General features: G+C 64.0%; 54 protein-coding genes. 21 read left to right on the forward strand and 33 right to left on the reverse strand.

Annotated elements, in window-relative coordinates; translation table 11 throughout:
- From ACREC7_RS02630 to lptF, 3 genes are all read right to left on the reverse strand, one after another.
- Window positions 1-2,133, reverse strand: a 2,133-nt coding sequence (locus ACREC7_RS02630) for an LPS-assembly protein LptD (RefSeq protein ID WP_431554137.1), incomplete at its 3' end; no start/stop codon positions are given.
- Window positions 2,133-3,239: an LPS export ABC transporter permease LptG gene (gene lptG, locus ACREC7_RS02635; RefSeq protein ID WP_431554138.1), complete on the reverse strand. Its 1,107-nt coding sequence runs from the start codon at window positions 3,237-3,239 to the stop codon at window positions 2,133-2,135. The genes ACREC7_RS02630 and lptG, both read right to left, overlap by 1 nt.
- A gap of 8 nt (window positions 3,240-3,247) precedes the next feature.
- The gene (gene lptF, locus ACREC7_RS02640) at window positions 3,248-4,429 is read right to left on the reverse strand and encodes an LPS export ABC transporter permease LptF (protein WP_431554139.1); all 1,182 of its coding nucleotides are present in this window, start codon (window positions 4,427-4,429) and stop codon (window positions 3,248-3,250) included.
- Between the two features lie 284 nt (window positions 4,430-4,713).
- On the opposite strand from lptF, the gene ACREC7_RS02645 reads away from it, so the two are divergent.
- Window positions 4,714-6,240, forward strand: coding sequence for a leucyl aminopeptidase (locus ACREC7_RS02645; RefSeq protein WP_431554140.1), 1,527 nt, complete (start codon window positions 4,714-4,716; stop codon window positions 6,238-6,240).
- A 188-nt stretch (window positions 6,241-6,428) separates the two neighbouring features.
- Complete coding sequence (mazG, locus tag ACREC7_RS02650; protein ID WP_431554141.1) at window positions 6,429-7,304, forward strand: nucleoside triphosphate pyrophosphohydrolase; 876 nt, start codon at window positions 6,429-6,431, stop codon at window positions 7,302-7,304.
- Here the strand turns inward: mazG and hflX are convergent, their stop codons facing one another.
- From hflX to ACREC7_RS02680, 6 genes are all read right to left on the reverse strand, one after another.
- Window positions 7,305-8,717, reverse strand: coding sequence for a GTPase HflX (gene hflX, locus ACREC7_RS02655; protein ID WP_431554186.1), 1,413 nt, complete (start codon window positions 8,715-8,717; stop codon window positions 7,305-7,307).
- Window positions 8,718-8,726: 9 nt separating this feature from the next.
- Entirely contained in the window at window positions 8,727-8,978 is a 252-nt protein-coding gene (gene hfq, locus ACREC7_RS02660) for an RNA chaperone Hfq (RefSeq protein ID WP_431554142.1), read from the reverse strand.
- A gap of 154 nt (window positions 8,979-9,132) precedes the next feature.
- Window positions 9,133-10,530: a sigma-54-dependent transcriptional regulator gene (locus tag ACREC7_RS02665; protein ID WP_431554143.1), complete on the reverse strand. Its 1,398-nt coding sequence runs from the start codon at window positions 10,528-10,530 to the stop codon at window positions 9,133-9,135.
- A 15-nt stretch (window positions 10,531-10,545) separates the two neighbouring features.
- The gene (locus ACREC7_RS02670) at window positions 10,546-12,819 is read right to left on the reverse strand and encodes an ATP-binding protein (protein ID WP_431554144.1); all 2,274 of its coding nucleotides are present in this window, start codon (window positions 12,817-12,819) and stop codon (window positions 10,546-10,548) included.
- Between the two features lie 273 nt (window positions 12,820-13,092).
- Entirely contained in the window at window positions 13,093-14,535 is a 1,443-nt protein-coding gene (gene ntrC / locus ACREC7_RS02675) for a nitrogen regulation protein NR(I) (protein ID WP_431554187.1), read from the reverse strand.
- A gap of 4 nt (window positions 14,536-14,539) precedes the next feature.
- A complete protein-coding gene (locus tag ACREC7_RS02680; RefSeq protein WP_431554145.1) occupies window positions 14,540-15,685 on the reverse strand; it encodes a two-component system sensor histidine kinase NtrB in 1,146 nt (381 codons plus the stop codon).
- 174 nt (window positions 15,686-15,859) lie between these two features.
- Between ACREC7_RS02680 and ACREC7_RS02685 the strand changes: the two genes are divergently transcribed.
- Together ACREC7_RS02685 and ACREC7_RS02690 are read left to right on the forward strand one after the other, a co-directional pair.
- Window positions 15,860-17,041, forward strand: a complete 1,182-nt coding sequence (locus ACREC7_RS02685) for a bifunctional 2-C-methyl-D-erythritol 4-phosphate cytidylyltransferase/2-C-methyl-D-erythritol 2,4-cyclodiphosphate synthase (RefSeq protein ID WP_431554146.1) — start codon at window positions 15,860-15,862, stop codon at window positions 17,039-17,041.
- A gap of 10 nt (window positions 17,042-17,051) precedes the next feature.
- A complete protein-coding gene (locus ACREC7_RS02690) occupies window positions 17,052-17,555 on the forward strand; it encodes a CinA family protein (protein ID WP_431554147.1) in 504 nt (167 codons plus the stop codon).
- Here ACREC7_RS02690 and ACREC7_RS02695 read toward each other — a convergent pair.
- The 14 genes from ACREC7_RS02695 to ACREC7_RS02760 all read right to left on the reverse strand — a co-directional run bounded on the left by ACREC7_RS02695 (window position 17,544) and on the right by ACREC7_RS02760 (window position 28,788).
- Window positions 17,544-18,020, reverse strand: coding sequence for a type II toxin-antitoxin system RatA family toxin (locus ACREC7_RS02695; RefSeq protein WP_431554148.1), 477 nt, complete (start codon window positions 18,018-18,020; stop codon window positions 17,544-17,546). The two genes, ACREC7_RS02690 and ACREC7_RS02695, sit on opposite strands and share 12 nt — an antisense overlap.
- A 24-nt stretch (window positions 18,021-18,044) precedes the next feature.
- Window positions 18,045-19,001: a lipoyl synthase gene (lipA, locus tag ACREC7_RS02700; protein WP_431554149.1), complete on the reverse strand. Its 957-nt coding sequence runs from the start codon at window positions 18,999-19,001 to the stop codon at window positions 18,045-18,047.
- Window positions 19,002-19,289, reverse strand: coding sequence for a GlsB/YeaQ/YmgE family stress response membrane protein (locus ACREC7_RS02705; protein ID WP_431554150.1), 288 nt, complete (start codon window positions 19,287-19,289; stop codon window positions 19,002-19,004).
- Between the two features lie 106 nt (window positions 19,290-19,395).
- Window positions 19,396-19,647, reverse strand: a complete 252-nt coding sequence (locus ACREC7_RS02710) for a GlsB/YeaQ/YmgE family stress response membrane protein (protein WP_431554151.1) — start codon at window positions 19,645-19,647, stop codon at window positions 19,396-19,398.
- 63 nt (window positions 19,648-19,710) lie between these two features.
- Entirely contained in the window at window positions 19,711-21,120 is a 1,410-nt protein-coding gene (gene lpdA, locus ACREC7_RS02715; RefSeq protein ID WP_431554152.1) for a dihydrolipoyl dehydrogenase, read from the reverse strand.
- A 43-nt stretch (window positions 21,121-21,163) separates the two neighbouring features.
- On the reverse strand, window positions 21,164-21,736 hold the full coding sequence (locus ACREC7_RS02720) for a GNAT family N-acetyltransferase (protein WP_431554153.1): 573 nt from the start codon (window positions 21,734-21,736) through the stop codon (window positions 21,164-21,166).
- A 22-nt stretch (window positions 21,737-21,758) separates the two neighbouring features.
- Entirely contained in the window at window positions 21,759-22,229 is a 471-nt protein-coding gene (locus ACREC7_RS02725) for a hypothetical protein (RefSeq protein WP_431554154.1), read from the reverse strand.
- Window positions 22,230-22,256: 27 nt separating this feature from the next.
- Window positions 22,257-23,267: a 2-oxo acid dehydrogenase subunit E2 gene (locus ACREC7_RS02730; RefSeq protein WP_431554155.1), complete on the reverse strand. Its 1,011-nt coding sequence runs from the start codon at window positions 23,265-23,267 to the stop codon at window positions 22,257-22,259.
- Between the two features lie 24 nt (window positions 23,268-23,291).
- A complete protein-coding gene (locus ACREC7_RS02735; protein WP_431554156.1) occupies window positions 23,292-23,693 on the reverse strand; it encodes a GFA family protein in 402 nt (133 codons plus the stop codon).
- Window positions 23,694-23,698: 5 nt separating this feature from the next.
- On the reverse strand, window positions 23,699-25,213 hold the full coding sequence (locus tag ACREC7_RS02740) for a pyruvate dehydrogenase complex E1 component subunit beta (protein WP_431554157.1): 1,515 nt from the start codon (window positions 25,211-25,213) through the stop codon (window positions 23,699-23,701).
- 36 nt (window positions 25,214-25,249) lie between these two features.
- Window positions 25,250-26,275 (reverse strand): pyruvate dehydrogenase (acetyl-transferring) E1 component subunit alpha, encoded by a 1,026-nt coding sequence (gene pdhA, locus ACREC7_RS02745; protein ID WP_431554188.1) that lies wholly within the window; start codon window positions 26,273-26,275, stop codon window positions 25,250-25,252.
- Between the two features lie 181 nt (window positions 26,276-26,456).
- The gene (locus ACREC7_RS02750; RefSeq protein ID WP_431554158.1) at window positions 26,457-26,783 is read right to left on the reverse strand and encodes an FtsB family cell division protein; all 327 of its coding nucleotides are present in this window, start codon (window positions 26,781-26,783) and stop codon (window positions 26,457-26,459) included.
- A 169-nt stretch (window positions 26,784-26,952) separates the two neighbouring features.
- Entirely contained in the window at window positions 26,953-28,233 is a 1,281-nt protein-coding gene (gene eno / locus ACREC7_RS02755; RefSeq protein WP_431554159.1) for a phosphopyruvate hydratase, read from the reverse strand.
- A gap of 90 nt (window positions 28,234-28,323) precedes the next feature.
- On the reverse strand, window positions 28,324-28,788 hold the full coding sequence (locus ACREC7_RS02760; RefSeq protein ID WP_431554160.1) for a hypothetical protein: 465 nt from the start codon (window positions 28,786-28,788) through the stop codon (window positions 28,324-28,326).
- A 112-nt stretch (window positions 28,789-28,900) separates the two neighbouring features.
- Between ACREC7_RS02760 and queC the strand changes: the two genes are divergently transcribed.
- From queC to queF, 4 genes are all read left to right on the forward strand, one after another.
- Window positions 28,901-29,644 (forward strand): 7-cyano-7-deazaguanine synthase QueC, encoded by a 744-nt coding sequence (gene queC, locus ACREC7_RS02765; RefSeq protein WP_431554161.1) that lies wholly within the window; start codon window positions 28,901-28,903, stop codon window positions 29,642-29,644.
- Between the two features lie 127 nt (window positions 29,645-29,771).
- Window positions 29,772-30,410 (forward strand): 7-carboxy-7-deazaguanine synthase, encoded by a 639-nt coding sequence (gene queE, locus ACREC7_RS02770; RefSeq protein WP_431554189.1) that lies wholly within the window; start codon window positions 29,772-29,774, stop codon window positions 30,408-30,410.
- A 112-nt stretch (window positions 30,411-30,522) separates the two neighbouring features.
- A complete protein-coding gene (locus ACREC7_RS02775) occupies window positions 30,523-30,891 on the forward strand; it encodes a 6-pyruvoyl trahydropterin synthase family protein (protein ID WP_431554162.1) in 369 nt (122 codons plus the stop codon).
- 28 nt (window positions 30,892-30,919) lie between these two features.
- Entirely contained in the window at window positions 30,920-31,387 is a 468-nt protein-coding gene (queF, locus tag ACREC7_RS02780; RefSeq protein WP_431554163.1) for a preQ(1) synthase, read from the forward strand.
- Window positions 31,388-31,488: 101 nt separating this feature from the next.
- Here the strand turns inward: queF and kdsA are convergent, their stop codons facing one another.
- Window positions 31,489-32,328 (reverse strand): 3-deoxy-8-phosphooctulonate synthase, encoded by an 840-nt coding sequence (kdsA, locus tag ACREC7_RS02785; protein WP_431554190.1) that lies wholly within the window; start codon window positions 32,326-32,328, stop codon window positions 31,489-31,491.
- A 35-nt stretch (window positions 32,329-32,363) separates the two neighbouring features.
- Window positions 32,364-33,692, reverse strand: a complete 1,329-nt coding sequence (gene guaD / locus ACREC7_RS02790) for a guanine deaminase (RefSeq protein WP_431554164.1) — start codon at window positions 33,690-33,692, stop codon at window positions 32,364-32,366.
- Window positions 33,693-33,742: 50 nt separating this feature from the next.
- Here guaD and ACREC7_RS02795 point away from each other — a divergent pair, with 50 nt between their 5' ends.
- The gene (locus tag ACREC7_RS02795; RefSeq protein ID WP_431554165.1) at window positions 33,743-34,471 is read left to right on the forward strand and encodes a tetratricopeptide repeat protein; all 729 of its coding nucleotides are present in this window, start codon (window positions 33,743-33,745) and stop codon (window positions 34,469-34,471) included.
- A 93-nt stretch (window positions 34,472-34,564) separates the two neighbouring features.
- Window positions 34,565-35,335 carry an aquaporin gene (locus ACREC7_RS02800; RefSeq protein WP_431554166.1) on the forward strand — a complete coding sequence of 257 codons (771 nt, stop codon included), beginning with the start codon at window positions 34,565-34,567 and terminating at the stop codon, window positions 35,333-35,335.
- A gap of 28 nt (window positions 35,336-35,363) precedes the next feature.
- Here the strand turns inward: ACREC7_RS02800 and ACREC7_RS02805 are convergent, their stop codons facing one another.
- From ACREC7_RS02805 to tpiA, 6 genes are all read right to left on the reverse strand, one after another.
- A complete protein-coding gene (locus ACREC7_RS02805) occupies window positions 35,364-35,786 on the reverse strand; it encodes a GFA family protein (RefSeq protein ID WP_431554167.1) in 423 nt (140 codons plus the stop codon).
- A 33-nt stretch (window positions 35,787-35,819) separates the two neighbouring features.
- Complete coding sequence (locus tag ACREC7_RS02810; protein ID WP_431554168.1) at window positions 35,820-37,052, reverse strand: serpin family protein; 1,233 nt, start codon at window positions 37,050-37,052, stop codon at window positions 35,820-35,822.
- 98 nt (window positions 37,053-37,150) lie between these two features.
- Window positions 37,151-38,779, reverse strand: coding sequence for a CTP synthase (locus ACREC7_RS02815; protein ID WP_431554169.1), 1,629 nt, complete (start codon window positions 38,777-38,779; stop codon window positions 37,151-37,153).
- A 157-nt stretch (window positions 38,780-38,936) separates the two neighbouring features.
- Window positions 38,937-39,326: a preprotein translocase subunit SecG gene (gene secG, locus ACREC7_RS02820; RefSeq protein WP_431554170.1), complete on the reverse strand. Its 390-nt coding sequence runs from the start codon at window positions 39,324-39,326 to the stop codon at window positions 38,937-38,939.
- Entirely contained in the window at window positions 39,323-39,784 is a 462-nt protein-coding gene (locus ACREC7_RS02825; RefSeq protein WP_431554171.1) for a hypothetical protein, read from the reverse strand. Before ACREC7_RS02825 ends, secG begins: the two co-directional genes overlap by 4 nt.
- On the reverse strand, window positions 39,784-40,560 hold the full coding sequence (tpiA, locus tag ACREC7_RS02830) for a triose-phosphate isomerase (RefSeq protein WP_431554172.1): 777 nt from the start codon (window positions 40,558-40,560) through the stop codon (window positions 39,784-39,786). The genes ACREC7_RS02825 and tpiA overlap by 1 nt, the downstream gene beginning before the upstream one ends.
- 200 nt (window positions 40,561-40,760) lie before the next feature.
- Here tpiA and ACREC7_RS02835 point away from each other — a divergent pair, with 200 nt between their 5' ends.
- From ACREC7_RS02835 to ACREC7_RS02875, 9 genes are all read left to right on the forward strand, one after another.
- The gene (locus ACREC7_RS02835) at window positions 40,761-42,659 is read left to right on the forward strand and encodes a peptidyl-prolyl cis-trans isomerase (protein ID WP_431554173.1); all 1,899 of its coding nucleotides are present in this window, start codon (window positions 40,761-40,763) and stop codon (window positions 42,657-42,659) included.
- On the forward strand, window positions 42,656-44,221 hold the full coding sequence (trpE, locus tag ACREC7_RS02840) for an anthranilate synthase component I (RefSeq protein WP_431554174.1): 1,566 nt from the start codon (window positions 42,656-42,658) through the stop codon (window positions 44,219-44,221). The genes ACREC7_RS02835 and trpE overlap by 4 nt, the downstream gene beginning before the upstream one ends.
- Before the next feature lie 11 nt (window positions 44,222-44,232).
- A complete protein-coding gene (locus ACREC7_RS02845) occupies window positions 44,233-44,754 on the forward strand; it encodes a SixA phosphatase family protein (protein WP_431554175.1) in 522 nt (173 codons plus the stop codon).
- Window positions 44,755-44,795: 41 nt separating this feature from the next.
- Window positions 44,796-45,413: an anthranilate synthase component II gene (locus tag ACREC7_RS02850; protein ID WP_431554176.1), complete on the forward strand. Its 618-nt coding sequence runs from the start codon at window positions 44,796-44,798 to the stop codon at window positions 45,411-45,413.
- Entirely contained in the window at window positions 45,403-46,458 is a 1,056-nt protein-coding gene (trpD, locus tag ACREC7_RS02855) for an anthranilate phosphoribosyltransferase (protein WP_431554177.1), read from the forward strand. The genes ACREC7_RS02850 and trpD overlap by 11 nt, the downstream gene beginning before the upstream one ends.
- A gap of 4 nt (window positions 46,459-46,462) precedes the next feature.
- Window positions 46,463-47,284 (forward strand): indole-3-glycerol phosphate synthase TrpC, encoded by an 822-nt coding sequence (trpC, locus tag ACREC7_RS02860; RefSeq protein ID WP_431554178.1) that lies wholly within the window; start codon window positions 46,463-46,465, stop codon window positions 47,282-47,284.
- The gene (gene moaC, locus ACREC7_RS02865) at window positions 47,281-47,763 is read left to right on the forward strand and encodes a cyclic pyranopterin monophosphate synthase MoaC (protein WP_431554179.1); all 483 of its coding nucleotides are present in this window, start codon (window positions 47,281-47,283) and stop codon (window positions 47,761-47,763) included. The genes trpC and moaC overlap by 4 nt, the downstream gene beginning before the upstream one ends.
- Before the next feature lie 184 nt (window positions 47,764-47,947).
- A complete protein-coding gene (locus tag ACREC7_RS02870; RefSeq protein ID WP_431554180.1) occupies window positions 47,948-49,141 on the forward strand; it encodes a molybdopterin molybdotransferase MoeA in 1,194 nt (397 codons plus the stop codon).
- Window positions 49,142-49,300: 159 nt separating this feature from the next.
- Window positions 49,301-50,167 (forward strand): IS1595 family transposase, encoded by an 867-nt coding sequence (locus tag ACREC7_RS02875; protein ID WP_431554181.1) that lies wholly within the window; start codon window positions 49,301-49,303, stop codon window positions 50,165-50,167.
- Between the two features lie 107 nt (window positions 50,168-50,274).
- Here ACREC7_RS02875 and ACREC7_RS02880 read toward each other — a convergent pair whose 3' ends face one another.
- Window positions 50,275-50,880 (reverse strand): hypothetical protein, encoded by a 606-nt coding sequence (locus ACREC7_RS02880; protein WP_431554182.1) that lies wholly within the window; start codon window positions 50,878-50,880, stop codon window positions 50,275-50,277.
- A 212-nt stretch (window positions 50,881-51,092) separates the two neighbouring features.
- On the opposite strand from ACREC7_RS02880, the gene lexA reads away from it, so the two are divergent.
- Complete coding sequence (gene lexA, locus ACREC7_RS02885) at window positions 51,093-51,794, forward strand: transcriptional repressor LexA (RefSeq protein WP_431554183.1); 702 nt, start codon at window positions 51,093-51,095, stop codon at window positions 51,792-51,794.
- 180 nt (window positions 51,795-51,974) lie between these two features.
- Here lexA and ACREC7_RS02890 read toward each other — a convergent pair whose 3' ends face one another.
- The gene (locus tag ACREC7_RS02890; RefSeq protein ID WP_431554184.1) at window positions 51,975-54,230 is read right to left on the reverse strand and encodes a ComEC/Rec2 family competence protein; all 2,256 of its coding nucleotides are present in this window, start codon (window positions 54,228-54,230) and stop codon (window positions 51,975-51,977) included.
- Between the two features lie 94 nt (window positions 54,231-54,324).
- Between ACREC7_RS02890 and gltX the strand changes: the two genes are divergently transcribed.
- Window positions 54,325-55,761: a glutamate--tRNA ligase gene (gene gltX / locus ACREC7_RS02895; RefSeq protein WP_431554185.1), complete on the forward strand. Its 1,437-nt coding sequence runs from the start codon at window positions 54,325-54,327 to the stop codon at window positions 55,759-55,761.
- Window positions 55,762-55,920 lie beyond the last annotated feature (159 nt).

The raw sequence follows: 55,920 nt of genomic DNA on the forward strand, positions 1-55,920 counted from the left end.
CAGAGCCCAGGTGTCGGTCAGGGACAAAGCGCCCTTGCCGAGGATCTCCTGGCGCCGCTCCTGATTGTCGTTCTTGGTCGTGGGAGTGATGACGTCCGGCGTTACGGCCTCGGGCGCGATCTCGGCATAGTTCAGCATCAGGTCGATGGGACCCAAGTTCGCCGTCGAACCGAGGTCGGTGCGCATCAGATCGAGGGTGTCCACGTTGAAGCGCGCCTGTCCCGTGAGCGACAAATATCTTGCCGCTTGCAAATAGAGGCCGGTCACATAGTCGGAAGATCTGGTGCCGAGGCCGCTGTTCTGGTCGAAGGGGTTCTGGCCGGCGAGCTGATAACTCTCGCCGACCACCGCGCGGGCATAAGCGCCGGAAGGCAGTTGTGCGGTGTAGCGCACGCCGACATTGGCGCGCGTGCCGGTCTCGATGCGGTCGTAACCGGAGAACTTGTCGATGTCGAACAGGATGGTGTCGTCGAACACCAGGCTCTTCGCGTCCTCGTTGGGAATCTCCGACTGATCGACGCCAACTGAATCCGGCCGGCCAATGATCTGCCCGATCGGCTCGAAGACGTGGGCGACACTGCCGGTAGTGGCGATGAACGGGTAGCGATACTCCGCGCCGGCAACAGCCGTACCGCGCACCAGAGCGCCGCTCGACGGAACATCGGTGGCCGGGTCGACGAACTCGTTCACGCCGTAGAGATCGCCGCGCAACTGGGCGAAAGGCGTGAACACCTCACCGATCGGGTCGATAAGCTGCCGTCGCCAAGCCGTCTGCATAATGATCCGGTTGGAATCCGTGCCGTCGGCATTGGCCAAGGCCATCACGTTCGAGTTGAAGCTCAGCTCGCCGCCGACGATCGGGTTCTTGAGGATGTAGTCGTAGTCGATGATGGGATAGACCGTCGCGTCGGCAAGGGGATCCTGGGTGCGCAGCAGCGTGCCAGTCTCGTAGAAGCGCATGCTGGCATAATTGCGGTCATGTAGGCCCTCGAGATAGAGCTGCGAGATGCGATCCGTCTTGAGCTCGCTGTCGAGGTTGTAGAAGCGGCGGAACGTGTCGTCGCTCTCGGCGATAGCGTCCCAGCCCCACGACCAATAGGGGTTCAGCGCGAACTTGCCTTGGGTGACCAAGCTGCCGCGGAAATCGCTATTGATGTCCTTCGGGAATGCGAAGGTGCCGTCATTGAACACGCCGGCGAGCTCGATGCGATAACCGCCGCTTGCCAGGCGATGACGCCAGTCGCCTTGCCACAGAACGCCTTGCTGCGAGGTATACATCGGCGCGAAGGTGAAGTCGTAGTGGTCGGAGAGCGCGAAGTAGTACGGCACCGTGACCGTCGTCCCCAGTCTGTCGGACTGGGTGTACATCGGCATGAGGAACCCGGACTTGCGTTTCACCGTGGGATCGGCGCTCTGGAAATAGGGGACCCATATGATCGGCACGCCGAAAAAGTCAAAGAATGCGTTGCGATAGGTGATCGTCGCCTCGTCCTTGCGGTGAATGATGGTCTTTGCCCGGATGCGCCAGGTTGGCGGTTTGTCCGGGTTGTCCTCGCAAGGCTTGCAAGGCGTGAACCAGCCGTTCTGGAACACTGTGACGTTGCCCGCTTCACGCGAGGCGGTCTGAGCCACGATGCGCGTATCGTCCTTGGTCACGACGCGCAGCGCATCGATGAAGCCGTCGCGGAAGTCGTCGGTCAGCGTCATCTGGTTCGAGGTGATGATCGCGCCTTCGGGATCCTTGATGCGGACGTTGCCCTGCGCCGCCAACGTATTGGCGTTGCGGTCGTAGATCACCTGATCGGCCAGCAGCGTGTAGTTGCCGTAATAGATCTCGACGTTGCCTTTTGCCGTCACGCGGTTGTTCTCGTTGTCGTAGATCATCTCGTCGGCCTGCAGCAGCATGGGCTCGCTCTTGTCCACGCTCGGCGGCTTCAGAATAGTGCCGAGGTCGCTTTGCTTCTGCTTCTTGGCGGCGGCGGCGGCGGGCAACGTGGTGCCGAGGGCGAGAGAGCCGGCGAGCAGGCAGACAAACAGCGCCCGCATCCACGCTCCAAGGCGGAGGCCCTTAGACGCGGCGAGGCCGGCCTCAGCCCGGCACATGCGCATGAATGATCCGTTGCCGAGCATCATCACCCGTCCTCTTTGTACAAGAGAACGGTGAGCGCGAGGCTCGCCGCGATGACGATCGGCACCCAGGCTGCGGCCATAGCCGAGGTCAGTCCCGCCATGGCGAAGTTGCGCGAGACCTCGGCGAGGACGAAGAAGGCAAATCCTGCGGCGATTCCTCCCAATGCGTTGAGTTGAACATTGCCGAAGCGGAATGCTCGAAGCGAACAGGTGGCCGCGATCAGCACCATGGTCATGAGCAAGAAAGGCCGCGACAGTAGGAGTTGATACTGCACGCGATATTGCGTTGCGGGCAGTCCCGCCCGCTCCGCGATCTCGATGAAGTTCGGGAGATCCCAGAACGAAATCGAAAACTCAGTGCCGAGGGTGTCTCGCACCTGCGTCGGGGTGAGGTAGGTGCTGAGCAGATAATGTTTGTACAGAGTGGGCTCGCTGCCCACGGCACTAACCCACGCGTCCTCAAGTTCCCAGCGTCCGTCCTTGAGGATCGCTTTACGCGCTTCGATGCGCTCCGTCGGGGATTGATCCGGAGCGTATTGAAACACCGTGACGCCGTTAAGCTCGAGGCCTTGATTGGACGACCGTGCGGCGTGGAGCACGGACGGCCCGTCGGCGCCATCCTCGCGCAGCCAAGCACCGGCGTTCTTGGTCTTGAGCAGCGTGTCTTCGCGGTCGAAGGCCTTGGCGTAGAGCCGCTCGGCTTCGGCGCGGGCGCTTGCGGCGAGGGGATTGTAGAGCGTCACGAACACAATGCCGAGCAGGAAGGCAACGATCATGGCGGGAAGCATGAATTGCCATACCGATACGCCGGCGGCGCGCACGACGATCAGCTCCGAAGAGCGGCTCAGCATCAGGAAAATACCAACCGTGCCGATCAGCACAGCGAAGGGGAGGGTGAGCTCGGAGAAGGAGGGCAGACGAAGCAGAGTCATCCAGGTGAGCAAGAAGCCGGAAACATCGCTGTCGTAGTTGCCGGCCCGCCGCAGCATCTCGATGAAATCGACAAAGAAGATCAGCACGCAGCAGATTGCGAACATCGCCAGCATCGCGATGAGGAAGCGCAACGAAAAATAGCGGGCGAGCGTCCCCGCTGCACTGATGCCTGGCATCTGCGCTTTCACTTCGCCACAATCCCCCGACCGGTCCAGAATTTTATGTTGTCTGGTACGAACTTAAGCTGGAGACTCAGCTTGGACCGAAGTTCTGGCGACATTCTAACGTGCGCCACCAAGGCCGCAACGATAATCGCCCCAATTGGAATGAGATAAACCAAGGGTGTTGCCGCCGCGCTCAGGGTGAGCAAATTGGAGGCGGTGAGGCCGGAAACCCTCAGGCCTACAGCGATTCCGGCGGCGACAAGGATCTGTGCCCAGCGGCTCTCGCGAGTGGTGCGCGCGTGGCCGAGAACGGCCACGGCAAGGAAGGCGAAAAGCAGCGGATAAAAGGGGGTCGAGAAGCGGTCGTGCAGCTCGGTGCGCAGCTGGCCGCTGGCGCCCTTGTTTTTCAATAACTTAGGATCAGGGTTGAGCAATTCACTAAGATAACGCTCGCGCGGGCGCAGTTCTTTACTTGAAGTATCCTTGGGGCTGAGATCGGAAATATTCAGGACATATTGGTCGAAGGCGACGATTTGTACGCCTTTAGATGGGTCATTCACCTCGTAGCGATGAACATGCCCGTCGAACATCACGAGATAGGCGCCATCGTCGTTGCTGATGATGCGGCCGCGCGCCGCGAGATAGCTCATCACCAACTTGTCGTCGCGCTCGTCATGCACGAGGAGCCCGAGCAGATCGCCCGTCGGCGAGCGATCGCGGATGTGAAAGGTCAGTCCCGGCTCGGTGCTGGAAAACCGGCCAGGCTGAAGGACTTGCGAGATCACGTCGGTGCGAACTTGGGTGATCAGGGCACGCAGCGCCCGCATGCTTGCCGGCATTACCCAGAGATTGCAGATCAGGATCACCACGCAAACCATGGCGGCGAGGACCACGAAGGGAGCGCCGATTCGCCAAACGGGGGCGCCGGCGGCGGTCATCACGATCAGCTCGCTGTCGCCGTTCATCCGGTCGAGGGTGTAGAGCGAGGCCATCAGCATCGCGTTCGGCGCAATCAGCGCCATCAGGCCGGGAAGACTGAGAACAGTCATCTTCAGGAACAGCACGAAGCCCTGTCCCTGCGAGATGATAAGATCTAGCTGTTTCAGGGCTGTAGCGAGCCAGACGATGGTGGTGAGAGTGACCAGAATGATGACGAACGCATTCGCCACCTGCCGAAAAACATATCGGCTGAAAAGGGTCATGCCGCTTCTCTAAGGTCCCCGATCAACACCTGGCCGGCTGGCATTCCCCAAGACGCGCCAACCGCCTCGCGTCGAACACGAACTTCATCAGGCCAAAATGGCCGAATTTCGGCTTTTTCGGCCAGCTTGCATTCCATCACTACAGGAACTAGGAAGAGCGTCTTGAATTCCCTCCCGCTGTTGCAAGACTGCATCAGATGAGCGCGCGAACCGAGGCGCGTTTGCGGCGCTTTTCTGACCATTTTGACAAGGGAGCGAGGGTCACAGCCTTGAGGAGCCCGCGCGTGAGCGACGAGACCACGATTTCCTTTGCCAATCTCAGCCTGCCGCAAGAGGGCGTTGCCGTCGTCCTCGCCGAGGAGGGGCCAAAGCTCTCATCGGCGGCCAAGGACCTCGACAAGGAGTCGAAGGGGCTCTTGTCGCGGGCGGCAAATATCAGCGGCTTCAAGGGCAAGAAGGAGTCGACCGTCGACCTCCTCGTGCCGGCGGGGCTGAAATTTTCGCGGCTCGTGCTGATGGGGGCGGGGAAGACCGCGGACTATAGCGCCGAGGACTGGCTCAATCTCGGCGGCACCGTGCGCGGATTGCTCACCGGCAAAGAGGGCCCAACGGCGCATATCGTGCTTGACGGCGCGAGCAAGGGCGTGACGCCTGAGCACGCCGCCAACTTCGCGCTCGGGCTCGCGCTGCGCGGCTACAAGTTCGGAAAGTACAAGTCGAAGCCGAAGAAGAAGGACGGTGCCGCGGCCGAGAGCAACGACAAGACGCTGAAGAAGATCGTCATTCACACCGCCGATCCGCGCGCGGCCACCAAGCTGTACGCGAGCTCGCGCGCTATCGCCGATGGCGTCACGCTTGCCCGCGATCTCGTCAACGAGCCGGCGAACGTGCTCGGCCCTGCCGAGTTCGCCGCCCGCGCGAAGGAGCTCACCAAGCTCGGCGTTGGGGTCAACGTGTTCACCCCCAAGACGCTTGAGCGGCTCGGCATGAATGCGCTGCTCGCCGTGGGGCAGGGGAGCGCGCGGCCGAGCCACGTGGTGGTGATGCAGTGGAAGGGGGCTGGCGCCAAGGGCGGCGATCCCGTCGTCTTCGTCGGCAAGGGCGTCACCTTCGACACCGGCGGCATCTCGATCAAGCCGGCGGCGGGCATGGAAGACATGAAGGGCGACATGGCCGGCGCTGCTTCCGTCGTCGGATTGATGCACGAGCTTGCCCAACGCAAGGCGAAGGTCAACGCCGTCGGCATCATCGGCCTCGTCGAGAACATGCCGAGCGGTAGCGCGCAGCGCCCTGGCGACATCGTCGCCGCCATGTCCGGCACCACCATCGAAGTTCTTAACACCGACGCCGAGGGACGGATGGTGCTTGCCGATTGTCTGTGGTACGCGCAGGACCGCTTCAAGCCGAGGGCGCTGATCAACCTCGCGACGTTAACCGGTGCGGTGATGGTCGCGCTCGGCAAGGAGCATGCCGGGCTCTTCAGCAACAACAACGAGCTCGCCGGCTGGCTGATCGATGCCGGCAACACCACCGGCGAGAAATTGTGGCGGCTGCCGCTCGGGCCCAAATACGACAAGATGATCGACTCCAAGGTCGCCGATATCAAGAACACCGGCGGCAGATGGGGCGGCTCGATTTCCGCCGCGCAATTCCTGCAGCGCTTCGTCAAGGAAGGAACGCCGTGGGCGCATCTCGACATCGCCGGCACCGCGATGTCGTCGGTCGACAGCGAGATCAATCGCAGCTGGGGGTCTGGCTTCGGCGTGCGTCTGCTCGACCAACTTATCCGCGATCATTACGAGAAGCACTGAGGCCGCGATGCCTCCCGGCGCTGCTGCTCCGTCCCTCGATTCGACCCTACCGATAATTTTCCATAATATACCTTATGCGAATCTAGGGTACGGGACGAGACCGGCGCGTTTCGGCTATCCCCTTGGTGCCGTTAAGGAAATGCGGCCTACGCGGCGAGGGTTCGCAGGCGCGCCGCTTGCCCCGCTCCATGGCTGAGCAACCGCCCAGGCCCTATCGCATCGAGGATCTTCTGCGGGTGATGGCGCGCTTGCGCGATCCGGAGACAGGTTGCCCGTGGGATCGCGGGCAGAGCTTCGCGACCATCGCGCCATACACCATCGAGGAAGCCTATGAGGTCGCCGACGCGATCGCGCGGAGCGATTTCGACGCGCTCAAGGACGAACTCGGCGATCTCCTGCTGCAGGTGGCCTATCACGCGCGCATGGCGGAAGAAGACGGACGCTTTGCCTTCGGCGATGTGGTCGACGCCATCACCGCGAAGATGATCCGGCGCCACCCGCACGTGTTCGAGGATGCGAGCCTCAGGGATGCGTTTTTGACGAGTGGCACCTGGGAGCGGATCAAGGCCGAGGAGAAGGCCACTCGTGGCGACGCCGCTCGTGGCTACGCGGCGCGCGGCGCCGGAGACGAGGCGGGGTCATTGCTCGACGATGTGCCGGTCGCCCTGCCCGCGCTCACCCGCGCGGCTAAGCTCCAGTCGCGCGCGGCGCGGGTCGGCTTCGACTGGCCTTCGCTCACTCCCGTGGTTGCGAAAATCGAGGAAGAAATCGCCGAGCTCAAATCCGCCATTGCCGGCGAGAAGCGCGAGGCGGGCGCGGCGGCGTCGAAGAAAGTCAGCGAGGAGTTCGGCGATCTGCTGTTCGTCATGGCGAATATCGCGCGCCATCTCGGCCTCGATGCGGAAGGCGCCTTGCGCGATGCCAACGCCAAATTCGTGCGGCGGTTTCGCAGCATCGAGGCAGCTCTCCGCGCCGAAGGCCGCACGCCGGAAGACGCCACGCTCGAAGAGATGGACGAGCTCTGGGATGAGGCCAAGGCCGGCGAGACCGGCGGCGGCGAATAGCTACTCCGCCGCGGCGGTGCCGAGGCGCGCTGGTCCGGCGAGGCGGGCGAGCCGGTAGCGCTTATCCGGCGCCACGCGGATGCGCAAATGGGTGACGCCGTCGCCGAGGTCGGAACGGTCGATCACCTCGCAATTCTCGTAGATCCAATTGGAGAGCGCACCCTCTTCGGGCTGAAGCACGAGATCGAGCGTATCGCGGGCGCGGTTAAGCCTCGTCTCGATCTCGCCTAGCAGCGCCTTGAGCCCCTCGCCGGTGACGGCCGACACCAGGCAAGGATGCGCGGGATCGCGTGCAGCTTCATTCTCGACCCGGCGCTTCGCGGCGGCGTCGAGCCGGTCGGCCTTGTTCCACACTTCGAGCAGGCGCAAAGGCTCGGCCTCGGCGTCGACGCCGAGCTCGGGAAGGATGGCATTGACGTCGGCGCGCTGGTAGATGCTCGCCTCATCGGCGATGTCGCGCACATGCAGGATCAAATCGGCCTCGACCACCTCTTCCAGCGTGGCGCGGAAAGCGGCGATCAGCATGGTCGGCAGGTCGGAGATGAACCCCACGGTGTCGGAGAGCACGGCTTTTGAGCCATGCGGCAGGCGAATGGCGCGGTGGGTGGGATCGAGCGTGGCGAACAGCGTGTCCTCGGCGAGCACGCCGGCGCCGGTCAGGGCGTTGAACAGGGTCGACTTGCCGGCATTGGTGTAGCCGACGAGAGCCACAGAAGGATAGGGCACTTTCGCCCGCGATTTCCGGTGAAGCGCGCGCGTGCGGCGCACCTGCTCGAGCTCGCCGCGAATGCTCTCGATCCGATCGCCGATGATGCGCCGGTCGGTCTCGATCTGAGTTTCGCCGGGACCGCCCAAGAAGCCGAAGCCGCCGCGCTGGCGTTCGAGGTGGGTCCAGGAGCGGACGAGCCGGCTCTTCTGATAGACGAGATGGGCAAGCTCGACCTGCAGGCGCCCTTCCCGCGTGCGCGCCCGCGCGCCGAAGATTTCGAGAATTAATCCGGTCCGGTCGAGAACCTTGGCGCCCCACGCGGTCTCCAGGTTGCGCTGCTGCACCGGGGTGAGCGGATGGTCGACGATCACGAGCTCTGCGCCCTCGGCGCGGATCACGCCTTCAAGCTCGGAGACCTTGCCCGAACCGAACAAGGTCGCCGGCCGCGGGCGCGGCAACGGCACGAGACCGCTCGCGCACACCTCGAGGTCAATCGCGCGCGCGAGACCGAGAGCCTCTTCGAGACGCGCCTCTGGCGAACGCGCCAGGGCGGAACGCCGCTCACCCTTCCCCGTCGGGCGCGCCTGATCCTTGGCGAGCACGGGCTCGAGCACGATCGCCTTGGTGGGATGACGTGCCGAGACGCCAGTCTTCTTCCCGTCGGCTAGGGGCCGCTTCTTGCGCTTCAGCGCTTTCGGATCAATCGGGCGCAACTAGTCTCCGGTTTCGGTGTCGCCGAACTCGGTCAACTGAATCGGTTGACCAGGCATGATGGTCGAAATGGCATGCTTGTAAACGAGCTGCGAATGTCCATCGCGCCGCAGTAAAACACAGAAATTGTCGAACCAGGTGACAACGCCTTGGAGCTTCACGCCGTTCACGAGAAATATCGTGAGCGGAGTCTTTTGCTTGCGAACGTGATTGAGAAACGTGTCCTGCAGACTTTGCGCGCGTTCTGTTGCCATGGGCTTCCCCGTCCCTTAGGTCCACGCTTATGCTTTGTTACGGCCCCGAATGTGTCTTCCTGCGGGCCGGCCATATTAGACGCGATTGCGGGGCGTTACCGCAAGACCCCTGATGCATTTGCTTTTGGAAACTCTAGCGAAACATGGTTAAGACCTAGCGCAGCGCCGCTCCGCGCTCGGTCGAATTGACCCCCAACGCACGCAGTTTGCGGTGCAACGCCGAGCGCTCCATGCCCACGAACTCGGCCGTGCGCGAGATGTTCCCCCCGAATCGGTTGACCTGGGCGAGGAGGTATTCGCGCTCGAAGATCTCCCGCGCGTCGCGCAAAGGCAGCGACATCAGATGCTCGCCCCCTGCCCCGTTGGGCGACAGCGGCACCGGCGAGATGATCTCATCGGGCAGCATGTCGGCGGTGATGATCGAGTCGGCATCGCCGCCGATGAGGATCATCAGCCGCTCGATGTTGTTGCGGAGCTGGCGGACATTGCCCGGCCAGTCGTGGGATTGGAGCACGGCCATGGCGTCCTCGCCGATGCGGCGTGGCGGCAGGCCTGAGGCGACCGAGATCGCCTGCACGAAATAGCGGACAAGCTCGGGGATGTCCTCGCGACGTTCGGAAAGTCCGGGGACGCGGATGGGAACCACGTTCAGGCGGTGGAACAAATCTTCGCGCAAACGTCCTGAGGACATCTCCTTCTGCAGCTCGCGGCTGGTCGAGGAGATGACACGCACGTCCACATGCACTTTCGTTCCGCCGCCCAGCCGCTGGAAGCGCTGCTCGACGAGGACGCGCAGGATCTTCCCTTGCGTCTCGAGCGGCATGTCGCTCACCTCGTCGATATAGAGCGAGCCCATATGCGCCTCTTCGAGGGCGCCAACCTTGCGCGGACCTGAGCCAGCGCCCTCCTCGGTGCCGAACAGCTCGAGCTCCACGCGATCGGGCACCATGGCTGCGGCGTTGAGCACCACGAAGGGCCCGTCGGCGCGCGCCGATTTCATGTGCATGACGCGGGCGCCAAGCTCCTTGCCGCAGCCCGAGGGGCCGGTGATGAGCACGCGGCTATTGGTGGGGGCTACCTTCTCGATCGCCTGGCGAAGCTGGTTGATGGCGCTCGAGCGGCCGATCATCTCGAAACTGTAGGCGCTCCGCTCGCGCAGCTCCCGGTTCTCGCGTTTCAATTTCGTGGCTTCCAGCGCGCGCGCGACGATCAGCACCAGCCGGTCGGCCTTGAACGGCTTCTCGATATAGTCGTAAGCCCCGCGCTTGATGGCGGCGACGGCGGTCTCGATGTTGCCGTGGCCGCTGATGATCACCACCGCCAGGTCGGGATGGCTCCGCTTGATGCGGTCGAGCAGCTCGAGCCCGTCGAGCTTGCTGCCTTGCAGCCAAATGTCGAGGATCACCAGCGACGGCTTGCGCTCCTCGACGGCGGCGAGCGTCTCGTCGCTGTCCTTGGCCAGGCGCGTGCCGTGGCCTTCATCCTCGAGGATGCCGGAGATCAACTCTCTGATGTCGGCCTCGTCGTCGACGATGAGGATGTCAGACGCCATTGGTTGCTCCCTCCTCTATTCTGCCGCCTCGGGTGTCTTGGTATGGTGCCGGGCGCCGTTCCCGGCATCTGCTTCGGTCGTTGTGGAGACCTCGTCCATCTCCCGGATGGGGAGGTCCATGCGCACCGAAGCTCCTTGAATTTTGCCGCTGCGCCGCGGCGCATCGGCAAGCTGCAAAGCTCCGCCGTGCTGCTCGGTGATCCGCTGCACGATTGCCAAGCCGAGGCCCGTGCCTTTGGCGCGCGTCGTCATGTAAGGCTCGACGAGCCGCTGGCGGTTCTCCTTGGGGAGCCCGCAGCCGTTGTCGATCACGGTGATCTGCAGCCGGTCGCCCTTGCTGCGCACCTTGGCGATGACATGCCCCTTGTCGGCACGATCAGGATCGGCTTCGAGCGCCGTGTCGATGGCCTCGCTTGCATTCTTGACCAGATTGGTGACGGCCTGGGCGAGCAGCCGGCGATCCGACAGCATGACCGCGGGCTTCTCAGGCAGATCGAGCTCGAAGGTGATCTCAGGCCGGCTGACCTGGAACAGGAACACGGCCTCCCGCACGATCTCGCGGATGTCGTTCTGCTCCATCACCGGCTTCGGCATGCGGGCAAAGGCCGAAAATTCGTCCACCATCCTGCCGATGTCGGAGACCTGGCGGATGATGGTGTCGGTGCACTGGTCGAACACTTCGCGGTCCTTGGTGATGGAATCGCCGTACTTGCGGCGGATACGTTCGGCGGAAAGTTGGATCGGGGTCAGCGGGTTCTTGATCTCGTGGGCGATGCGCCGGGCGACGTCGGCCCAGGCGGTGCTGCGCTGGGCGCTGACAAGCTCGGTGATGTCGTCGAAGGTCACGACATAACCTTGCGCTTGCTGCGCGGTTCCTTCGGTGGTGACACGGACGGCGAAATTGCGTTCCGAGCCGGCGCGCAACAGCGAGATTTGGTCGGTGAGGAGCCGCTTCCCCTGCTTCTGCGCACGCTTCATCAGCGCCCCGAATTCCGGGACGGCGTCGGCGAGCGGCTTGCCGGTGAGGTTCGTCTCCTTGGCTCCGAGCAGCTCCTCGGCTGAGCGGTTGACCAGCGTGATCGTGCCGTCGGCGTCGACGCCAACCACGCCGGCGGTGACGCCGGACAGCACCGCCTCCATGAAGCGGCGGCGCTCGTCGAGCGTGGTATTGGCGCCAACCAGCGCATCACGTTGGCTCTTGAGCTCGGAGGTCATGGTGTTGAAGGTCGAGCCGAGCACGGCGAGGTCGCCGTCGGCCGGCTTGGTGTTGACCGCCACGTCGAGATTGCCTTGCGAGATCTGCTGCGCCGCGCCCATCAGCTGGCGGATCGGCGCCACGAGGCGATTGGCGAACCACATGCCGATCCAGATGGCGGAGAGCAGCAGCGTGAGCGCCATGGCCACATACATGAGCCCGAAAGCCACCTGTACGCCGGCGCGGCGCTGCTCGAGCAGCTGATATTCGGCAACGTTGGCGCGGGTCGCGCGCAGCTGCTGCAACACCTGGGCATTCACCGGCCTGACCACGTAGAGGTAGGTGTCGTTGAAATTCTCGAGCGCCTTGATGGCGCCGACCATCGCCGTCCTGCCCGGCGCGATCACGATTGTCTGGCCGTTCTTGGCGAGATCCATTGCCTGGGCCGGAGGGGCCTCGTAGGGAACGTCCTTCAGCGTCGCCGCAGTGGCGAGGATCTTGCCGTGGCCGTCGATCAAATAGGCGATGGGCAGCGCCCGGATCGAGGCTTGCGCGGACAGGAAATTGCCGAAGGCCTGCGGCCGCGATTTCACGAGGTTGACCGCCTCGTCGATGTCCTTGGCCATGCCGAGGGCATCGGCGCGGATCACTTGGCCGTGCTCTTGCACATAGGCGGTGGCCACGTCGACCGAGTTCTGAATGATGGACTTGGTGCGGGTGGAGAACCAGCGGTCCAGCCCGCGGTCGAGCGAGACGCTGGCGAAGATCGCGAGCAGGATCGCCGGCACCACGGCGATGACGCTGAACAGGCTGACGATGCGGACATGCAGCTGCGCGCCGGCAACCTGACGGCGGCGGGCAAGCCAAAGCCCCGTCACCTGCCAAGCGATGATCATCACCATCGCGAGCACGAGCACGAGGTTGATCAGCAGCATGCCGACCACGACGAGATGGGTCGGCACGATGGGCGTGAGGCCGGTCAGGATGGCGTAGGTCGCAAGGCCGGAGCCGAGCGACAGCATCATGGTGATGAGGCCAAGGGTGAAGGGCAGCCGGCGCGCCGATCGCCCAGCTCCGGGGGCTGAGTCAGCCACCGTCGATGGCTCGGATTGGGGCTCTTCGCCGCGCGGTTGCGCCTTGCCTTGGCGCGTACGCCAAAGCCCCAACGCTTCCGCGGTCTTTCGCAATGGGTGCCGGAAGCTACTCAACCCCTCTCCCCGCTCAACTGTGCCGCAATGTGAGGGACGCGAGCCTCAAGGCTGATGCAATAAGATCACAATGTGGCGTCTTGGCGACATGAGCACAAGTGTGGCGATTTGGCACCATCGAGTGCCAAGGTGCTCAATTTTCGGTGAAATTCCGGACGGCTAGAGGCCTGGGGTGCGAATGACCTTGATGCCGAGGTCGCGAATTTTTTTTCGCAAAGTGTTGCGGTTGAGCCCAAGCAGGTCGGCAGCGCGAATCTGATTCCCGCGCGTTGCCACGAGCGCCGCGGTGATCAGCGGAAATTCGACCTTGCGCAAAACCCGGGTATAGAGACCTGACGGCGGCAGCTCCTGGCCGAAGCCCATGAAATAGTCCGACAGGAAGCGCTCCACGGACTCCGAGAGATCGCCGGTGCGCTCGGTCGTGTCGTTGAAGGGGGCCCGGCTGGCGCTTGCCAGCTCGTTATCCACCATCTCGCCGGTGACCATGTCTTGCGCATAGATCGCCGAGAGGCGGCGCACGAGATTTTCCAGCTCGCGAACGTTTCCCGGCCAGTGATAGCGCTTGAGCCGTTCGATGGCCGCAGGCTCGAAGCTCTTGGAGGGAAGCCCCTCCTGCTCGGCGATACTGAGAAAGTGGCGCACGAGATCGGGAATATCCTCGAGCCTTTCGCGCAACGGCGGCAGGCGCAACGGCACCACGTTCAATCGGTAGAACAGATCTTCGCGGAACAGGCCCTGGTCGATCTGCTGCTGCAGGTCGCGGTTGGTGGCGGCGACGATCCGCACATTGGTGCGGATCGGGGTGCGTCCGCCGACCGTCGTGTACTCGCCTTGCTGCAATACGCGAAGGAGCCGGGTCTGCGCCTCCATGGGCATGTCGCCGATCTCGTCGAGAAACAGCGTGCCGCCTTCCGACTGCTCGAAGCGCCCGACGTGCCGGTTCTGAGCGCCGGTGAAGGCGCCCTTCTCATGACCGAACAATTCCGATTCGATGAGCTCGCGCGGGATCGCCGCCATGTTGATGGCGACAAACGGGCCGTGGCGGCGCTTGCCGTATTCGTGCAGCGCGAGAGCGACGAGCTCCTTGCCGGTCCCCGACTCGCCGGTGATCATCACCGTGAGGTCGGTCTGGGTGAGCCTCGCCAGCACGCGGTAGATTTCCTGCATGGCCGGGCAGCGGCCGATCAGCGGCAGCCCCTCGCTCGGCTCGGCGGCAAGCCGCTGCGTCTTGCGCCGCGGTTCGGCGAGCGCGCGCCCGACGACAGAGATGAGCTCGTTCAGATCGAAAGGCTTGGGCAGATATTCGTAGGCGCCGCGTTCAGCCGCGGTGATCGCGGTCATGAAGGTGTTCTGCGCGCTCATCACGATGATCGGCAGTTCCGGCCTGAGCTTCTTCACCCGCGGGATGAGATCGAAGGCGCTTTCGTCCGGCATCAGCACGTCGGTGATGACGAGATCCCCCTCCCCTTGGCTGATCCAGCGCCAGAGCGTCGCTGCATTGCCGGTGGCGCGTGGGGCATAGCCCGCGCGGGCGAGCGCCTGGTTCAGTACCGTGCGGATCGCGGCGTCATCGTCGGCGATGAGAATATTGCCTTTGGCCATTTTCTTAAGCATGCCCCGAGTGTGCTGTTTCGCTGTCGGCCATCGGCATCAGGGCGCGGAACACCGTCTGCCGCGGGCGCGAGTCGCATTCGATGATGCCGCCATGGTCGCCGATGATCTTGGCCACGAGCGCGAGGCCAAGGCCGGTCCCCGACGGCTTGGTGGTGACGAAGGGATCGAAGAGATGCGGCATGAGGTCGGTGGGAACGCCGGCGCCGTTGTCTTCCACGGCGATCTCGAGCGGCAGGCTCACCCGCGCCTGGCTTCCAGGAACCGAGAGACGCACCCCGGGGCGGAAGGAGGTGGTGAGGGTAATCTGGCCGTCGGGGCGTTCCTCGCCGATCGCTTCGGCGGCATTCTTGACGAGATTGAGGAACACCTGGATGAGCTTGTCGCGGCTCCCCGGCACCGACGGCAAGGATGGATCGTAGTGCTCGACGATCTTGATCCGGCGGGCGAAGCCGTTGGCGGCGATCTGCTTCACGTGATCGAGCACGTCGTGAATGTTGACCGGCTCCCGCGCCAGAGGCCGCTCATCGCCGAATATCTCCATGCGGTCCACGAGCTTGCAGATGCGGTCGACTTCGGCGCAGATGAGTTGAGTGAGCGTGCGGTCGAAGTCCGGACGCTCGTTTTCGATCAGTTGGGCGGCGCCCCTGATGCCGGAGAGTGGGTTCTTGATTTCATGGGCGAGCACCGCGGCGAGAGCCGAGACGGAACGCGCGGCGCCGCGATGGGTGAGCTGGCGTTCGATCATCTGCGCCATGCTGCGCTGTTGCAGCATCAAGAGCACGCAGCCGGGCGCTTCGGGTAGCGGACCGCCATAAAGGTCGACGAGCTTCGGCGCATCGAAACGGTACGAGCCGAGGTCGACGCCGTATTCATTGACATGCGTCTCGTTCCGCTGCACCTGCTCGACGAGCGCGATGAGCGGGCTGCCGAAGGCAATGACGTCCGTGAGCTTGCGCCGGCAGAGAACCGCCGCACTCATTTGGAAGAAATCCTCGGCCGGGGTGTTGACGTATTCGATGCGCAGCCCCTCGCCGATCAAGAGCAGCGGATGGGGCAGCGCATTCAGCAGCGCTTCGCTCGGAAACTGCGCCGCTTGAATGAGACGCCGCGCGCCCGGTTTTTTGGAAGAGGCGCTCAACCAGTGTATCCTCGTGACCTCACGACAAATTTGGATGTGCACAAAGAATATGCAGCACCGCCCCATGATCTTTTATTGGGCAGAATATGGTGTATTTCTCGCAAGAGCAATACGACTTTTGCCGCAGTGCACAAAGGGTTGTTCGGCATGTGCTAACACGCGGCGGGGCGTTTCATGAGCGTGTCGGCGCTCATCGTAGCGGCCGGGCGAGGCGTCCGCGCGGATGGCGAGAAGTCACTGATCCCAAAGCAGTATTTGCCGATCGGGGGCGTGCCGATGCTGGCCCGCGCGATCGCTGCTTTCGCCGGTCATCCGAACGTCGATGAGGTCACGGTGGTCATCCATCCGGACGACCTTGGGCTTTACGAAAATGCTGCGAAGCACTTCGCCGCTCGTTTGCGGCCTCCGGCGCCTGGCGGCGCGCATCGCCAGCAGTCCGTGCGCGCCGGGCTCGAGGCCCTTGCCGCCAACCCACCTGCGCATGTCCTGATCCATGATGCCGCGCGCCCCTTTGTCGATGCCGGATTGATCAGCCGCGTCATCGGCAGTCTCGACAGCCATACCGGCGCGCTGCCCTGCCTGCCGGTGACCGATACTTTGACGATGGGAAGAGGTCTGCGCGCGGCAGGCACCCTTCCCCGCGAAGATTTGTGGCGCGCGCAGACCCCGCAAGGCTTCCGCTTCGATGCCATTCTTGCCGCGCATCGCGCCGCGGCGAAAGACGGCGGCATTTTCACCGACGATGCCGGCATCGCTCAATGGTACGGCCTCGACGTCGCGCTGGTCGAAGGCTCGGAAGCCAATCGTAAGCTCACTTCGGCCGAGGACATCGCAAGCGCCGATGAGCTCGTGCGACTTCGGTCACAGAGTGCGCTTGGCACGCAGCGCGTGGCCACCGGCTACGACGTGCATGCCTTCGGTCCTGGCGATGCGGTGGTCCTGTGCGGCGTGCGCATTCCGCACCAGAAGAAGCTCGTCGGCCACAGCGACGCCGACGTCGGCATGCATGCGCTCACCGACGCTCTGCTCGGCACGATTGCCGACGGCGATATCGGCGTTCACTTCCCGCCCTCGGATGCACGCTGGCGCGGTGCCGCCTCCGAACTCTTTCTCAAGGATGCCGTGGCCAGGCTCAAAGCCCGCGGCGGTGAGATCGTACATGTCGATGTGACCTTCATCTGCGAAGCTCCACGCATCGGGCCCTATCGCGAGGCGATGCGGGCGAAGCTTGCCGCGTGCATCGGCCTCGATATCGCCGAGATCAGCATCAAGGCCACGACCAATGAAGGCCTCGGCTTCATCGGGCGTGGCGAAGGGATCGCGGCCATGGCCACCGCCACGGTCCGCCTGCCATGACGGTACGCCGATGATCGACCCGCTCGTGATCGACCAGCGGATCATCGCCGATGCCGCGGCGCTGTTGGACGCCTGCCGCCAACGCGGGATCTTGCTCGCCACCGCGGAGTCGTGCACCGGGGGCCTGCTCGCCGCCACGTTCACCGCCATCCCCGGCTCTTCCGACGTGCTCGATCGCGGCTTCGTCACCTATTCGAACGCGGCGAAAAGCGAGATGCTCGGCGTTCCCGTATGGCTGATCGAGCGGCACGGCGCGGTGAGCGAAGACGTTGCCCGCGCCATGGTCGGCGGCACGCTCACCCATTCCCGGGCCACGCTCGCCGTCGCCATCACCGGCATCGCCGGGCCTTCGGGCGGGACGGCGGAGAAACCGATCGGGCTTGTGCACCTCGCCGCGGCTGTCCGCGACGCGCCGGTCAGTCACGAGCGGCTTCTGCTCGGCGATATCGGGCGGGCCGAGATCAGGCGCGAAAGCGTGCGCTGCGCGCTCGCGCTGCTTGCTTCATTGCTGTGAGGCGAGCGAGGGCGAGCGGGTTCCGTAAATTGTGTCGGCGCGCGCTTCGAAGGCGTCGGTATATTTGCGCACCGCCCGGTCGAACAGCCCGCCCATTAGCCGCTCCAAAAGTCGCGAGCGAAAGCTGTAGGCGATATAGAAATCGATCTCGCTGCTCGTTGGCGTTAGCGGGATGAAGCTCCAGCGGTTCTCGAGAAACGAGAACGGCCCGTCGAGATAATGCACGATGATGGTGCCGGCGTCGGCGTCGAGGACGACTTCGGTGGTGAAGCTCTCGCGGATCAGCTTGTAGCCGACGGTCATGGTGGCGATGAGCACGTCCTTGCCGTCGCGGAGCTCACGGCGCTTGAGCTTCAACGCTTCGCAGAGCGGCAGGAATTTCGGGTAAAGCTCCACGTCGGCCACGAGCTTGAACATGTCCTCGGCGCTATGGCCTACGGGGTGCTTGGTCTCATAGACGTGCATGAAAGTTAGATCGGCCTCTTTCGCCTAGCGGCCGAGCGCGGCGTGGCGAACGGCCTTGAGGCGGGCGAAGTCGTCAGCGGCGTGATAGGAGGAGCGCGTCAAGGGGCTCGCCGCCACGAGCAGGAAGCCCTTGGCTTCTCCCGCGGCGCGCAAAGCGTCGAACTCCTCGGGCGGCACGAAGCGGTGAATAGCCGCGTGCTTGCGGGTCGGCTGGAGATATTGCCCGATGGTCAGGAAATCGACGTGCGCCATGCGCAGATCGTCCATCAGGCCAAGGACCTCGGGCGTCGTCTCGCCGAGGCCGACCATGATGCCAGACTTGGTGAACACGCTTCCGTCCAGCTCCTTGGCGCGCTCGAGCAGGCGCAAGGAGGCGTCGTAGCGCGCGCCAGGCCTGATCTCGCGATAAAGCGACGGCACGGTTTCGAGATTGTGGTTGAAGACGTCGGGCCGCGCCGCCATGACGATGTCGAGCGCCCCCTCCTTGCGCAGGAAGTCCGGGGTCAGCACTTCGATACTCGTTGCCGGCGCCTTGGTCCTGATGGCGACAATGGTGGCGGCAAAATGCGCAGCACCTCCGTCAGCAAGGTCGTCGCGGTCGACCGATGTCACCACCACATGGGAAAGGCCAAGCTCGGCGATTGCCGTTCCGACGCGCGCAGGCTCCGAAGGATCGACGGCGCCGGGGCGGCCGGTGCGCACATTGCAAAAGGCGCAAGCCCTAGTGCAGGTGTCGCCGAGGATCATGACGGTGGCGTGCCGCTTGCCCCAGCACTCGCCGATATTGGGGCAGGCCGCCTCCTCGCACACGGTGTTGAGGCGATGCTTGCGCAAGATGCTGCGGGTTTCGTCGAAGGCGTGCGGCCCCGGCGCTCTCACGCGGATCCAATCGGGCTTTGGCAGCACCGCGGTATCCGGCAGAAGCGCCTTTTCCGGATGGCGCGGCCGCGTTCCGTCTTGTGTGGCGAACACCATCACCATCTACGCTGTCGACGGTCCCCTGAATCTCCGCCACACCCACAGGAGAAGGATCGCGCCGACCGTGGCGACAATCAGATTGCCGAGCCAGCCATAGAAGGCGACGTCGAGCAGCGTAGCGAGCGAGCCGCCGACGAAAGAGCCGGCGATGCCGACGAGCAGATTGGTGAGCAGACCATGATCGCTCCCTGTCACCTTCTCGGCGATGTAGCCGGCGAGGATGCCGATGACGAGCATGCCGAAAAAGCCGACCCCTGGCATGGACAGGAGTCCATGAGCCTCATTTTCCATTTCGAACCTCCGTCGGTTGAAACGAGCTGCCCCGCTTGACGGGCCCCGCGACTCTTTGGGCCTCGCGCGTAATATAGGGGGTCTGCCCGCCCCCGCAACGAGAGGATCACTTTCCGCGAAGGCGCTGCCAGACGAACAGGCAGATGATGGCGCCGGCGGTGGCGACCACCACCTCGCCGATGACGTTATGGGCGGTGAGCCCGAGCAGCTTGGCAAGGAAGCCGCCAATGAAGGCGCCGACGATGCCGGTGACGAGGTTCGGCACGAGCTCCTGCTGCCGGCCCATGTAGAAGGCGGCGATGGCACCGGCGATCAGACCGATGACGAGAAACAGTATGAGATCGAAAATAATTGTCATATCGCTGCTCCCTGTCCTTGATGCCGGTTCGAATCCGGGCTTCGACGACCGGCTCTTGGTGCCTCAGATGTGAAGCGCGCGGCCATAGGCGTCGAGCACCGACTCATACATCATTTCCGACAGCGTCGGATGGGGGAAGATGGAGGAGATCAGCTCGGCCTCGGTGGTTTCCAGCCCTTTGGCGACGGCAAACCCTTGAATGAGCTCGGTGACCTCGGCCCCGATCATGTGCGCGCCGAGAAGCTCTCCGGTCTCGGCATCGAAGATGGTCTTGACCAACCCTTCGGTCTCGCCAAGCACGATTGCCTTGCCATTGGCGGAATAAGGGAAGCGGCCGACTTTGACGGCTCGGCCTTCCGCGCGCGCCGCCTCCTCGGTCAAGCCGACGCTCGCAACTTGCGGGGCGCTGTAGGTGCAGGCCGGAATGGCGGTCTTGTCGAGAGGGTGAACGCCTTCGACGCCCGCGATCTTCTCCACGCATAGCACGCCTTCATGGCTTGCCTTGTGCGCAAGCCAAGGCGGACTAACCACGTCGCCGATGGCGTAGAGGCCGGGGCTGCCGGTGGCACCCCATTCGTCGACCACGATGTGGCCCTTCTCGATCTTGACACCCTGCTGTTCGAGGCCGAGGCCTTCCACATTGCCGGTGATGCCGATGGCGAGGATGACGCGGTCGACGGTCAGCTCGCCGGTGAGGCCTGGTTTCATCAGGCGTGCCGTGACGCTGTCTTCGTGGCGCACGAGCGCGTCCACGCCGGTCCCGGTATGGATGGTCATGCCCGCTCTGGCGAAGGCCTTGCGTGCAAGCGAGGAGATCTCCGCGTCCTCCGCAGGCAAGATGCGGTCGAGCAGCTCGACCACGGTCACTTCGGCGCCGAGCGTGCGGTAGAAGCTCGCAAACTCGATGCCGATGGCGCCAGAGCCGATCACCAACAACGATTTGGGCAAGGCCTGAGGCACCATGGCGTGCTTGTAGGTCCACACCAGTCTGCCGTCGGCCTCAAGCCCTGGTAGCTCGCGCGCCCTGGCGCCCGTCGCGATCACGATATGCTTCGCGTCGATGCTGCTGCGTGTCTCGCCGTCCTTGCCGGTAATCTCGATTCTCCCCTCACCTTTCAGCGCGGCCTCACCGTCGATCACCGCGATCTTGTTCTTTTTCATCAGGTAGGCGACGCCGCTCGCGAGCTTGCCCGCAACCTTCCTGCTGCGCTCCACCACACGGGCGAGGTCGAAGCGGAGATTGTCGCAAGCAAGTCCGAACTCAGCGGCGCGGCCCATTTGATGATAGAGCTCGGCGGTGCGGAGCAGCGCCTTGGTGGGAATGCATCCCCAGTTGAGGCAGATGCCGCCAAGATGCTCCCGCTCGATGACAGCCGTCTTGAGCCCTAGCTGTGCGGCGCGGATCGCGGCGACGTAGCCTCCGGGTCCGGCGCCGATCACGGCGAGATCGAATTGGCTCCCAGCGCTCTGCATGCTCATCATCGCCCGCTTTCGGCGGAACCTCCCAGTCGCTTGGTCAACAAACCCAATCGCCGGCCTGAGTGTAGCCGGGAAAGGGGACCATCTTCTCCCATGCAGCCGCGGCAAAACCTGCGTGCCGGTAGACGCGCGCGGCCCGCTCGTTCGCGCCGGCAACGATCACGCTCAAGGCCGGGGCTCCGCTCTCCCTCGCCTTCTGCTCGGCAATGGCGAGCAACTCCCTGCCGATCCCTTGGCGGCGGAACTCGGGAAAGGTCGCGAACACATTGACGTACCACGAGCCCGGCACTTTTGCCTCAAGCAAGACGAGGGGCCGCACGAGCTCGGGTATCTCCGCCAAGGTGCCGAGATCGTAGGGATCGTCCAGCCGGTAGCCGACGAGGCAGGCGGCGATCTCGCCCTCGACCGCGGCGACGATGGCGTTGCGATAGGAGAAGCCGCCCTCCTCCCGCGCGGCGCCCTCGCGTCCCACCTCGAGGATCGACTGGCCGGGGGCTTTCAGCGTGCTCCACAGATGCGCCGGAAGACCTTCGCCGGCGATATCGACCAGCACGGCAAGCGCCGAGGCGTCGGCCTTTGTGGCGGGACGGTAGAGTGCTGTGAGCGCCATTGAGCGGTTTGGACGTGAGATGTTATTGTGGCCGCTGACTCTGAAGATCGGACCAAGGCGCAATCGACAATTTCCAGCTCTCCTTGATCAGGTCACGGCAAGCGCCGGAGATGGCGTATGCCGGCTGCTCGAGCTGGAGCTTGCGCTCCGAATAATTCGACGGATTGATGGTCTCGAGGACTTTCTTGTAGGCAACCATCTTGCCGATCAGATTGCTATCCTCGTAGAGAACAAGCCGGCCCCAATAGTACGACCAAAAGTCCTCGACCTTGTCGGCCGGGTAGGTCTCCGAACGGGAAATGCGCGCCGCGATTTCGCTAATGTTGCCGCAAGCTTCCGCCAAGTCTTCGAGATAAGGCTTTTTCAGCTCGATATAGTAGGAGCGGACCGAGGAGTAGATCGTGTAGGCCGACACGAGTAGCGCATACACGAGCAGAATCGCGATCGTGTATCTCGGGTACTTCTTGACGAGCTGGTCCCACAAATCTGCCATCGGCAATTCCGTCGAGCGGCCTCCCCGCTAAACCAGCATGGTCACTGGGTCTTCGATGAAGGCCTTGAAGGCGGCGAGAAGCTCGGCGCCGAGCGCGCCGTCGATCACCCGGTGATCGACCGAGAGGGTGGCGCTCATCATGGTGGCGATCTTCACCGCGTCGTCCTTGATCACGGGGCGCTTTTCGGCGCGGCCGACGGCGAGGATGCTCGCTTGCGGCGGATTGATCACGGCATCGAAGCGGTCAATGCCGTACATGCCGAGATTGGAGAGCGTGGTGGTGCCGCCCTGATATTCGTGGGGAGCGAGGCGCTTCGATCGCGCCCGCCCCGCGAGGTCGCGCATCTCGTTGGAAATCTCCGACAGGCTTTTCAGCTCGGCGTTGCGGACGACGGGCGTGAACAGCCCGCCGCCTGGAAGCGCCACGGCGACGGAGATGTCGGAGCCGCGGTGGAGCAGCAGTCCCTCTTCAGTCCAGCTCGCATTTGCGCGCGGCACCTTTTGCAACGCCATGGCGAGCGCCTTGATGATGAAGTCGTTGACCGAGAGCTTGAAGGAGCGCGGGCCGTCTTGCGGCGCCATGCCGTTGAGGCGCTTGCGCGCGGCAAGCACCGCATCGAGCTCGCAGTCGATGCCGAGATAGAAATGCGGGATGGTCTGCTTGGCGAGCGTGAGCCGCTCGGCGATGACGCGACGCATGGTGTCGTGCGGCAGAAGCTCGTAGCTGCCTGGCTCATAGATTGCCAGCACCTGTTTGTTGGTCAGACCCCCGGCCGGCGCAGGCCGGGACAGCGTGAGGCGCCGCTCAGGCTCGGGGCCGACCTCCAAAGCTTCGATCGCTTCCGCTTGTTCGGGGATGCCTGCTGCCTCGGCCGCGGCGAGCGGGATGTCGCGCTTGACGACACGCCCCTTCGGACCCGAGCCGCGAAGCCCGCCGAGATCGATGCCACGCTGGCGGGCAAGCCTCCGCGCCAGCGGCGAAGCGAGGACACGCTTCGCGTGGTCGCGCTTCGCGTGGCCCCCCTCTGCACTGTGCAAGTTTGCGCCTTGTATAGACATCGGTCAGGCTTCCTTCGCGTGGGCGATCTTGGCCATTGCCTCTTCCCAGTGCGCGCCGTCGAACACCGTGATGCGGGTCACGGTCACCGCGCCGTCGTCGAGGCAGCGCACGTTGACGCTGAAGCCGTCGGGCTTGGAGCGCGGCACGTAGAAGCTCTTGATACCGCACACCGAGCAGAAATGATGCTTCGCCGTGCCGGTGTTGAAGTTGTAGGTGGTGATCTTGTCGGCGCCTTTGGTGAGGCGGAAGCGCTCGGCCGGAACGATGAGATGCAGATAACCGGTCATGCGGCAGATCGAGCAGTTGCACTCCTTGACCTCGATCTCGTCGGGCGCGAGCACGTCGAAGCGCACCGCGCCGCAATGGCACCCGCCGCTCTTCCAGGTCATGGGGGCTTCAGCCACGAACGTCACTCCCGGTAGCAGACGGATTTCACCGCCGCGACGACCTGCTCCACGGAGGGAAGCGCGAGCTTCTCGAGATTGGCGGCGTAAGGCATGGGCACGTCGGCGCCACTGATCTTTGTCGGCGGCGCGTCGAGATCGTCGAACGCTTCCAAAGCCACGCGGGCGCAAATCTCAGAGCCAATCGAGCAGATGGGCCAGCCCTCCTCCACCGTGACGATGCGGTTGGTCTTGCGCACCGAGGCGAGCACCGTGTCGATGTCGAGAGGCCTGAGCGTGCGGAGATCGATAACCTCCGCCTTGATCCCCTCCTCGGCCAGCCGCTTGGCGGCTTCCAGCGCATAGGCCATGCCGCGCGAATAGGAGACGATTGTGGCGTCGGAACCTTCCCGCGCTACCCGCGCCCTGCCAATTGGCAGGACGAAGTCCTCGAGCTTCGGCACGTCGAAGCTCTGGCCGTAGAGGATCTCGTTTTCGAGAAAGATCACCGGGCTCGGGTCGCGGATCGCGGCTTTGAGCAATCCCTTGGCGTCGGCGGCGGTATAGGGAGCGATCACTTTCAGCCCCGGCACGGAGGCATACCAAGCGGAAAAGTCCTGGCTGTGCTGGGCGGCGACGCGGGCGGCGGCGCCGTTCGGCCCGCGAAACACGATGGGGCAGTGCATCTGCCCGCCCGACATATAGAGGGTCTTTGCGGCCGAGTTGACGATGTGGTCGATGGCTTGCAGCGCGAAGTTCCAGGTCATGAACTCGACGACGGGTTTGAGGCCGGCAAAGGCCGCGCCGACGCCGGTACCGGCAAAGGCATATTCGGTGATGGGCGTGTCGACCACGCGTCGCTCGCCGAACTCATCGAGCAGGCCTTGGGTCACCTTGTAGGCGCCCTGATATTGGCCGACCTCCTCGCCCATGACGAAGACGCGGTCGTCGGCGCGCATCTCCTCGGCCATGGCGTCGCGCAGCGCCTCGCGCACGGTCATGGCCACCATCGCGGTGCCGGGCGGAATCTCCGCCTCGGGGCGCGGCTCGGCGGGGGCTACTTGCGGTCCGGCCGGGGCTTGCTCGACCTCCGGCGGCCTCTCGCCAAGATCGGCATCTTCCCGAGTCAGACTTGGCTCATGCGGCACCGCTCTGATCGCTTCGGCGATCTTGGCCATCTGCATGAGTTCAGAACCTGCCGCCGATCTTGCTGCCTCACCCTTCGAGACGGCGCTTCGCGCCTCCTCAGGGTGAGGCGTTGACACCTCATTCTGAGGAGCGGCCGCAGGCCGGGTCTCGAAGGATGAGGCATCCTCGCCGTCGACCAAGAGCAGCGCGATGGGCTTGTTCACCGGCACGTGCTCGGTGCCTTCCGCCACCAAGATCTTGCCCACCCGGCCGTCATCGATGGCCTCGACCTCCATGGTCGCCTTGTCGGTCTCGATCTCGGCGATCACGTCGCCGGTGCGTACCTCGTCGCCCTCCCGGACGTGCCATTTGGCGAGCGTGCCCTCCTCCATGGTGGGCGACAACGCCGGCATCAGAATTTCGCTGGGCATGGTCGGTCGGTTTCGGTCCTAAGGCAGCGCCACGACGTCGGTATAAAGCTCGCTCGCCTCAGGCTCGGGGTCGCTGGTGGCGAAGTCTGCGGCATCATTGACGATGGCGCGGATGTCCTTGTCGATCTGCTTCAATCGATCTTCGTCGGCGATGCCGGTCTCGTTCAGTCGCTTGCCGACAAGCTCGATGGGGTCGCGCTGGGTGCGCACCTCCTGCACCTCTTCCCTGCTGCGGTATTTGGCCGGGTCCGACATCGAATGACCGCGGTAGCGGTAGGTGCGCATCTCGAGGATCATCGGGCCTGCGCCGCCTCGCACCCTGGCGATCGCAGCCTGGCCTGCGGCCTTCACGGCACGCACATCCATGCCGTCAACCTTCATGCCGGGGATGCCGAACACGGAGCCGCGGTGATACAGCTCCTCGGCGAGCGCGCTCCCCCGCCCGACATGCGTGCCCATGGCATAGTGGTTGTTCTCGATCACATAGATGACCGGGAGCTTCCACAGCGAGGCCATGTTGAAGCTCTCATAGACCTGGCCCTGATTGGCCGCGCCCTCGCCGAAATAGGTGAGCGAGACGCGGTCGTTGCCGCGATATTTGTTGGCAAGCGCAAGCCCGGTGCCGAGTGGGGCCGGAGCGCCGACGATGCCGTGGCCGCCATAGAAATTTTTCGCCACGGAGAACATGTGCATGGAGCCGCCCTTGCCCTTGGAATAGCCGTGGCGGCGTCCGGCGAGTTCGGCCATCACGCCCTTGGGGTTCATGCCCGAGGCGAGCATATGGCCGTGGTCGCGATAGGCGGTGATGACCTGATCCCCCTCCTCGCGCGCCATTTGCATGCCGGTGACCACGGCTTCCTGGCCGATATAGAGATGGCAGAAGCCGCCGATCAGACCCATGCCGTAGAGCTGGCCCGCCTTCTCCTCGAATCTCCGGATGAGCAGCATCTGGCGGTAGGCCTCGAGCTCCCCCTCGGGCGTCAGGCTCGGCGCGCTGCCGTGCTCCAATACCGTCGCGGAAGTCAGGGCTTCGGGCGGAGTGATAGACGGTGCAGGCGGTGGGCCTTCTGTATCATGGGCCCCATCGGAAAGAGTGTTCAAACCTAAATCCTCGCATGCCCCGCCGCGACTTGAGGCTAACACGAGTTAGGAAAACACCGAAAGACGGGGCAAGGTCATCAAATAGGCCAAGGATCGGCTCCCGATCCTATGGCGGCGATCCCCATCAGCGCTTCGGTCGCGCCCCCGGCGTCTCCGAAGGCGCGCGGCGCTTCAGCATGACGAGATCGTCGGGGTGGGCAAGGTTCAGAATGGCGCGGGCGCGCTCGTCGAGCATGTCAGGGTCGAGGCTTTCCGGCCGGAGCAGGGCAACGTCGCGCTCAAGGCGCTTTCTCACCTCCTTCAGCCCGGCAAGCTCGCCGGCAAGCACCGCTTTGCGCTTCTCAAGGTCGGCACGGGCCTGCAAGCCATGATCCCCGGTCTGGAGATGGTAGGCGAAATAGCCGCCGACACCGCAGGCGAGCAGCGGAAAGAGGAGTGACGTGAGCCGCATGGTTTTGCCGCGTAACCTTTCGTCATGCCCCGCTTCGGCGTCATTCCGGCGTAAGCCGGAATCCAGCCGCGCGGAACGCGCAAAAAACAAAAAACTGGATACCGGCTTTCGCCGGTATGACGGCGTCCGCCAGTTCTGGGAGAATCGCACCGGGAAGGTTAATCGCCGGTTAGCGGGGGCGGGCGAGCACCGAGCGGCCGGCATAGCGGGCGGCCGCCCCAAGCTCCTCCTCGATGCGCAGGAGCTGATTATATTTGGCCACCCGGTCGGAGCGGGCAAGCGATCCCGTCTTGATCTGCCCGCAATTGGTGGCGACGGCGAGATCGGCGATGGTGGCGTCCTCGGTTTCGCCGGAACGATGCGACATCACCGCGGCATAACCCGCTCCTTGCGCCATGCGCACGGCGTCGAGCGTCTCGCTCAAGGTGCCGATCTGGTTGACCTTGACCAGGATGGCGTTGGCGATGCCCTGGTCGATGCCCCGCTTCAGCCGCGTGACATTGGTGGCGAACAAATCGTCGCCGACGAGCTGCACCCGGTCGCCCAGGGCCTGCGTGAGTGCCCGCCAACCCTCCCAATCGTCCTCCGACATGCCGTCCTCGATGGAATAGATGGGATAGTTGGCGACGAGATCGGCGTAAGTTGCGACCATCTCGGCGAAGTTGAGTGTCCGCCCCTCGCCCTTCAGCACATAGCGGTTGTTCGCGTAGAGCTCGGTCGCGGCCACATCGAGTGCGAGATAGATGTCGGCGCCTGGCTTGAACCCTGCCGCGCCGATTGCGGCGAGAACGAAGTCGAGCGCTTGCCTCGTCGAGGCGAGGTTCGGGGCAAAGCCCCCCTCGTCTCCAACCGCGGTGTTGTGGCCGGCAGCCTTGAGCGCGGCTTTCAGCGCGTGGAAGACTTCCGCGCCCATGCGCAAGGCTTCGGCGAAATTCGGCGCCCCGACTGGCGCGATCATGAACTCCTGGAAATCGATCGGATTGTCGGCATGTGCGCCGCCGTTCAAGATGTTCATCATCGGCACCGGCAGCAGCGTCGCTTGCTGGCCGCCGAGATAGCGGTAGAGCGGCTGATCGTGGTCGCGCGCTGCGGCCTTGGCGGCGGCGAGCGACACGCCGAGAATGGCGTTGGCGCCGAGGCGCTTCTTGTTGTCGGTGCCGTCGAGCTCGCAAAGGCGGGCGTCGAGCCCGCGCTGGTCGCCGGCATCGAAACCGGTCAGCCCGTTCCTGATCTCGCCGTTGACCGCTTCGACCGCACGTCTCACCCCCTTGCCGCCATAACGCTTACCGCCGTCGCGAAGCTCGTGCGCCTCATGCGCCCCGGTCGAGGCGCCCGACGGCACCGCGGCGCGGCCGAAGGCGCCGTTCACCAACACCACGTCAACCTCGACGGTGGGGTTGCCGCGGCTGTCGAGAATCTCCCGGCCGACGACGGTAGCAATTGCGGTCATGGGTCCAATTCCAATTGTCAGGAGAAGGCAGGCGAAGCCTTGCGCCCTCTTAGCCCAGCAACTTTGGAATCGGAAGCTTGATGTGGGGGCTTAGCTCGGTGGCTCTTGTGGAGGCGTTGGCGTGCTGGCCATGGGCACGCCCCGCCCCTTTTTCGGAGCCCCGCAATTGGGGATCGGGCTCATGGCGATTTCGACCCCTGGTTGATATTTGTTCATGGCGCCCGATGCCGCATCGATCCCTAGGCCGATAACGCCGCCGAACAGGACATTGCCGGCCGTCATGATCTCGGTCTCTGACGCGAGCACACCAACGCCGTTGGTGTAACACTGCTTGGCACAATTCACCGCGACGTCGTGCTTACTCTTGGGCAGAACGATATTTCCGGGCGTCTGAACGGTGCGCGTGCCGATGGCAGGAGACGAAAGCGTACACATGGCGTCCTGAACGCCTGGGGTGGCGACGGAGACCTGCTGTTGCGTCCCTTTGACGATGGTCGAGCAACCGGTAAGAAGGATGGCAATCACGCCGCAAAGAGCGGCAACCCCGCGGTGCATGGCCTAGCCGCCCAAGTCTTGGCCTCTCGCAATAGTAGCAGAATATACAATATTCAACTAAAAGGCGAGTCCCCAATAAGGTTTTGCAACAACATGGTTTTTGGATTTCGCCATGAAAAGTGACGGTGCTGCATTGGTGTTGTTCTCGGGCGGCCAGGATTCGACCGTCTGTCTTGCCTATGCGCTCGACCGCTACGGCCGCGTGGAAACCGTGGGCTTCGACTACGGCCAGAGGCATGCCGTCGAATTGCAATGCCGGCAGGCTGTGCGAAGCGAGGTCGCCCGCGCCTTCCCCGCATGGGGTTCGCGGCTCGGGCCAGACCATGTGCTCGACATCGCAAGCTTCGGCGCCATCGCCGACACCGCACTCACCTCCGAGGCCGAGATCGAGATACTGGCCTCGGGGCTACCGAGCACGTTCGTGCCGGGGCGGAACCTCGTGTTCTTCACCTATTCCGCGGCACTCGGCTATCGCCGAGGCCTGCATACGCTGGTCGGCGGCATGTGCGAGACGGATTACTCAGGCTATCCCGATTGCCGCGACGCGACCTTGCGCGCGCTTGGCGAGGCAATCAGGCTCGGTACCGAAGTCCCCTTCATCATCGAAACGCCGCTGATGTGGCTGTCAAAGGCAGAGACCTGGGAGCTTGCGCACAAGCTTGGCGGCGAAACCTTGGTCGAGTTGATGATCGAGCACACCCATACCTGCTATCGCGGCGAGCGCGGCAGGCGTCATCCCTGGGGTTATGGCTGCGGCACCTGCCCGGCTTGCGAGCTCCGCGCGCGCGGCTATGAGCAGTGGCAGGAAATGCGCACCGCAGCGCGAGAGTCTAAAGTGAGAGCAGGTTCCCCTTAGCCACTTAGCCACAACCGCCTTGCCCGGCCTTGTGCCGGGCATCCACGCTTTCTATTTCAAGGACAAGACGTGGATGGCCGGGACAAGCCCGGCCATGACAACACTCTATCGATGGCGCCGAAAGCCCATGTATTCGGTCAAGGAGATCTTCTACACGCTGCAGGGCGAAGGCACCCACGCCGGGCGGCCTGCCGTGTTTTGCCGCTTTGCCGGCTGCAATCTGTGGACGGGCCGCGAGGCCGACCGCGAGACCGCGACCTGCAATTTCTGCGACACCGATTTCGTCGGTACCGACGGCGATGGCGGGGGAAAATTCGCCGACGCCGGAATGCTTGCCAGAGCTTGCCGCACGGCCTGGCGGGGCAACAGCTTCACGCCTCCCTTCGTCGTGCTCACCGGAGGCGAGCCCATGTTGCAGGTGGACGAGGCTTTGATCGCTGCGCTCCATGCTGCCGGCTTCGAGATCGCCATCGAGACCAACGGCACGCTGCCGGTGCCGCGCTCCATCGATTGGATCTGCGTGAGCCCGAAGGCCGGTGCAGATCTCGTGCAGCGGTCAGGCGATGAGCTGAAGCTCGTTTATCCGCAAAGCGAGATCGAGCCGGCAGCGCTCGAACAGCTCGACTTCACCCATTTCCTGTTGCAGCCTATGGATCAGGGCGCCGTCAAGACCGCGGACAATGTGGGCGCGGCGATCGACTATTGTCTTGCCCATCCCAAATGGCGCCTGAGCCTGCAGACCCACAAGCTGCTCGGTCTGCGCTAAGCCTGGCGACCAGGCCTCTGGCTGAACGCTTGGAAATCCGGTTTCCCAATGGCGCATGGCCGTTTCGGAAAACCGGTTTCCACTTTTCCGGATCATGCTCTAAACCACCGCCATGCGTATCTATAAGGAATTCTTCTTCGAGGCTGCCCACCGGCTCCCCTCGGCCCCTCCCGGTCACCCCAATGCACGGGTGCACGGACACTCCTTCTGCGCCCGCGTCACCATCGACGGCGAGCCCGATCCCGCGACCGGCGTGCTCCTGCATTTCGACGATATCGAAGCGGCCCTTGCCGAGGCGCGCGACGCGCTCGATCATCGCTTTCTGAACGAGGTCGAAGGGCTGGAGGTGCCGACGCTCGAGCGCATCGCCATCTGGCTGTGGGATCGCCTGCACAACCGGCTGTTCGGCCTCGCCGAGATCCAGGTCTCGCGCGACAGTTGCCACGAGGGCTGCATCTATGCCGGCCCGCGGCGCTTGTAAAAGCGTGTCCGCGGTGCAGTAATGAGCGATGGCCACAGCCAAAAAGAGCGTGAAACCGAAGCAGCTCGGCAAGCCCACGCCGATTCCAGCATCGCCAGACAAGGCGTTGCTCGAGCGCGTCGCCAACCCGCATCCTGAGACGCTCTACGCCGCCCGCTTCACCGCGCCCGAATTCACCTGCCTCTGCCCGATCACCGGTCAGCCCGACTTCGCCCATCTCGTCATCGACTACGCGCCGAAGCGCTGGCTGCTCGAGTCGAAGTCGCTCAAGCTTTATCTGGCGAGCTTCCGCAATTGCGGCACCTTTCATGAGGACGCGACGGTCACCATCGGCAAGCGCATCGTCGATCTGATCGAGCCTGCCTTTTTGCGCATCGGCGGCTACTGGTTCCCGCGCGGCGGCATTCCCATCGATGTGTTCTGGCAATACGGCACGGTGCCCGAAGGCCTGTGGTTGCCCGACCAAGGTGTGGCGCCCTATCGCGGGCGGGGTTGAGCAAATCGAAGAACCACGGCGTCACCCCGGCGCAAGCCGGGGTCCAGTTTTCTAATTGCGCTTCGCGCACTGGATTCCGGCTTGCGCCGGAATGACGTTCGTCACCTCACCCTCTTCACCAGGCGGTCGATCTCGATCAGCTCGGCGAGCAGCGCCGGCAGATCGTTCAGCGGCAGCATGTTGGGCCCGTCGGAGGGCGCGCGGTCAGGGTCCTGATGGGTCTCGATGAAGATGCCGGCGACGCCGACCGCGACCGCGGCGCGGGCCACCACCGGCACAAAACGGCGCTCGCCGCCGCTCTGCGCCCCCTGCCCTCCGGGCTGCTGCACCGAATGGGTGGCGTCGAAGATCACCGGCGCTCCCGTCTCGGCGAGGATCGGCAAAGCGCGCATGTCGGAGACAAGCGTGTTGTAGCCGAAGGAGACGCCGCGCTCGGTGACCAGCACCTGGGGGTTTCCTGCGCCAACGAGCTTCGCCACCACATGGGTCATGTCCCAAGGCGCGAGGAACTGGCCCTTCTTCACATTGACCGCCTTGCCGGTGAGCGCCGCGGCGATGAGAAGATCGGTCTGGCGGCAGAGGAAGGCGGGGATCTGCAGTACGTCGACGGCCTTGGCCACCGCGGCGCATTGATCAGGCTCATGCACGTCGGTGAGCACGGGAAGGCCGGTCTTCTCCCTGATCTCGGCGAACATGGGCAGGGCTTCGATGAGCCCCAGCCCTCTTGCGCTTCTCGCACTCGTGCGGTTCGCCTTGTCGAACGAGGTCTTGTAGACGAGGCCGATTCCGGCCTTTGCCGCGATCTCCTTCAGCGCCTCGGCAGTCTCGAGCGCATGCGCCAGGCTTTCGAGCGCGCAAGGCCCGGCGATGAGCGCAAGCGGCAGAGTGTTGCCGAAGCGCGCGGCACCCACCGCAACGACGGGGCTTGGCGGGGGCTTCATGGCTGCGGTCATGGGCGGACCATAACGGCGGCGCGTCAGGCGTCAACCGGCTCGCTTGCGTGGGCAAGCGCCCCTGCCACGTAGGTGGCGCGCACGCAGCGGTCGTCGCCAAGCGTCATCAGCACGAACAAGGTCTCTTCCATGGAGCGGGAACGGCTGATCCGGAAGGAAAGGAGCGGTGTGGCCTTGGGCTCGAGCACCACGATGTCGGCCTCGCGGCCGACCTCGAGCGAGCCGATGCGGTCCTCAAGTCCGAGCGAACGGGCGCCTCCAAGCGTGGCGAGATAGAGCGCCTCGAAGGCCGTGATCGGCGCGGCATTCAGCGCTGCGATCTTGTAGGCCTCGTTGATCGTGCGTAGCAGGGAGAAGCTCGTTCCAGCCCCGATATCGGTGCCGAGGCCGACATGGATCGGCCGCCTCTTATCCTTGGCTACGCGCAAGCGAAACAGCCCGCTGCCGAGGAACAGATTCGAAGTCGGGCAATGGGCGATGGAGGCGTCGCGCTCATGCACGCGGGCGAACTCTCTCTCGGAGAACCAGACGCAGTGGCCGAGAACGGTGCGCCGCCGGACGAGGCCGTAATGATCGTAGATATCGAGAAAGTCCTTGCGCTCCGGAAACAGCCTGGTGACGAAGGCGACCTCGTCACGGTTCTCGGCGATGTGAGTTTGTAGGGTCAAATCGGGATATTCGCGCCACAGCGCGCCCGCGGCTTCCAGTTGCGCCGGCGTGCTCGATCCGGCCCAACGCGGCGTGATGGCATAGAGCAGCCTCCCCTTCCCGTGCCATGTGTCGATCAGCGCCTTCGACTGGTCGTAGCCGGATTGCGCCGTGTCGCGTAAGGGCTCGGGCACGTTGCGGTCCATCATGCATTTGCCGGCGACGAGCCGCAGATTGCGCTTGAGAGCTTCCTCGAACAACGCGTCGACCGATTGCGGATAGACCGCGCAATAGACGCACGCCGTGGTCGTGCCGTTGCGGATCAGCGTGTCGCAGAAGATGGAGGCGACGGCGCGAGCATGCGCCACATCGGCGAAGGCTTCCTCGGCGGGATAGATGTAGTCGTTGACCCATTGCAGAAGCTGCTTGCCTGGAGACGCGATCATCTCCGTCTGCACATAGTGCACATGGGTGTCGACGAAGCCCGCCGAGAGGATGCAGCCGGAATAGTCGGTGACGGGAACATTGCTCGGCAGGCTCGCCCGCACGCTGTCGTAAGGACCGACGGCCTCGATCATCCCGTGGCGGCAGACGATCAGCCCGTCAGGCTCGTGCACGAAGGCCTTGGCCGGATCGACCAGGAAGGGATCGCCGGTGAAGCCGACGATCGTGCCGCGGAGAGCGGTAACGTGGCCATCCGGCATGGTTCGATCTTCTGCTAGACTTGGCCAAAGCGGCTACTGGGAGCGACGCAATGCGCGCGATGATACTAAGATGCTTGATCGGCGCCAGCGCCTTCCTTGCCGTCGGGCCGGCGCAGGCCAATCCCATCGACGACTGCAATCAAAGCGAGAACCCCGAGAAACAGATCGACGGCTGCACAGAGTTTCTCCAGCTCGACCCATTCAGCCCCTACGTCGCGCTGGCCTATGGAAGGCGCGGCGAAGCCTATATGCGCAAGGGCGATCTCGCCCGCGCCATCGCCGATTTCGATCAGGCCGTCGCCGTCGATGGAGGCCAGGCCAGACTCTATGTCAGCCGCGGCCTCGCTTACCGCGACAAAGGCGATCTCGACCGGGCCATCGGAGATTTCAGCAAGGCCATCGAGCTCGACTCCAAATTCGGCGAGGCCTTCATCAATCGCTGCGTCGTTTACGAGGACAAGGGGCAGGCCGATCTCGCCATCGCCGACTGCACCGCCGCCATCGCCATCAATCCAAAGGACGCGGTCGCTCATAACGATCGGGGCGTCGCCCGGGAGAAAGCTGGGAAGATCGAAGACGCGATTGCCGATTATACCTCGGCGATCGAGCTCGACGCCGGCTATCGCGACGCCTACGCCAACCGCGCCGTGCTTTACGACCACAAGGGCGAGAAGGATCGGGCCATCGCCGATTACCGCGCGGCGCTCGCCAAGAATCCCACCCCGCAGGATCGCAAGGATCTTGAGGCGGCGCTTGAGCGCCTCGGCGCAGCCCCCTGATTTCGCTTGATAGAATGTGCCGGCATGCGCTCGGCCCTATTCGGGCCCCGCCGGGTCTGGCATCATGACGGCTTCTCTAGGGGGGAGATCGTCATGAAAAAAGCAATCGCGGAATTCATTGGGACATTTGCGCTTGTGCTGGTCGGCTGCGGCGCCGCCGTCATCGGTGGAATGGGAAGCGGCGCAACCTCGCTTGATGCACTCGGCATCGGCGCAGCCTTCGGCCTAACCATTGTCGCCATGGCCTATGGCATCGGCCAAATCTCAGGCTGCCACATCAATCCGGCGGTCAGCTTCGGTGTGCTCGTCGCCGGCCGCATGACCACGCAGGACTTCATCACCTATGTCATTGCGCAGGTGCTTGGCGCCATTGCCGGCGCCGTGGTTCTCTACGTCATCCTCTCCGGCAAGGCGGGCTGGAGTGGCGGGCTCGGACAGAACGGTTGGGGTCCAGGCTATCTCGGCGAATACGGCATCGGCGCCGCCCTCATCTATGAGGTGGTCGCCACCTTCCTGTTCCTCGTCTGCATCCTCGGCGTGACGCAGCGCGGCGCTCCGGTCGGCATCGCCGGGCTCGCCATCGGACTGACACTCATCGCCTTCCACCTCTGGGGCATCAACATCACCGGCACCTCGCTCAACCCTGCCCGCTCGCTCGGGCCGGCCCTTATCGGCGCAGGCACCAACCCGCAAGCGCTCACGCAAGTGTGGCTGTTCATCGTAGCGCCGCTGATCGGCGCCGGCGTTGCCGGCTATCTGTTCAAGTCGGGCGTCCTCGCGGCCGATGATGTGGTACCCGATCGCGGCGGCGGCGGAAGGACGGAAGTGGCGCCGGGGGCCTCAGCACCGCGCAAGCGGAAGTAGCGACACCAACCGAGGCGGACGGAGTCACCTAAGGCGCCGTCCGGCTCCATTTCGGGCGGTCTCTCTCGTAGCGGCTGACGACGCCCGGAAACTCGGGCAGCCACGGGTCGCGCCGGATCGTCCACAATTCGTAGGTCGGCTGCCACCGACCTGGCTCGTCGAACGAACCTGGATAGACGTAGATCTCGTCGGCCCGCGAGTAATGCGAGGAGACCTGAGACCCGCACGCCGGGCAGAAATATCTCCGACCGTGCTCTGAGCTTTTGAAAACGAGGAGCTGTCCGGTCACCGTCACTGCATCACGTGAAAACACGGCGTAGAAGCTGAAGGGCGCGCCGTGCAGCTTCCGGCAGGTCAGGCAGTGACACACGCCGACGCGATAAGGCTCTCCCCTCGCCTCGATCCTGACCTTGCCGCAGGCACACCCGCCTTTATGGATAACGTCGGTCATGGCGCCGAAGGCCTTGCACTAACCGCGGCTTGACTACTGCACAGGGTTCCCCACGTAGCCCGCGAGCAGAACGAGCTGGTGCTTGTTGTCGCGAAGAGCAAACATGAAGGGCCTATCGACCACCATCGCGATCGGCTTGGCGCCCGACGTCGACATTGCGCGGCTCGTAAGCGCGGTCACGGCGGCTGCCGCGGTGCCCTCCTCGTCCACTTTGATAACCGTCTTTTGGATCACCTCATCGATGGTGATTGGCGTGGACGACAACTTCTTGAACGACGTAGGCCTATTGCCTTTCGCGAGGCCCAACTTATTGAGGGCCGGCAGAAGTTCGGCCGCCATTTCCGCATCGAAGCGAGGCAACGCGACTGTGCCTTTCGTGAGCGTGAAGCCGGTCCCGGTGAGCCAGTCCGCTCCGGCAAAATCGCTAAGCGGTGCCGGGTCCTTTTTGGTCGTGACGACCACAAGATCGTAGTCCTTGTCTTTGTACGGCAGGATCACGCCGATGAAGCGGTCGTCCTGGCGGAAGGCGAGTTTGCTCTCGCCGAGCTGCATCATCGAGACGTCCGCCGTGCTGCCGCCGGTGAGGTGGAAAGGTTTCGATTGGGTCAGCGCTGAATCGAAGGACGTCTCCCACTTGTCCTTGAAGTAGAGAGCATTGAGCGCGACAAAGATGGCTGGTGTTGGCTTTTCGATAATGGTGGGGATCAGCTTGGCAGTCTGGTCGGAAACCCACTTGTTGACCGCCTCCACGCCCTCTGGGGTGCCAAGATTGGCGGTCATTGCCTCCATGCCGGCGCCCTTCAATTGAGCAAGTGCGTCAGGGTTGGCGCCTGCAGCAGGGCTCAGGAAAATTGCGTTGCCGAACGATAACGGTCCACTCCCAGGGGGTACGGCGGCCAGCTCTTTGGCGGCATCTCTAAGAGCGTTCATCGCTTTGGTGGCGTTCCCGGCCTTGATGCCCAGAGTCTTGGCGATCGCCGCATCCATCTTGCCGTCGGCAACGAGGTCAAGGTAGGCGAGGACTGCGGCGAGACTTGCCGGCGAGACCAAGACGTTGACCGGCTTGTCGGCGCCACTGGCAAGCCCCTGCATCAATTTGAGAGCGAGCTTCGTCTGGGCATCCGCAAGCGTGTTCGTCTCGGCTTTGCCGGCAGCCTGTGGCCTGTTCGGCTTCTTTGCCGCCATGGCTGCATGGTCGAAGCCGATCGCGCCCAGGGTGGTGGCGAGAATCAGTGCGGCGGAAGCCGTCTTTAACAAGTTCCACATCGTTTCCTCATCGAGCCGTTGAAAGCGGCGGTACGCCGTCGCCGGGAAACACGCCTCAGGGTTGAGACAATATTAGAGAAGGCGGCGCGGCGCCATGTCTAGACCAGGCGGCTCTGCTCCACCGCGGCGCCGATAAAGGAGGCAAAGAGCGGATGCGGCTCGAAGGGCCGCGATTTCAGCTCGGGGTGGAACTGAACGCCGATGAACCAGGGATGGTCGGGGATCTCGACGATCTCGGGGAGCAGCCCGTCAGGCGAGATCCCTGAGAAGCTCAAGCCAGCCGCCTCGAGCTTGTTGCGGTAGCGCGTATTCACCTCGTAGCGGTGGCGGTGGCGCTCGGAGATGCGCGTCGTGCCGTAGATCTCGGCGACCTTGCTGCCCCTGGCGAGCACCGCTTCATAGGCGCCGAGCCGCATGGTGCCGCCGAGATTGCCATTCGACTGGCGCTTCTCGAGCTCGGCGCCCTTCATCCATTCGATCATGAGGCCGATCACCGGCTCGGGCGACGGGCCGAACTCGGTCGAGCTTGCATCCTCGATGCCGGCAAGATCGCGGGCGACCTCGATCACCGCCATCTGCATGCCGAAGCAGATGCCGAAATAGGGCACGCCCCGCTCGCGCGCATAACGCGCCGCGCGGATCTTGCCTTCAGAGCCGCGCTCGCCGAAGCCGCCGGGGACGAGGATGCCGTGCACGTCCTCGAGATAGGCAGAGGCGTCCTCCTGCTCGAAGGTCTGCGACTCGATCCATTGCAGATTGACCTTGACCTTGTTGGCGATGCCGCCATGGACGAGCGCCTCGTTGAGCGATTTGTAGGCGTCCTTGAGGCCCGTGTACTTGCCGACTACCGCGACATTCACCTCGCCGTCGGGATCGGCGATGGTCTCGGCGATCCGCCGCCAGCGCTCGAGATCAGGCTCCGGCGCGTTCTTGATGCCGAAGGCGGCGAGCACCTCGCGGTCGAGGCCCTCGGCGTGATAGGCGCCAGGCACCTCGTAGATGGACGCGACATCGAGCGCCTGGATCACCGCCTCGGGGCGCACATTGCAGAAGAGCGCGATCTTGCGCCGCTCGTCGCGCGGCAATGGCCGCTCGCAGCGGCAAAGCAGCACGTCGGGCTGGATGCCGATCGAGCGCAGCTCCTTGACCGAGTGCTGCGTGGGCTTCGTCTTCAGCTCGCCCGCGCTCGGGATGAAAGGCACGAGCGTCAGGTGAATGAACACCGAAGACCCACGCGGCAGCTCGTTGCCGAGCTGGCGGATCGCCTCGAAGAAGGGCAGGCCCTCGATGTCGCCGACCGTGCCGCCGATCTCGCACAGCACGAAGTCGACGTCCTCGTTGCCCGTGGTGATGAAGGATTTGATGGCGTCGGTAACGTGCGGGATGACCTGCACGGTCGAGCCGAGATAGTCGCCGCGGCGTTCCTTGGTGATGATCTGCTGGTAGATGCGGCCCGTGGTGATGTTGTCGGCCTGACAGGCGGGGCGGCCGGTGAAGCGCTCGTAATGGCCGAGGTCGAGATCGGTCTCGGCGCCGTCGTCGGTGACGAACACCTCGCCGTGCTGATAGGGGCTCATGGTCCCCGGGTCGACGTTGAGATAGGGATCGAGCTTGCGCAGGCGGACGCTATAGCCGCGCGCCTGGAGCAGCGCTCCGAGAGCAGCCGATGCCAGCCCCTTGCCGAGAGAGGAGACCACGCCGCCGGTAATGAAGACGTACCGCGCCATGGGCCTCGACCATACACTGAAAGACGCGCGAGTCGTAGCCCTAAGCTCTACTCCGTCCACCGGTCGCGGAAATGCGCGGCAAATCCGCATCAATCCGCGTCAATCCGCGCTTATCGCGACAATTAACGCGCAATTATCCGAAGCGAATCGCTTGTCGCTATTTCGACTGCGGCGCTTGCGGTCCCGTCGGCGCGGCCGGGGCCGCTGGCACTGCCGGAGCCCCCGCCGGGGCCGGTGGCGCCGATGGAAGGACGAGGCCTGGGAGCGACCCTCCTCCGCCCTGAACCGGGGTGCCGGCCTGGTTGAAGATCGAGGTCGGCGTGCTGGTGTTTCTGGCGATGAGGGTGAGCGTCAGGCTGGTGGCGAAGAAGGCCGCGGCGAGCACGGCCGTGGTCTTGGTCAGCGCGTTGCCGGCGCTCCGGCCGGTCATGAAACCGCCGCCACCTCCGCCAATGCCGAGCGCCCCACCCTCTGAGCGCTGCAACAGCACGACGCAGATCAGCGCCACGGCGATCATGATGTGAACAACGAGAAGCACAGTGGTCATCTGGTAGCCTTCGATTTGCCAGGCGGTGTCTTATCCGAATCAGCTACCGCTTGGCTAGGCTTGCCGTCGCCGCTTTCGGCCGCAGGCATTGCCGGTTTCCGGTCAGGGAGCGGCACGGTCGCGGCATTCTCAGGCGTGGTCGCGGCGTTCTCGGGCACGGCATCGGTCGATTTTGCCGGCACTTTGGCCACCCCGCCGCCCCGGCAGCGGAATTGGATCTGTTCTTCCACGCTCAAGAAGTGCCTTACCCGCTCGATCGCCTCGTCGTTCAAATGGTTCTTGACCCAATCGGGCCCTTGGTCGAGCGCGGCCTGCATGTCGCGGGTCAGGAGCTTCTTCCGCTCGATCTGCAAATTGGCGCAGCTCTCCTTGTCGAGCGGCTCGGCACTGGCCACCGCGCCGGCGAGGAACGCCGCCGCGAAAACCAGGCCTGACAAAGCTTGCGGGCGCAGCAGCACTATCGACCTCGACCGCCAGTCCCCGAATAAACCGACAGAATACCATAGAAATCGGTAGCTTTAAGGCTTGCCCCGCCAACCAGCGCGCCATTGACGTTCGGCACGGTCAGAAGCTCGCGGGCATTACTGGGCTTTACCGAGCCTCCATAGAGGATGCGCATGGCGCTTCCCTCCCCTCCGAGCTCGTCACCGAGGCGGTCGCGAATGAAGGCATGGACCGCCGCCACGTCCTCAGGCGTGGGCGTCCAGCCGGTCCCGATCGCCCAGACGGGCTCATAGGCAATGACGGTATTCGCCGCGGTGGCCATCGGCGGAAGCGAGCCGTCGAGCTGACGTCCCACGACGTCGAGGGTTGCGCCATCCCGCCGCTCGCGCCCCGTCTCGCCGATGCAGATGATGGCGGCAAGCCCGGCGCGATGGGCCGCCGCGGCCTTTTGCGCGACGACGGCATCAGTCTCGCCATGGTTGGTGCGCCTCTCGGAATGGCCGACGATGACGGCATTGGCGCCGGCATCGGTCAGCATCTCTGCGGAGATATCGCCGGTATGGGCCCCGTGCGGCGCAGGATGGCAGTCCTGGGCGCCGAGCAGGATGTCGCTCTTGGAGAGGAAATATCTTGCCTGGGCGAGGAGCGTCGCCGGCGGGCAGATCATGATGTCGGCCTCCGGCCGCGGCTCCATCGCCAGGAGGTCCTGCAGCGACTTGAGCTCGGCGAGATTTGCCGCGAGCCCATGCATCTTCCAGTTGCCGGCGACGAGCGGCCTGATTGCGGTCACCGTGCTGCCCCCCTTTGCGCGCCGTTCGACCCTTGCCGGCAGGCTGTTGGTGCTTGCGGCAAGCCCTTGTGTAGCCTAGAGAACGGTGCCTTGCCGCCTTACGTCCTGCTACCTATGATGCCCGCGCCGCGCGAGCAATCGCCACAGATTGACCCCTCGGCGCAGCGATTGCAAACAGCCAAAAAGAAGGTCCTTCAAGCGTGTTACTCGATAATTTGCGAAAAGGAGCAGGCCGTGCCTTCGGCATGATCCTCATGGGTCTGCTCGTCATCAGCTTCGCCATCTGGGGAATCGCCGACATTTTCAGGGGGTATGGCAGCCAGACTCTGATCAAGGTCGGCGATACCGAGATCACGCCTCAGGAATATTCGCGCACGCAACGCGACGTGCTCCGCGCGATGAGCTCGGACGCCGGCCGCACCCTTTCGGTGCAGGAGGCCCGTGACCAAGGACTGGAGAACCGCGTGCTGGAGCGGCTGATCGGCGGCGCCGCGGTCGATACCCATGCCAAGAGCCTGAACCTCGGCGTCAGCGACGAGGCGCTGTTGCAAGGCATCATGAAGGATCCGGCCTTTCAGGACTCGACCGGCAATTTCAATCCGCTCGCCTTGCAGCAGGCGCTGCGCACTCTCGACATGAGCGAGCAGGGCTATCTCGCATCGGAGCGCGAGCGCAATCTGCGACGCCAATTGCTGAGCACGGTCGGCAAGACGCCGGCGGCATCACAGGTGTTCCTCAACGCGCTCAACAACTACAACAACGAGACGCGCGGCCTGCGCTACGTGATCGTCCCGGCCACTGCCGCCGGGGCGCTGCCCGAGCCCACAGATGCGGACTTGAAGCGCTTCTACGACAATCACCAGGCCAAGTTCACCCAGCCGGAGTTTCGCAAGATCGGCGTGCTGGCGGTGACACCGGAAACGGTGAAGGCAAAGGTGGCGATCACCGACGACGATCTGAAAGCTGCCTTCGACAAGGAGAAGGACAAGCTAGGCGCGCCTGAGCGCAGGCGCGTGCAGCAGATCGCCTTCCCCGACAAGGCCGCCGCCGACGCGGCCTATCAGAAGATCCAGTCCGGCACGGATTTCGTAGCGCTCGCCAAGGAGCTCGGGCAAAGCGAAGCCGATATCGACCTCGGGCTGTTGAAGCGATCGGAGATGGCCGACGCCACGATCGGCGAAGCCACCTTCAAGCTCGATAAGGACAAAGTGAGCGAGCCGATCACCGGGCAGCTCGGGAAGACCGTATTGCTGCGGGTCACGGCGATCGAGCCAGGCAAGGTCGTGACCTTCGAGGAAGCGAAGCCGGATCTCGAGAAGAAGCTCCTCAAGGAGCGGGCGCAAGGCGCCATTTTCGACCTTCACGATCGCATCGAGGATGAGCGCGCCGCGGGAGCCCAGCTCTCCGAGGTCGCCGACAAATTCAAGCTCACCTATCACGCGTTCGATCAGGTCGATCGCCAGGGCAAGACTCCTGACGGCAAGGTGGTGGACCTGCCGCAGAAGACCGATCTCCTGAACGCGGTATTCGCCACCGAGGTTGGCGTCGAGAACGATCCGCTCGACGCCAAGGACGAGGGTTTGATCTGGTACGAAGTGTTGGGCATCACGCCGCAGCAGCTTAAGCCGCTCGACCAAGTGGAGGACGAGGTGAAGAAGGACTGGAGCCAGGAAGACCAGCGCACGCGGCTTACCAAATACACCGAGGACCTGGTGAAGCAGCTGCAAGCTGGCAAGACTCTCGACGACCTCGCCAAGGAATTGCACACGGAGGTCTTGCCGACCGAGCCGTTGAAGCGAAGCGGATTGACGGTGAACGTGCTGCCGGCCGCCGTGACGCAAGCCTTCGCTCTGCCGCAGGGCGGGTCTGGTTCGGCCGCCTCCGGCGTGGAAGAAGGCCGCATCGTCTTTCAGGTGGACAAGGTCACGCCAGCTCCTCCGCTCGATCCTCCGAGCCTCGATGCCTTGAAGCGCCAGCTCAAGGTCTTTGTCGGCGAGGACATCATCGGAGAGTACTTCTCCGCGCTCGAGGCGCGCTACGGCGTCACTATCAACCGTCAGGCGCTCTCCAAGCTCGCAGGTGGCAGCGAAGAGCAATGAGCCCGGCTCAGGCCACCTCCGTTACGCCTTTACCGCAGCAAGGTGGCGCTCCGATCGAGCCCGACTTCGCAACTTTCGCCCGCCTCTACGACGCCGGCACCCCGCAGGTTGCCTGGACGCGGCTCGTCGCCGATCTAGAGACCCCGGTCTCGGCCATGCTCAAGCTCGCCCATGAGCGCCCGAACAGCTTCCTGCTCGAATCGGTGGAAGGTGGTGCTGCCCGCGGCCGCTATTCCATCATCGGCTGCGAGCCCGATCTGATCTGGCGGGCGAATGGCGCGCGCGCCGAGCTTAACCTGGCGCCGCAAGCCGACGCTTCGACCTTCGCGCCTTCGCCGCTACCCACCCTTCAGTCGCTGCGTGCATTACTTGCCGAGTCGGCGATCGAGCTTCCAGCGGAGCTGCCGCCGATGGCCGCTGGCATCTTCGGCTATATGGGCTACGACACGGTGAGGCTGATCGAGCACCTGCCGGCGACCAAGCCTGACCGGCTTGGCCTGCCCGACAGCATTCTCGTGCGGCCGACGCTGATCGTCATCTTCGATACGGTGAAGGACGAGATGACCGTGGTGACGCCGGTCAGGCCAATGCCGGGCGTCAGCGCCAAGGCCGCCTATACCCGGGCGGCAGACCGCCTGAATGTCGTGATCGAACGTCTCGATCAGCCCTTGCCGCATGTGAGCGATCTCGAGGCTGAGGCCGCGCACCCAGAGCCCAAGCCCAGCGTGACGCCGGCGGCCTATATGGAGAAGGTCACGCGCGCCAAGGAGTACATCGCCGCCGGGGATATCTTCCAGGTGGTGCTGAGCCAACGGTTCGAGGCGCCGTTCACGCTCCCCTCCTTCTCGCTCTACCGGGCACTCAGGCGCGTCAATCCCTCGCCGTTCCTTTACTACCTCAATTTCGACGGTTTCGCCGTCGCCGGCTCGAGTCCCGAAATCCTGGTTAGGGTGCGCGATGGGCTGGTCACCATCCGCCCGATCGCAGGCACCCGGCCGCGCGGAGCGACGCCGGAACAGGACAAGGCGCTGGCCAGCGAGCTTCTCGCCGACGCCAAGGAACGCGCCGAGCATTTGATGCTGCTCGATCTTGGGCGCAACGATGTGGGGCGCGTGGCCGAAGTCGGCAGCGTGCGCGTCACCGACTCTTTCTTCCTCGAATATTACAGCCAGGTCATGCACATCGTGTCGAATGTGGAGGGCCGCCTCGATCCGCGCTTCGATGCCATCGAAGCGCTGATGGCGGGTTTTCCCGCCGGAACCGTATCCGGCGCGCCGAAGGTGCGGGCCATGGAGATCATCGACGAACTGGAAGAAGCAAAGCGCGGGCCTTACGCCGGGTGCGTCGGCTATTTCTCCGCCAATGGCGAGATGGATTCCTGTATCGTGCTCCGCACCTCGGTGGTGAAGGACGGCGTCATGTATGTCCAGGCCGGCGCTGGCGTGGTCGCGGACTCGGTGCCTGAGCGCGAGCAGGCCGAATGCGTGAGCAAGGCCTCGGCCCTGTTCCGGGCAGCCGAGGAAGCCGTGCGCTTCGCCGCGCGCTCAAAGCGGGGTCAATAGAGCTCACCACGATGCTGACTTTGATCCTGCTCCGTCACGCTAAATCGAGTTGGAAGGATCCGGCCCTTGCCGATCACGATCGTCCGCTCAACACGAGAGGCATGGCCGAGGCGCCGGTGATGGGCAAGGCCATGGCCAAGCACGGGCTCGATCCGGACGTCGTGCTGTGCTCAACGGCGCGGCGGACGCGGGACACGCTTGGCTTCGTGCTGCCGGAGCTGAAGATCGAGCCCAAGGTCATCTATGAGGACGGCCTCTATCACGGGACGCCCGCGGAGATGCTCGGCATCCTGCACGAGGTCGGAGCCGGGGTCGGCCAGGTCCTGCTCGTCGGGCACAATCCGGAGCTTCAGGAATTTGCTCTCGACCTGATCGGTTCGGGGGCGAAGCACCTCAAGGATCGCCTCGAGGCGAAGTACCCGACCGCGGGGCTCGTGGTACTGCGCTTCCCCGCCGCTGCCTGGAAAAGCGTCGCCGTCAATAGCGGCAAGCTCGATCTGTTCCTGACCCCGAGCGACGCGAAGAAGAGCTGACAAACTTGACGTCGCGCGGGAAGCGGGCGTAACACGGCGCTATGCTGACGCTGATCGACAATTACGACAGCTTTACCTACAACCTCGTGCATTTCCTCGGGGAATTGGGCGCGCCGGCGCGCGTCTACCGCAACGACAAGATCACCGTCGATGAAGTGCTGGCCGAGGCGCCTGAGGCCATCGTGCTGTCGCCAGGCCCTTGCGACCCCGATCGTGCTGGCATCTGCCTCGAGCTCATCGCCCGCGCCGGACCCGAAGTGCCGATCCTCGGCGTCTGTCTCGGCCACCAGGCCATCGGCCAAGTGTATGGCGGCCGCGTGGTGCGGGCGCCGACCCTGATGCATGGCAAGCTCTCCAAGGTGCATCACAGCGGCAAGGGCGTGTTTGCCGGCCTCCCGCAGGACTTTTCGGCCACGCGCTACCATTCCCTCGTCGTCGAGCGGGCGAGCCTTCCCGACGTGCTCGAGATCACGGCGGAGACCGACGGCGTGATCATGGGCGTGCAGCACAAGCGCTTTCCCGTGCATGGCGTGCAGTTCCACCCCGAAAGCATCGCGTCGGAGCACGGGCATCAGCTCCTTGCCAACTTTCTCGATCTTGCCCGGGTGGAGCGGCGCGCCAGGGCGTCGAGCCCAAGAGAAGCCGTCGGTGCCCTCTGATCCGGTGCTGGCAGGGACGAACGTCCTCGCCGATTTGCGCGGGGCGATCGCCAAGATCGCTTCAGGCCAGAGCCTCAGCCAAGAGGAAGCGGCGGCAGCCTTCGAGCTTGTCATGTCGGGATCGGCGGCGCCGGCGCAAATCGGCGCGCTGCTCATGGGACTTCGGGCCCGTGGCGAGACCGTTGAGGAGATCGCCGGCGCCGCCCGGGCCATGCGGGCCAAGGTGCTGAAAGTGCGCGCGCCGGAGGGCGCGATCGACACCTGCGGCACCGGTGGCGACGGCAAGGGCACCTTCAACATCTCGACTTGCGCCGCTTTCGTGGTGGCTGGTGCCGGCGTGCCGGTGGCCAAGCACGGCAACCGGGCAATCTCCTCGCGCTCGGGCTCCGCCGACGTGCTGAAAGAGCTCGGCGTCAATGTCGAGGCCCCGCCGGAGACGATCTCGCGCTGCATCGCCGAATGCGGGCTCGGCTTCATGTTCGCGCCGGCCCATCACGCCGCCATGCGCCATGTCGCGCAAGTGAGGAGCGAGCTCGGCACGCGCACCATCTTCAATCTGCTCGGGCCGCTCGCCAATCCGGCCGGAACCAAGTTTCAAGTTGTCGGCGTGTTCGGCAGGGAATGGGTCGAGCCGATGGCGCACGTGCTCGGGCTTCTCGGCACCGAGCGGGCCTGGGTGGTGCATGGCAGCGACGGGTTGGACGAGCTCACCACCACCGGCATCAGCGACGTTGCCGTGGTGGATAACGGCAAGGTCTCGACCTTCAGGATTTCGCCGCGCAATGCCGGGCTTCCCGACGCGAAGCCGGAAGATCTCACCGGCGGCAGTGCGGTGGAGAACGCAGCCCACATCCGCGCCGTGCTCGGCGGCCTGAAGGGACCGTATCGGGATATCGTGCTCTTCAACGCAGCCGCGGCGCTGCTCGTTGCCGGCAAGGCGAACACGCTGCGCGAGGGCGTCGCGCTGGCCTCAGAATCGATCGACAGCGGCAAGGCTTTGGCCGTTCTCGAGGCGCTCGTGCCGCTTAGCCATGGTAAGGTCTGAGCCCATGGCCCAGGTGCTCGATACCATCCTCGCTTACAAGCGGCGCGAGGTCGAAGCCGCCAAAGCGGCCTGCCCGGGAGCTGCCATGCGCGCTCGCGCCGAAGCCGCCGCTTCCGTCCGGCCGTTCGCCGACGCCATCGCCGCGCGGCTTGCCGCTGCCGAATTCGCGTTGATCGCCGAGATCAAGAAGGCGAGCCCGTCGAAGGGACTGATCCGCGCCGATTTCGATCCTCCGGCGCTTGCCCGCGCCTATGAGGCCGGCGGCGCGACTTGCCTTTCGGTGCTGACCGACACGCCCTCGTTCCAGGGACGCCCCGACTATCTCTCCGAGGCGCGCGAGGCGGCGAGCCTGCCGGCATTGCGCAAGGATTTCATGGTGGATCCCTATCAGGTGTTCGAGGCCCGGGCGTGGGGCGCCGATTGCATCCTGATCATCATGGCGGCGGTCGACGATGCAGCGGCACGGGATCTCACCAAGGCCGCCCATGATCTCGGCATGGACGTGCTCGCCGAAGTGCATGATGCGGCAGAGCTCGACCGCGCACTTCTCCTCGCCACCAGGCTCATCGGCATCAACAACCGCGACCTCAAGACCTTCGTGACCGATCTCGCCGTGACTGAAGCGCTCGGCCCGCGTGTTCCCAAGGATCGTATCGTCATCGCCGAGAGCGGCATCTTCACCCATGCCAATTTGGCCAGACTCGCGGGCGCAGGTGTCGGCGCCTTTCTCGTTGGCGAGAGCCTGATGCGGCAGGCGAATGTAGCGGAGGCCACGCGGACGCTGCTCACGGGCATTGCGGAGAAGCAGCGCGAGGCGGCGCAATGACCGCGCGGCGCCTGAGCCATCTGAACGAGGCTGGCGAGGCGCACATGGTCGATGTCTCGGAGAAGTCGGTCACCGAGCGGAGCGCCACCGCCGAGGGTTTCGTCTCCATGGCGCCTGAGACACTCGAGCTGATCTTGAGCGGGGATGCGCCAAAGGGCGACGTGCTCGCCACCGCCCGCATCGCCGGCATCCTGGCGGCGAAGCGCACGCATGAGTTGATCCCGCTTTGTCACCCCCTGCCCTTGACGCAAGTAACCGTCGACTTTGCACCATCGCGCGACCCGGCCGGCATCAGGGTCGAGGCGACCGCCAAGGCCGAGGCCAAGACCGGGGTGGAGATGGAGGCGCTGACCGCGGTCTCGGTCGCCTGCCTTACGATCTACGACATGGTGAAGGCGGTTGACCGCGCCATGACCTTCTCCGGCATCAGGCTGACCGAGAAGACCGGTGGCCGCTCCGGCACTTACCGGAAAAGATAATCGCGATGCTCAGCAACTTGCTCTCCCCTCCCCTCTTGAGGGGGAGGGATAGGGAGGGGGGTTTTTCTGAGAATTCAACCCTTACCCCCCTCCGTTCGCGCCTTGCGCGAACGTGCTCCCCCTCAAGGGGAGAGCGGGGTGCGAGGTGCGGCGCTTCAGTCTACTTTTTGCCGTGGGCTAGCTGATGGCTCTCCTCACCGTTGCTGAAGCCTTGTCCCGTGTGACGGATGGGTTGACGCCGCTTGACGCCGAGCGCGTTCCGCTCGGCGAGTGCCGCGGGCGCGTGCTTGCTGAAGATCTCGCTGCTTGCCTCACCCAGCCTCCGTTCGATGCATCGGCGATGGACGGCTATGCGGTGCGGGCCGAGGATGTCGCTACCCTGCCGACGACGCTCCGGCTCATCGGCGAGTCGGCGGCGGGGAGCGGCTACGCCGGCGAGGTCAGGCCGGGCGAAGCGGTGCGCATTTTCACCGGTGCTCCGGTGCCTAAGGGTGCCGACACCGTCGTCATTCAGGAGAACACCGACGCATCCCCAGGCGTGGTGATCGTCAAGGAGGCGGCGCCGCATCGCCATATCAGGCCGCGAGGCCAGGATTTTGCCGAGGGCGACGTGCTGCTCGGCGCCGGTGTGTGGCTCGGTCCCCGCGAGCTGATGCTCGCCGCCGCCATGAACCATGCCGAGCTACCCGTCCGGCGCAAGCCGAAAGTCGCGATCCTTGCCACGGGGGATGAAGTCGTGCTGCCCGGCACGGAGCTTCAGCGCGATCAGATCGTCTCCTCGGTCCCGGCAGGACTTGCGGCCTTGATCGAGGCGAAAGGCGGCGAGCCGATGAGCCTCGGCATCGCCAAGGACTCGGCCGAGAGCCTTATCACCCTCGCCCGCACCGGCAGCGCCGCCGACATTCTCGTGACCATCGGTGGGGCATCGGTCGGCGACCGCGACCTCGTCAGCGCGGCGCTCCGCTCGGAGGGGCTCGAGCTCGATTTCTGGAAGATCGCCATGCGGCCGGGCAAGCCCCTGCTCTATGGCCGCCTGGGCCAACAGAGGGTGCTTGGACTCCCCGGCAACCCCGTTTCGGCGCTGATCTGCGGGCTGGTGTTCCTGGTGCCGATGCTGCACCGCCTGCTTGGGCTGCGCGAGGGCATGGAGGAGCACGCTGAGGCGACGCTTGGAGAGGCCGTAGAGGCCAACGGCCCGCGCCAGCATTACATGCGGGCGACATCGCAATGGGAGGCTGGCGAGCGCCGTGTGAGCCCCCTTCCCGCCCAGGACAGTTCGCTCATGGCGGACTTCGCCCGCGCCGACTGCCTCATCGTCAGGGCGCCCGACGCCCCGGCGCTTGCCAAGGGGGCGCAAGTTACCATCATCCCGCTTTGATGACCGGTCTCTGACGGTCCGGTTAATCCCTCGGCAACCCGAATCGCGGAAATGCTAGCCCCGCCACATGTCTCGGCACGAGATATGGGGTCATTCGTCGCATATATCCCCTTGAAATACGTAAGCGCCTCCCCTATATAGAATGTACGGGAGGCCACAATGGCAAAAACCTTTACAATCCAAGACTTTTTCAGCCGTTTTCCGGATGACGCGGCTTGCCTCGACCACCTTATGAAGGTGCGCTACGGCGAGCTTCAAACGTGCCCCAAGTGCGGTAAGCATGGGCGCTTTGCGAGGCTGTCCAAAGCCCTCGCCTATAGCTGCCCTTGGTGCGGGCACCACATTCATCCGATGGTCGGCACGCCCTTTGAGCGGTCCAGCACGCCGCTGCAAAAGTGGTTCTATGCCATGTACATGTTTACGACGACGCGCAACGGCGTGGCGGCTAAGGAAATTCAGCGCCAGCTTGGTGTGACGTACAAGACGGCGTGGCGCATCGGCCACGAACTTCGCAAGTACATGGCCCTTGTTGATGGTGATGACGTGCTTGGTGGTCCGGGCCGTCCGATTGTCGAGGTCGATGAAGCCTTCATCGGCGGCAAGGACAAGGCTGGGCACGATGATAAAACGGTTGTGCTTGGCATGGTCGAGCGCAAGGGCGACGTGCTCACTCGCGTTGTTCCTGATCGCAAGGGCGCGACCGTCATCCGCATGATCCGCAAATATGTGCGGGAAGGCGCTCGCCTTTCGACCGATGAAGGACGCGAGTTCATGGACCTGAAATCGTGGGGCTACTACCACGAGGCGGTCAATCACATCAAAAAGGAATGGGTGCGCGGCGAGACGCACACCAACACGATTGAAAGCTTCTGGGCTGCGCTGAAGCGCGGCATCAACGCCACTCATATCTGGGTGTCGGCTAAGCACCTTCAGAAGTATCTTTCGGAGTTTGAGTTTCGCCACAACCTTCGGCGTCAGCCTCACTTGATGTTTGATCTCTTGCTGGTTGGGTTTTCCCGGCCATAAGGCGCAATACACGGTCGAATAGACTTTCGTCGCCCGTGGACGGGTGCTCTTTGGCGAAGCGAGCAAGGCCGCCCTTCTTTTTGCGTGCCTCTTCGAGGCTGAGATATTTACCGCGCGCCACGCTGGCTATCCCAATTGACCGTCTTAATCGCAGCAGTATCGCCAGCTATGCTTATATTAAAATGACCGTTGCTTTTGCCTGCGGCGGGCACGAAAAGCTTGTAATAGTGTGGGCTATACCAAGTCTTAGCGCCTGATTTAATCGAAATGACAAATAGATATTCTCCGGGCCCAATATCCGTAATCCTATCCGCCTTCTTTTCAAGAAGATACCGATCAGTAATGTAGGCATTGGCGGCACCGTCATGCCTAGAAACTATTGGGATTAGGCGTTTTTTCCCCGCAACGAGGGTCGCTTCTAAATTTCCCTGAGGAAGATCGGGCGATTGCCAGCTCATAACGAATTCTTGTAGCAGCTTAAATTCATTTGCATCAAATAGGAGCATGACTGCTTCGCAGCACGGAATGAAGCGATCACCGAGCATGATGGTTCTCTCGGTGCTAACGGGGACATGATACCAAGCCACCATGTCGTTATCTCTTAGTTCCTGAGTTGCAGCACCGTACTGAGGGCGCGGCATTACCGAGCCCCATTTGGATACGACCCATTGCCAAATCTTGTGAGCGGATAGCTCGATGCCGGTAGTGCACATGGCTCGGTTAATCCCCTAGCAACCCGAATCGCTGGAGTTTCCCGCGCGGGAATCTGCCAAGCAAGTGAGTGCGAGCATAACCCTAAGGTACTACGTACCTCAAGGGGATATATCCGTCATTCGTGCTTGCAGAACACAAATAGAACAGATAAACTGTTCATGATTTGTACAACGACTTGCGCCCCCCCGCATAGGGGCTCTGAGGGGACCAGATGCTGACCACGAAGCAAAAAGAGCTCCTCATGTTCATCCATGAGCGCCTGAAGGAGACGGGCGTGCCCCCTTCCTTCGACGAGATGAAGGAAGCTCTGGATCTCAAATCGAAATCCGGCATCCATCGCCTGATCACGGCGCTCGAGGAGCGCGGCTTCGTGCGGCGCCTGCCGCACCGGGCCCGCGCCATGGAGATCGTGCGGCTGCCTGATTCAATGCCCCAACTCGGGGCCGCCCGCGCCCGCGGCTTCTCGCCTAGCGTGATCGAGGGGAGCCTGGGCCGTGTGCCTCAGGTGGCCGAGGGCGAAAGCTTGCCGCAGACCGTGAGCGTGCCGGTCATGGGCCGCATCGCCGCCGGTGTGCCCATCGAGGCCATCCAGACCCGCCTCGATACGGTCGAGGTGCCTCCGGACTTGCTCACCAAGGGCGAGCATTACGCGCTCGAGGTGAAAGGCGATTCCATGATCGACGCCGGCATTCTCGACGGCGACACCATCATCCTCAGGAAATGCGAGGACGCGAGCAACGGCGACATCGTCGTGGCGCTGGTGGATGAAGAGGAAGCCACGCTGAAACGCTTGCGCCGGCGCGGCGACTCCATCGCGCTCGAAGCCGCCAACGCAGCCTATGAGACGCGCATCTTCGGCCCGGACCGCATTCGCGTGCAAGGCCGCCTCGTTGGCCTGATCCGCCGGTATTAAACCCGCTTCACTGTCACATGCGATTGTCATCGCCCGGCTTGACCGGGCGATCCAGTATTCACCCCCCTCCATTTTTTGCACTGATTGCGGTTACTGGATGCCCGCCTGCGCGGGCATGACAGAGTTCGAGAGTCACGATCCCCCTCACCCCAGCCCTCTCCCCACAGGGCAGAGGGAAAGTCACTCATCGGGGTCGCCATCGAAGCGGCCATCCTCAGCGTTATTGTCGGCAGCCCCCTGGTCCTTGGCGTAGGCTTGGCCCGGCAGCAACGTCGGCTTGGCGATTTGCCGCTCCGGCACCCAAGGCCGCCTCCCGCGCGTCTCGGCCACGCTCTCGCTCCTGATCGACAACCCCTCGATATAGATCGCGTGCGCGCCTTCGGCTTGCAGCGCCCGCCGGTCGACCACCACGCGCGCCGTGCTGCACCCTTTGCCGACGCTGAACGGCGCGATGACGATGTCGGCGATGCGGCAATCCTCCTCGAGCGCTGCGGGATGGCGGATGAGGGCGATGGTCTTGCCCTTCACCTTGCCGATGCAGCCGAGCAGGTCGCAGCGGAACGGGCTGTTCGCCGCAATCTCCTCCGCGTCGCGATCCTCGCCGTCGGCGAGCAGCCAATTGTCGACGCTGTAGTTCGCCCGCGTGGCCGGCGGCAGCGCAAGCGTGCCGTCCTCGGAACGGAGCGCCACGTTCCGCCCATCGCGCTCGACCAGAACGTCTGGCTTGGTGCCCTCCCCGCTGACCAGGAGGCCTGCCGCAACGATGACCAGGCCGAGCGCACGCCAGCGCGTCTGCCACAGGCAGAGCCACAGGCCGCCGAGCACGATCAGCAGAAGCGCCCTCCCCGAAATCGACGGCAGCACCGAGACGGAGCCGGGCCAGGAGGCGACCCATTTGCCGGTGGCGACCAGAAGATCGATGCCAAGCCCCATGACTTGCAGCGGCCAGGCCTCGATCCCGAAGGGCATGGCCAGCAGGCTAGCAAGCGCGAACGGCATGATGAGCAGCCCGATCAGTGGCAAGGCGAGGAGATTGGCGACGACCCCGTAATGCGACATGCGGTGAAAATGATAGATGGCGAAAGGCGCCACGGCGGCGGTGGCGACGAGCGTGGTCACGACGTCGGCGACGGCGATGGCCCATAGCCGTCGCAGGCCGCGCCAGAGGAAACTCACATCCCGCACGCCGTCGTCCACACGCTTGCTGTTCGCCTCGACCAGGGCGACAAGGCCGACCACGGCGGCAAACGACATTTCGAAGCTCGGATCGAACAGGCTTGCGGGTGCGACCAGCAGGATCAGCAAGGCGGCGAACGCCACGTTGCGCATGGTGAGCGCCGGCCGGTCGAGGATCATGGCGAAAAGCACGATGCTCATCATGATCCAGGACCGCACCGTTGGCACCGCTGCGCCGGATAGGAGCAGGTAGAACAGCGCCGCGGCGAGTGCTCCGCCCGCCGCCCATTTTCTGATGGGATAGCGGAGCGCGATGGAGGGAATGAGCGCTAACGCCGCTCTGACCAGCCAGAATACGGTGCCTGCCATGATCACCATATGCAGGCCGGAGATCGAGAGGATGTGGAACAGGCCTGAGTTGCGCATGGCCTGATTGACCTCGGCGGAGATGCCGGCGCGCTCGCCGGTGATCAGCGCCGCGGCGATCTCGCCGCGTTCGCCGGGAAGGCTCGCACGGATGCGGGCATTGACGAGCGACCGGAGGCTGTCGATCGCGGCCCAGAACTGCAAGCCAAGCGGCGGCTCGCCGGCGCCGGCGAGAGGGTCGATCTTTCCTGTACTGTAGCCTGTGGCTCCAAGGCGATCGAACCAGGCGGTGCGCCCAAAGTCGAAGCCATGGGGTACGATCGGCTCAGGCGGCGGCCTGAGCGTTGCCTTGAGCGACACTGCCTCGCCGGTTGCGATTTTGGCGTTCGCGGCGGGAAGCGTCACGCGCACGCGATAGGGCGTCTCTTCCGGCGGCAGCTCACCGAGTGCGATCACCCGCAGCGTGATCCTGGCCTTGGACTTGTCGCGGGGCTCGTAAAGCTCGACCCAGCCCTTGACCGTAACACCGCGCATCTCCTTGGTGAGCACCGGCGCGCGCGCCATCTCGGTGTGGAGCTTCGCCGTGGCAAAGCCAGCGGCGAGCGCAAGCGCCGCCCCGCCCACGACGAGGCCGAGCCCAGCTCCCCTGCCTGCGAGGTAAATCCCGGCCGCGGCCATGACCACGGCTGCGGCGGAGAGCAGGCGAGGCTCCTCGGGGAGGCCGAAATAGATGAGGATGCCGCCGGCGAAGAGAACGGGGATCCAGAGCGACAGGCGGTCGGACTCAGCTTCAAGGGTACGGGTAAGCGCGGCGAAAAAGAGCACCGCGCCGCTGATGCGGCCCCGCGGCCCGTTTCCCCAATGCCCGGAGGCGTGCCCGTCCCGGCCCGGCATCGTCGATGCCTCTGCCCTGACCTTTCCCCGGCCCTATGCTACATCAGCCGAGCGTCGAGTCCTTCTCAATTCCACCTGAGGTTTTACCTGGCTTATGAGCTCCACCGTCATCACGCGCTTTGCCCCTTCGCCCACCGGCTATTTGCATATCGGCGGCGCGCGCACGGCTTTGTTCAATTGGCTCTACGCCAAGGCTAAGGGCGGCAAGATGCTGCTGCGCGTCGAGGACACCGACCGCGCCCGCTCCACCGAAGGCGCCATCCTCGCCATCCTCGACGGGTTGCGCTGGCTCGAGCTCGATTGGGATGGAGAGCCCGTCTATCAGCTCTCGCGCGCTACGCGCCACCGCGAGGTGGCCGAGCAACTGCTCAGCCAAGGCAAGGCGTATCGCTGCTATGCAAGCGCCGAGGAACTGGTTGCCATGCGCGAGATGGCGCGGGCGGCAGGGCGGGCCCCCGGCTATGACGGGACTTGGCGCGACCGCGATGCATCGCAAGCACTGATCGGCATCACGCCGGCCATTCGCTTCAGGGCGCCGCGCGAGGGCGACACCGTGATCGAGGACAGCGTGCAGGGACGCGTGGTCTTCGCCAACAAGGATCTCGACGACCTCGTCATCCTGCGCAGCGACGGAACGCCGACCTACAACCTGTCGGTGGTGGTGGACGACCACGACATGGGCATCACCCATGTCATCCGCGGCGACGATCACCTCACCAATGCCGCGCGGCAAACGCAGATCTACAAAGCGCTTGGCTGGGAGACGCCGATCTTCGCCCATGTGCCGCTGATCCACGGACCTGACGGCGCCAAGCTCTCCAAGCGCCACGGCGCGCTCGGCGTGGAAGCCTATCGCGCCATGGGCTATTTGCCCGCGGCCTTGCGCAATTATCTCGTGCGGCTCGGCTGGAGCCATGGCGACGACGAGATCATGTCGACGGAGGATATGGTTTGCTGGTTCGATCTCGGCGCTATCGGGCGGTCGGCGGCACGCTTCGACTTTGCCAAGCTCGAGAATCTCAACGGGCACTATCTCAGGGCCGCGCCTGACGCAGAGATCATGCAGCGCATCGAGGCGCTCGTGCCGGAGCTGCCGAATGGCGGAGAGCTCGCCGGCAAGATCGGCACGGACGGCTGGGGCAAGCTCGAGCGCGCCCTGCCCGGCCTGAAAGAGCGCGCCAAGACCCTGGTCGAGATCCTCGATAATGCCGGATATCTCTTTACCAGGCGCCCAATTGCGCTCGATGCGCCAGCAGAAAAGCTGCTCGACGAGGCTGGGCGCAAAGTCCTCGGCGCGTTGCTGCCCAGGCTTGAAAGCGTGGGGTCCTGGACACCGGAAGCACTCGATGAGGCAGTCCGTCAGTATTCTGACGATGCGGGGTTGAAGCTCGGCAAGGTGGCGCAGCCGCTTCGAGCGGCCTTAACCGGGAGGTCAACCTCCCCGGGCATTTTCGATGTGCTCGAGGTGCTTGGCCGTGAGGAATCGCTCGCGCGCATCCGCGATAAGGCCCTGCAAACCAAATCTGCATAAGGTTTGTGCATAATCTTGTTGCACCGCGTCACATTTGTCGCATCTATCCCGCAGTGCAAAATTTTACTACGCCAAATTCCGAACTGCTGGCAGAATGTGCCGCAGTAGGCGTTGGGTTCATCTCATCGCATAGGGGTTCCAGGAGGCTCTCATGAGCGT

Origin of the sequence: Methyloceanibacter sp., assembly GCF_050728395.1 — a bacterium.
In the GTDB taxonomy this organism is placed as follows: domain Bacteria; phylum Pseudomonadota; class Alphaproteobacteria; order Rhizobiales; family Methyloligellaceae; genus Methyloceanibacter.

Bases quoted from the DNA above. Each gene is read 5' to 3' on its own strand.
- ACREC7_RS02710 (WP_431554151.1), bottom strand. From the start codon at position 19,647: ATGACAATTATTTTCGATCTCATACTGTTTCTCGTCATCGGTCTGATC.
- queF (WP_431554163.1), top strand. From the start codon at position 30,920: ATGGCCACAGCCAAAAAGAGCGTGAAACCGAAGCAGCTCGGCAAGCCC.
- ACREC7_RS02870 (WP_431554180.1), top strand. From the start codon at position 47,948: ATGGCTCTCCTCACCGTTGCTGAAGCCTTGTCCCGTGTGACGGATGGG.
- ACREC7_RS02815 (WP_431554169.1), bottom strand. From the start codon at position 38,779: ATGGCGCGGTACGTCTTCATTACCGGCGGCGTGGTCTCCTCTCTCGGC.
- ACREC7_RS02685 (WP_431554146.1), top strand. From the start codon at position 15,860: ATGAGCGTGTCGGCGCTCATCGTAGCGGCCGGGCGAGGCGTCCGCGCG.
- mazG (WP_431554141.1), top strand. From the start codon at position 6,429: ATGGCTGAGCAACCGCCCAGGCCCTATCGCATCGAGGATCTTCTGCGG.
- eno (WP_431554159.1), bottom strand. From the start codon at position 28,233: ATGACCGCAATTGCTACCGTCGTCGGCCGGGAGATTCTCGACAGCCGC.
- ACREC7_RS02750 (WP_431554158.1), bottom strand. From the start codon at position 26,783: ATGCGGCTCACGTCACTCCTCTTTCCGCTGCTCGCCTGCGGTGTCGGC.
- ACREC7_RS02810 (WP_431554168.1), bottom strand. From the start codon at position 37,052: ATGTGGAACTTGTTAAAGACGGCTTCCGCCGCACTGATTCTCGCCACC.
- ACREC7_RS02695 (WP_431554148.1), bottom strand. From the start codon at position 18,020: ATGCACGTCTATGAGACCAAGCACCCCGTAGGCCATAGCGCCGAGGAC.
- ntrC (WP_431554187.1), bottom strand. From the start codon at position 14,535: ATGGCCAAAGGCAATATTCTCATCGCCGACGATGACGCCGCGATCCGC.
- ACREC7_RS02805 (WP_431554167.1), bottom strand. From the start codon at position 35,786: ATGACCGACGTTATCCATAAAGGCGGGTGTGCCTGCGGCAAGGTCAGG.
- kdsA (WP_431554190.1), bottom strand. From the start codon at position 32,328: ATGAAGCCCCCGCCAAGCCCCGTCGTTGCGGTGGGTGCCGCGCGCTTC.
- ACREC7_RS02845 (WP_431554175.1), top strand. From the start codon at position 44,233: ATGCTGACTTTGATCCTGCTCCGTCACGCTAAATCGAGTTGGAAGGAT.
- trpC (WP_431554178.1), top strand. From the start codon at position 46,463: ATGGCCCAGGTGCTCGATACCATCCTCGCTTACAAGCGGCGCGAGGTC.
- ACREC7_RS02705 (WP_431554150.1), bottom strand. From the start codon at position 19,289: ATGGAAAATGAGGCTCATGGACTCCTGTCCATGCCAGGGGTCGGCTTT.
- ACREC7_RS02880 (WP_431554182.1), bottom strand. From the start codon at position 50,880: ATGTGCACTACCGGCATCGAGCTATCCGCTCACAAGATTTGGCAATGG.
- ACREC7_RS02890 (WP_431554184.1), bottom strand. From the start codon at position 54,230: ATGCCGGGCCGGGACGGGCACGCCTCCGGGCATTGGGGAAACGGGCCG.
- lptG (WP_431554138.1), bottom strand. From the start codon at position 3,239: ATGCCAGGCATCAGTGCAGCGGGGACGCTCGCCCGCTATTTTTCGTTG.
- queE (WP_431554189.1), top strand. From the start codon at position 29,772: ATGTATTCGGTCAAGGAGATCTTCTACACGCTGCAGGGCGAAGGCACC.
- ACREC7_RS02795 (WP_431554165.1), top strand. From the start codon at position 33,743: ATGCGCGCGATGATACTAAGATGCTTGATCGGCGCCAGCGCCTTCCTT.
- ACREC7_RS02800 (WP_431554166.1), top strand. From the start codon at position 34,565: ATGAAAAAAGCAATCGCGGAATTCATTGGGACATTTGCGCTTGTGCTG.
- ACREC7_RS02725 (WP_431554154.1), bottom strand. From the start codon at position 22,229: ATGGCAGATTTGTGGGACCAGCTCGTCAAGAAGTACCCGAGATACACG.
- lptF (WP_431554139.1), bottom strand. From the start codon at position 4,429: ATGACCCTTTTCAGCCGATATGTTTTTCGGCAGGTGGCGAATGCGTTC.
- lipA (WP_431554149.1), bottom strand. From the start codon at position 19,001: ATGGTGATGGTGTTCGCCACACAAGACGGAACGCGGCCGCGCCATCCG.
- lexA (WP_431554183.1), top strand. From the start codon at position 51,093: ATGCTGACCACGAAGCAAAAAGAGCTCCTCATGTTCATCCATGAGCGC.
- ACREC7_RS02875 (WP_431554181.1), top strand. From the start codon at position 49,301: ATGGCAAAAACCTTTACAATCCAAGACTTTTTCAGCCGTTTTCCGGAT.
- guaD (WP_431554164.1), bottom strand. From the start codon at position 33,692: ATGCCGGATGGCCACGTTACCGCTCTCCGCGGCACGATCGTCGGCTTC.
- ACREC7_RS02740 (WP_431554157.1), bottom strand. From the start codon at position 25,213: ATGCCGGCGTTGTCGCCCACCATGGAGGAGGGCACGCTCGCCAAATGG.
- queC (WP_431554161.1), top strand. From the start codon at position 28,901: ATGAAAAGTGACGGTGCTGCATTGGTGTTGTTCTCGGGCGGCCAGGAT.
- gltX (WP_431554185.1), top strand. From the start codon at position 54,325: ATGAGCTCCACCGTCATCACGCGCTTTGCCCCTTCGCCCACCGGCTAT.
- hfq (WP_431554142.1), bottom strand. From the start codon at position 8,978: ATGGCAACAGAACGCGCGCAAAGTCTGCAGGACACGTTTCTCAATCAC.
- ACREC7_RS02760 (WP_431554160.1), bottom strand. From the start codon at position 28,788: ATGCACCGCGGGGTTGCCGCTCTTTGCGGCGTGATTGCCATCCTTCTT.
- ACREC7_RS02775 (WP_431554162.1), top strand. From the start codon at position 30,523: ATGCGTATCTATAAGGAATTCTTCTTCGAGGCTGCCCACCGGCTCCCC.
- ACREC7_RS02850 (WP_431554176.1), top strand. From the start codon at position 44,796: ATGCTGACGCTGATCGACAATTACGACAGCTTTACCTACAACCTCGTG.
- ACREC7_RS02665 (WP_431554143.1), bottom strand. From the start codon at position 10,530: ATGGCGTCTGACATCCTCATCGTCGACGACGAGGCCGACATCAGAGAG.
- moaC (WP_431554179.1), top strand. From the start codon at position 47,281: ATGACCGCGCGGCGCCTGAGCCATCTGAACGAGGCTGGCGAGGCGCAC.
- ACREC7_RS02720 (WP_431554153.1), bottom strand. From the start codon at position 21,736: ATGGCGCTCACAGCACTCTACCGTCCCGCCACAAAGGCCGACGCCTCG.
- lpdA (WP_431554152.1), bottom strand. From the start codon at position 21,120: ATGCAGAGCGCTGGGAGCCAATTCGATCTCGCCGTGATCGGCGCCGGA.
- ACREC7_RS02690 (WP_431554147.1), top strand. From the start codon at position 17,052: ATGATCGACCCGCTCGTGATCGACCAGCGGATCATCGCCGATGCCGCG.
- secG (WP_431554170.1), bottom strand. From the start codon at position 39,326: ATGACCACTGTGCTTCTCGTTGTTCACATCATGATCGCCGTGGCGCTG.
- trpE (WP_431554174.1), top strand. From the start codon at position 42,656: ATGAGCCCGGCTCAGGCCACCTCCGTTACGCCTTTACCGCAGCAAGGT.